Source organism: Rhodopirellula halodulae (assembly GCF_020966775.1).
Taxonomy (GTDB): domain Bacteria; phylum Planctomycetota; class Planctomycetia; order Pirellulales; family Pirellulaceae; genus Rhodopirellula; species Rhodopirellula halodulae.
In genome coordinates, this window is sequence record NZ_JAJKFV010000002.1 from 572385 (window position 1) to 630055 (window position 57671).

Genomic DNA, 57671 nt, shown 5'->3' on the forward strand with positions numbered 1-57671 from the left:
CGTGAAAGTCTTTGCAGGGCGGCAAATCCTTCACCGCCGCCGACAGTTCAGCCGGGGCGATCGAAGCTTTGTCTCGCGCGATGACGTCGCGGGTTTTGACCAGGATGTCGTCGAGAATGGTCATCGCTGGGGAAGGATCCGATCAGTGTTTGAAGTGACGGCGGCCGGTGAAGACCATTGCGATTTCATGTTCATCGCAAGCGGCAACGACTTCGTCATCACGACGCGAACCGCCGGGTTGGATGATCGCCAGCACACCGGCTTTGGCGGCGGCTTCGATCGAATCGGGGAAGGGGAAGAAAGCATCCGACGCCAAGATCGCTCCGTCGGAACGCTCGCCGGCTTTGTTGATCGAGATTTCAACACTATCCACGCGGCTCATCTGTCCCGCGCCCACACCGATCAGCGAGGTGTCTTTTGCCAAGACAATCGCGTTGCTTTTGACATGACGGACCATTTCCCAACCGAAAGAGATGTCGTCCCACAAGTCATCGTCGACGGGGGTTTCCGTGACCGTTTTCCATTGCAGTGGTGAGCTGACCATTCGATCAGCATCTTGAACCAGCATGCCGCCGCTGATGAATCGTCGGGAAATTTGGCGGGTTGCTTCGTCCAAACGCCCGACCTGCATCAAACGAACGTTGTCTTTCCAACGAGGTTTGGTGGTCAGCAAACCGACTGCACCGGCTTCAAAGTCGGGGGCCACGATGGCTTCGATGAACAAGCCTGGCTGGCAAAGGAATTCCGCCGTGGCTTCGTCCACGGTTCGGTTCATGCCGATGACCGAACCAAAGGCGGACAGTGGGTCACCCGCCATGGCTTTGTCGACCGCATCGGACAGCGTTTCGCCGGTGGCGGCACCGCACGGGTTGTTGTGTTTGATGACCGAGACGGCTGGTTCGGCGAAACTGCGAGCGATGTCCAGTGCCGCGTCGAGGTCCAACAGGTTGTTGTACGACAGTTCCTTACCGCTGATCTGGCGAGCCGAAACTAGGTTGGCAGAACGATCCGACGAATCGGTGTACAGAGCGGCGCGCTGGTGAGGGTTCTCACCGTATCGCAATTGGGTTTTGCGTCGCAGCGACACGTGCATCGATGCGGGGAACTCGCCGCCGACCGAATCGCCCTGCATGTAATCCGCGATGGCTCGGTCGTAGCCAGCCGTGTGGTCGAAAGCTTCCGCCGCCAATTGGGTTCGCAATTCGTCCGTGGTGCCGCCCATGTTCTCGAGCTGGTCCAGGATCTCGCCGTACTGTTCCGGGCTGGTGGCGATCGCGACGTCGCCATGATTCTTCGCTGCGGCTCGCACCAAGCTTGGTCCGCCGATGTCGATCTGTTCGATGCATTCGCCTCGGGTCGCACCCGGACGACTGACGGTGGCAGCGAATGGATACAAATTCACAACGACCAAATCGAACGGTTCGATGTCGTGATCGGCGATCGTATCCATGTGATCGTCCAAATCACGCCGAGCCAGAATCCCAGCGAAAATTCGCGGATGCAGGGTTTTGACTCGGCCGTTGAGCATCTCGGGAAACCCCGTGTACTCTGCGACGTCTTCGACTTCGATGCCGGATTGCTCCAAATGGGCTCGCGTCCCACCGGTGCTGTAGATCGTGACTCCGGCGGCGGACAGTCCAGCTGCAAAATCGGTCAGACCCATCTTGTCGCTGACACTGATCAATGCGTTTCGGACGGGGACGACATCTGACACGGGAAACCACTCGGCTCAAGAAAACGGTTGGAAACCAAATGGTTTCCGGCAAATCAAACCGACATGTTCCTTCCCACCGCCAAGACGGTCAAGGCACCGTTGCAGATCCGATCATGCGGCAAAAGGTTCCGCGGGCATGCGGACCGGAATCCCGGCCGCGGCCATGTGCTGTTTCGTCTCTCCGATGGGGTGGGTGCCGAAGTGAAAAATGCTGGCGGCCAGAACCGCGTCGGCTTTCCCGTCGCGAATGGCCTCGACTAAGTGATCCGGATGTCCCGCGCCGCCACTGGCCACGACGGGGATCTTCACCGCTTCGCTGACCGCTCGCGTGATGGGAATGTCATACCCGTCGCAGGTACCATCGGCGTCCATGCTGGTCAGCACGATTTCACCCGCTCCCAGCTCCTCGACGCGTTTGGCCCATTCGACCGCCTGCAATCCGGTTGGTTTGCGACCGCCGTTGATGTGCACTTCCCAGAATTCCTCGCCGTTCTTCTGGACTCGTTTCGGGTCGATGTTCACCACGATGCATTGGCGTCCAAATCGATCGGCCGCTTGGCGAATGAAGTCCGGATTGGTGACCGCCGAGGAGTTGATCGAAACCTTGTCACATCCGGCGGACAGCAACGCTCGCACATCATCGACGGTTCGAACGCCACCACCGACGGTCAGCGGCATGAAGACTTGCTCCGCCGTTCGCCGAACCACGTCCAGCAAGATCGCCCGTTCCTCGTGGCTGGCGGTGATGTCCAAAAAGACCAGCTCGTCCGCACCCTCCGCTTCGTAGCGACGAGCCACCTCGACCGGATCCCCCGCATCGCGAAGATTGACAAAGTTGGTGCCTTTGACGACTCGGCCGCCGTGAACATCGAGGCAGGGAATGACGCGAGCGGAAAGCATGGTGAGTTCCAAATGAATCGGCTGATGAGCGAGGCAACGCTATCAACGTACCCAATCAGATTTCAAAACGGCAAGCATGCATGTCGGCCGTTGGTGCCCGGAAGCGAGCGAAAACGATTGGCGGGAACTATTCCGCTTGAACTTTGAACCGCAGATCATTGATCTTGGCCTGCGGGTGTTCCTTGGCCAGCTTTTTCAAAATCCGTCGTTTCTGAAACGTCAGCTCCTGCATCACGACGCTGTCAACGGCGTAGATCATCAACACGCCTCGCTGCAGTTTGCCGACTCGGAACGAATTCGCGATTTGTGAATCGACGGCGGATTGGATGGTGCTGGTGAGTGCCGATTCGGCACCCACGGAAGCGTACCCGCGGCGGCTCATCAATTGAGAGATCAGACTGCCAATCGCCCTCGGGCCGCTGGATTTCTCCTCGACCAATTTCGGAGGCGGCTGGTTGGGGCGACGCGGTCCCATGACGATCAGCGATCGCGAGCCATGGGCATGATCACGTAGGCGTACCCGTCATCGGTTTGCAACAGAGCCGGTGATTTCGCGGATTCAATTTCCATCACCACGGTCGACTCGTTGTCCATCACTTTGCAGAAGTCCGCCAGGTAACGATGGTCCATCGTCAGCGTGATTGACTCGCCGTCGTAAGCGATCGGAAGCTCAATTTGGGACTCTCCCAGATCCGCTGTTTTGGCTTCCAGCTTCAGCGTGCCATCGGCGAAAGTGAAGTCCACCCCGCGGCTGTCCAAGTCGGTCACAATCGCGGCTTGGCGAAGGGCGGCGAACAGAGGTCCGACCGTCACGTCGATCTGAACCGCGTTCTCTCGTTGGGGCAAAACCTGACGCCAGTTTGGATAGCGACCCTCGACCAGACGGCTGCTGATGACGGCTCGTGGCGTGCGAATCAAAAGATCGTTTCCGCGGGAAGCCACCTCGACGTGATCGTCCTTTTCACTGAGAGCCCGCTCGATCAATCCGATGGCTCGCGTGGGCACAATCGTGGTCATCCCGCTGGTCGCGTGACCGCCGACGGACTCACCGGTGCCTTCCATTCGTGCCAGCCGTCGACCGTCCGTTCCGACCGCGATGACGGAGGATTCTTCCATCTCCAACAACACGCCGCCGAGTGCGTAACGGCTGCTTTCCGAGTCGGTCGCGAAGACGGTTCGGCGGAGCATTTCGCGGAAGGTGCGAGTGCTGATTTGGTGGTACTTCGACTCGTCGAATTCGTGGACGCTGGGGAACTCATCCGGGTTGTTTCCCGGCAGTCGAAACTTGCTCCGGCTGCCCGAAATTTTGATGCCCGCCTCATCGGTTTCGATCGTGATCGTTTCGTCGTTGCTCTCGCGCAGAATCGGTCCGGTTCGCAGGACGGGCAGCAGGGCGGTGCCCTCGGTTTCGACCTCGATCCCTTCGGTCACGTCCAACCGAATTCCCACCTCTTGGTCCGTCGCCATCAGCGTGATCTTGTCACCCGCCGCGGTGACTTTGACGTTCTGCAAAATCTCCTTCGGCGACCGACTCGGAGCGATCGATGCAGCGAGGACGAAAGCGTTGGCGAGGATGTCTCGTTGGCAGGTGATCTTCATCGGTGCGACTGGAAAAAGAGACCGGGCTGGAACGCCGACGTCCGCCGGCCGAGCCCGGATGACTTGGCTTCAAACGAGTCGTTCAGGGCGGTCCAAGTTGTAACGCGATCGATGCGATCTGGCATCCCCCGCAACGTCCGCATCGAGGGCTTCCGCGAACACCCTGCAAAACCGGGTGATGACTAGGAAGGTCTTTCCCAGGATGTTTGCTATCAAAAAGAACTAATTTAACTACCGTCGTCGTCGTAATGCGTGGACGACGAGTGTCTCAAAGCATTGTTCGAAACGCGATTGGATCGGCAAATCACGTAGAAAACAGGCACGATAGCGATGTGGATAACCTGTCGTTTGGATGTCTCAAATCTGTCTGAAATCGGAGGTACTTCGAACACGGACCGACAGTGGCTTGTCCGAGGCTGTCAAAAGTCAGACATTTTGAGACAGACTTCAGACAGTGAAAAGACAGGTTATCCACAGGTGTTTTCGGGGTGAAAACGAGGGTTCATGAGCGCCAAAAAAGAATTTGAAAACGTTCCAAAAAAGTCCGTTTCCAGTCCGTCCAAAGACCCGTCGTTGATGGTTTTGTGGACGACGGTGGAATCGAACGAGCAAGCGGAGATGCTTGCACGAGGCTTGTTGGAGCAGCGATTGGCGGCGTGCGTGCAGATCGATTCACCGATCACCAGCCACTACGTTTGGAAGGGTCAAACGTGTTCGGAAACGGAGCTACGAGTGGTGGTCAAAACGCTGGCCTCGAAGGTCGACGAAGCGATGACGTGGCTGGCTGAGAACCATCCCTACGACGAGCCTCAGTTGGTCGTGTTGCCGGTCGAGAAAGCGTCGTCAGGCTACGCGAGATGGGTCGCCGAATCGACTTCGAAGTAGTGGATCGCTGGAAAGAATTCGAGGTCCAAATCGATCACCGACGGGCCTCGCTGGAGCCCCGTCTGAACCCGCTCGTGAAGAGCCGAAGCGGTGTTCAAACGGAGTTGTTTCACGCCGTCGCGAATGTCCCGAGACGGGTCACTCGCCAGGCAAAAAAATGCCGTGTCGCGGACTCACATCACTCGGCTTCGGCGATCTGAATTGCATCGACCGAGGTGAACTTTCCGACCTGCATGTTGGCTCCGCCGAGCATCACCAATTGGGTCGGTGAAGTCGGAATCATGCGGTGGAAGAAGCGGGCCGGATCCACCTGCGAAACGGTTTGCCAGGTCTGTCCATCGGCCGACAAACGATGCACGAAACCGTCCAGCGTCGTCACGTACAGACGACCTCCGGTGGCGAACGCGGAGGATCCAAAACCAGCCATCCCGGAGCCGGGCAGGGCGGGGCCGAGCGACCAGGTTTGCGAGGCCGGGTCGTAGACATCGACTCGCGTGGTGGGGCCACCCTCGGACCGCATGCCGCCAACCACGTACAGCTTTCCGTCGTGTGCCGCGACGCTGATCGCTCGACGTTGGAACGGCGGATTGGCGACCGGCTGCCAGCCCGATTGAGGCTCCAACAGATTCAGCGACCAAGCGGTTTTGTGCCAGGTGCTCTCGTCGCTTTCGCCGTCGAGTTTCCATCCGCCGAAGACGTAGACGGTGTCGTTCAAGACCGCTGCGTCGAGCGAAGATCGGCCCTCGGGAAGAGCGGGCAGATCGGTCCAAGATTTCGACGCCGCATCGAATCGTGCCACGCTGGTTTGCGATCGCAGATCGTGTTCTTCTCCCGCGTCGTTCACCGCCGTGAAGCCGCCGATGCGGATCAGCGAATCGTCGTGACCAACCATCGCCAAACCTTGCAATCGCGGTCCGGTGGCGAGCTGTTGCCACTGGGGTTTGTCGGCGGTGGTGTCGATGGCCCACAGACGATTGGATTGCTCTTCGGTGGAGTACGAGTGGGCGCTGCCGGTGTGCCCACCGTAGACATACAGCGTTCCACTGACGAAGGCTGCACCGAAGCTGGTCAGTTCTTCTGGCAATTCAGGCAGCACGGATTCAACGATCGTCACGCCGCTGTTGTCGATGACTTTCGGGGTGGTGTCCGCCTTGTCGGCTTTCGCCATCGATCGCTTGTTGATCCGGAACGATGCGGTGAGGTAATCCGCGGTGCTGGTGTAGGCTTTGCCATCCAGTTCACCTTGAACGCCTTCGGCTGTGACACCCGCCATGACGGAATTCAAACCCGGCTCGATCAAGTCCGCGGCAAAGGTGACTTGCCCATCGCTGTTGGTGGTTTCGGTACCGGCTTCGTGTCCGTCTTCGAGGAACAACCGCACCGAGGTTTCCGCGAGAGGTTTGCCGTCGTGTAGCACTTGGACTTGCAAGTCACCGTTGTCGGCGGTGGTGATCACCGACTGCAAGGAAGCATTTTCGCGAGCCTGGGTGGGCCACTGCTGTGGATCGGATTGCGGCAAGTGCTCGACGTGATACGTCAGCTTCATTCCGTGATACAAGCCGTAAGTGATCGAACCCGCGATTTCGTGATCGGTGGGAACGGCGGCTTGGCTTTGAATGCCAACCAGATCGCTGCCGTCGACGGGGCTCATCGCGATCGATTGGTCGCCGCTGAGCAACTGAATTTTTTGGACTGTTTCCGGCATCGGGTACGTTCGGTCATCGGTGGATTCGCCGAACCACATCACGGCCTTGCCGTCCGAATCAGTGGCGAGCCAAGGAAAGTGAGCCGAAGCCGGGGTGGCGGATGCCAGCATCAAAGCGAGTGCCAGCAGTTTGCGTTTGGAGGAACGTTTCATAGTGGTGATGGAATGGTTGAAGGGTGGGTCAAAGGAGGCGGGAAGCGTGTTCAACGCTTGCTCAATTCAAACACAAAGGGCTCGTTGGCCGACGGCGAAACGTTGGCTGAAAGTTGCCCGGTACTTTGGTAACGCACGGGAATCGTTTTCGACTTCAGAGGGTCTCGATCCCCTTCTTGCATGGCCTGCATCGCTTCGTTCATCTCCGGTTCAATCGGGGTGATGACGACGTGATGCTCGCCGGGGGAAGGACCGTTGGTGTCGTCAAAAACAAACCGTCCCTCCGTAATCATGGTAACGCTGTCGTGTTGGCCCAGTTCGCCTTGGACCGGTACGAAGCGGATCATCGCGGCGGCAATTGGTTTCTTTTGCAGGGTCACCTCGCCAGAGATTGGCACGTGAGTGAACTCCGCTTCGGAAGAACAACCAATCAACAGACAGCATGACACGACCATCGGCACCAATCCGGAACGCGGTGCAAGATGAAGAACACTGCGTTGCAGATGGTTAATCACGGCGCGTCCTCCACCACTTCGTGACCGTTGCGAGTCGCCAAAGCGTTGAGCAATTCACGGTCCAGGGATTCGGATGTGAAACGAACGCTGCCATCACCGAACAAGAAGTAAACGCCGCCTTCGTGCATGCTTTGGAACCCACCGTTGTTGGCGGCGTTGTGAACGTTCAGTTCCTTTTGGCTGGTTCCCAGCGAAACCTTGGGATAGCCCAGCACCCAGCGAGCCGTTCCCCACTTCACCGTTCCCGCAACGCTGGCGGGACTGGTCCAAAGGTAGTCCTTCATGTCGTAGGTCGTTTCGCCGTAGGCGATGGTGTTGCTGGTTCCGTCCGTGAGATCGCGGAAACCAGTGGCCGGGTTTTCGTATCCGTAGGCTGGCCAATTCAATCCAAACATGCCGTCGGCTTTTTGCATGTAAGCCGCCGTTCCTTCACAGGCGAGATAGCTCGACGGACCACCGGTTTCACCCAAATCCGTCGCGGGGACTTCGCGCGGCAGAACCATGGACGGGCAAAGGTAGGTGGCAATGGTCTGAGCCGCCACCTCTTGGTTGATGGGATCCGAATAGGACCGACCGAAATCAAATTGTTGGTAGGTGTTGGCTTCTTCCAGGAAAGGCAGGGCGGCGGTCAATGGGCCGAGGAAGTTGCTGAGCCTCGAACCTTCGGGGAACTTCTTGAAAGCACTGTGGTAATTGTGAAGTGCCAACCCGATTTGCTTCATGTTGTTGCTGCAGCTCATGCGGCGAGCAGCGGCACGGGCGGATTGAACCGCAGGAAGAAGCAATCCGACCAGGACACCAATGATGGCAATCACCACCAGTAGTTCGACCAGGGTGAATGCGGATCGTTGAGAGACGGAAGCACGGGCGCAGGGGCGCGCAGAAATGGGCATGGGTTTCTCCAGCCAAAGAGATCACGAAACGGGAAACGACCCCTCTCGGGGACGGATCGAGCGTGGCTGGCTAGAGAGCGAAATGCTCGTCGCTTGCTGCGTCGTCGATGCTGATATTGCGAATCAGTCGCATCAATTATGCTTCTTGTACCGTTTATTGCAACGGCGGAGGGGAGCAAATCTCAAGAGAAATCGTCGAATATCACCCCTCGTCAGTAGGTCAGGTCTCACCTGACGTGGGCTTCGATTCCGCATGGACGCTCCACGTTTCCACCGGAAACCGTTCGGTGGAACCGAACCTACGGAATGTTGCAAGTTATTTCCAAGAAACGACTTATGCTTCTGCTTGGCAGGTGTTTTCCAGGCGGCCGATGCCGTCGATTTCCACCACGCAGCGGTCTCCCGGAGCCAGGTAGCGGGGCGGGGTTCGGGCGTCGCCGACTCCCGATGGGGTACCGGTGAAAATCAGGTCGCCGGGACGCAGGGTCATGAATTTCGTCAAATGGGCGATCAACGCTGGGATGTCAAAGATCAACTGCTCGGTGTTGCTGTCTTGCAAAGTTTCGCCATTGATCAGCATCCGGATCGGAAGGTTGCCGGGATCGGCGATCTCGTCGGCGGTGACAACTGCCGGCCCGAGAGGCGCGAAAGTGTCAAAGGACTTGCCCACCAACCACTGACCGCCGGGGCGACCTTTTTGCCAGTCTCGCGAAGAGACATCGTGACCGACCGCGTAGCCAAAGACGCACTGCATGGCGTCCTCGGCCGCGACGTGCCGGCATTCTTTTCCGATGACCACAACCAGCTCAGCTTCGTAGTCGACACGGTCGCTGATGGATGGCAACACGATGTCTTGTCCGTGACCGACCAACGCAGAATTGAACTTGCTAAAGACGACGGGCAACGTCGGCTTTTCAGCGCCGGTTTCAATCGCGTGATCCAAGTAGTTCAAGCCGATGCAAAGAATCTTTTCCGGGGTCGCAACCGGGGGCAGCATGGTCGCGGGAGCATCCATCCATTGCGACGCATCCGGCGTGGGCAAGGCTTTCAGTTCGTCCGATGACAACGCGAACAGGTTGTTGCCTTGCAGCCACTCTTGCTCGGTCGCTTCGTCCAACAAGTCAGCGATGGGACAAACCTTTGGCCGAGGTGCCAACTGCGTTTCCGGTTCTTTGCGAATGGCCAAACGAGTGACACCCGATGATTCAACGTAGCGACAAAAAGCAACCATGGAGAAAGAAACCAGTGAGAGAATGTGCGTTGAGAAACGGACGTTTGATGTTCAATGAATGGCGATGTGCAGAGCATTCTGTTTGCTAGCAAATCGCGTTGTTTTGCTAGCAATACCATAGCGATGAAAACTTCCGACGGGGCATGGCTGCGAAGGCGAAAACGAATCTTTACACTGCGACGGTGCACCGGCATACTCCGATGCCCCGTCCTGTTTGGACCTGACTCGTCCTCTTCGATTCTCCTTTTTACGACCCGTCTATGAACACCTTGGCGATCAACCAATTGTCGACTCTGAGATGGGAATTCGAGCAAGATGCTCAAGCGTATTCCGATCGCGGGTTCGAAGGCATTGGCTTGTTTCGTCCCAAGCTAGACGATCTCGGACTGACGCGAGCCGCAGAGTTGCTCAGCGAAACGGACCTGCAAGTCACGTCACTGAGTTGGGTCGGTGGATTCACCGGCAGTGATGGTCGTGGATTTGACGACGCGGTTCGTGATGCGATGCAAGCCGTTCGTGACGCCGCGGAACTACGGGCGAACACATTGATTGTGTTGGCCGGTGGTCGGAACAACCACATTCGAAAGCACGCACGACGCACGTTGTGTGATGCGTTGTCACATTTGGCGATCATTGCGGAAGAGTTCGGTGTGAACTTGTCGCTTGAACCAATCCATGCGGGATGCGGCGTGGAGTGGTCCTTCGTGAACGACTTGGAATCGACGTTGGAAATCTTGGATTTGGTCGACAGTCCAAACTTGGGACTCGTGCTGGACACCTATCACGTCGGGATGGACGATCGCGTTCAAGACATGTTGCCTCACGTCGTGCCTTTGATGCATTTGATGCAGCTCGGCGATGGTCGACACAGCCCGCTCGGCGAAATGAATCGTTGCTTGCTCGGCGAAGGCTGCGTGCCGATCGAGTCGCTGGTTCACCGCGTGTTGGAACTTGGCTACGAAGGCCCGATCGAAGTGGAAGTCTTGGGCGAAGACGTGGAAGCACTGAGCTATGAATCCGTGCTGGATCACACCAAGTCCTATCTGGACCAAAACGTGGGCCCAGTGAAGTCGAGCTGAAGAAACGACTTCGTTTAGAATGACGTCCGGCGGAACCGGACGGAGATCTTGCTTGAGTTTGAACCGCAAACTCGCGAAATCACAGCAGGCGGCAGTGCTTCAGAATGTCGTCCGCACCGGCTTTGTAACCGACGTAAAACGGACCGAACTCGGCGTATTTCGCGCTCGCTTTATCAAACCGCATCTTGTAGACGATGTCTTTCAAGTATTGCGGGTTGCGACCCCAAAGCGTCACCATCCATTCCCAATCGTCCAAGCCGACTCCCACGGAGATCAACTGGCTGACGCGGCCGGCAAAGGCCATCCCACTTTGGGCATGTTCCGCCATCATCTGATTGCGTTCACTGAATGATTCCATGAACCAGTTGGCACCGGGAACACGGCTTTTGTTCATGGGATAGAAACACGCCGACGGCCAATCCGGGATCTCGGGCTGCAATCGATTGCGGTTCATCATTGGCAGTCGACGTTCGTACGCGGCGACTTTGGCGGCCAACTCGGGTGAGTCGGGAGTGTTCCCTTCCTTGATCAAGCGTTCGCGATATTCTTCGATCGAGGGAACGTATTCGCTGATTTCGCTGACGGAAACAAACGACCAAGCGGGCTCGACCAAGCGGCCGATCCCCGGTGTCATGATCGCTTGATGGATCCCGTCGACCTTGGCCGGATCGGGGTCCATGACCATGATCCCAAAGTCGCACTCGTGGCCGCTGATCCAATACGACGCCAACCGTTCCGGAACGTCATCGCCGCTGGGATGCAACGCGGCCAAGAACTGATCGCGGTGATGAGGTGCGATGGCTCCCTCAAACATTTCACGGCGGAATCGATAGAAGTAGTGCCCGCAGTGCCAACCTTGCTCTGGAATCACGCTGGGCTCGGGCAAGTTGGCGTGTCCGGGACGACCACCGCCGGGACGTCCGACACTGGCGGGTGGACCACCGGCGGAAGCAGCGGGTGGGCGAGACGAGGAGGGGTCGGAACTCATGTTGTCAATCAAGGCGTGGGGAACGGACACGATTCGGTTTTTCTAACCGATTGGGACCAATCGGGAACACACTCCAGTGTAGATCTCGATTGGCGTATTTACAGCGTTTTATCGCAGAGTACCGGTTTAACGCAGGGTCCATTGCAACGAACGATCGCGGTATCCGTGTTGTCGGGACCAATGTCGTTTTCCCTCCGCACCGAAATACCCGTACGAATAGGGCGTTTTCCATTGGGGATAGACGGTCGCGTTGGGGATGGAGGGCCGAGCCTGCGGGTTTTTGACCCAGTGTTCCCCGACACCCAATCGGCCCGGTCCTTTCGCCGACGGATCGTTCTCTACTCCGGGCGGATGAGTCAGCGGGCGAACCGCTTGAGCCGCTTTTTGCCCCGCGTGATGCAGATGCGAATGGATTGGACGATGCGGCTGACCGGTTGGATTTTGCTGGTAGGTGGTGCCATTGGCGGACGGATCGGACACCGGATGCGAAGAGATGGTCTCGTGCATGGTTGTTTCCGGAACGAATGAACCGGAGCGGGCACGAGGACGGGGCGCCTGCTGGGGAGCTTGGATCACAACATGCGGCACTTGTGCGGCCCCAAACCAAGGGTTCGTTCCCGACCAATAGTCCGACAAACCGACCATCGTGTCGGAATGGTGCGACATGGAATCGTTCGCGGACAGTCGCACCGGATCGGGCAGGGGAGCCATCGTGGGCTCCTGGGCAGACGCCACGCAAAAGCAGGCTGTGGCCGCGGCAACCCAGACCCAAAATTGAACGCATCGACGGACGACGGTGCGACTTGGATGGTTCAAGCAGCTAGCCGTCTTCAACGGCCGCCCCGAATTCGTATCGCCCAATTGCATCGGTTTCCCCAGTTTGCGGTGTTGATCCTGACGCGATGATCGCGAATCTGGCGTCCCAGAATCGATGTCACCACTTGTGCGTCCAGTACACAGGTGTGCGTCCAACCCAAGAGTGTTGGGTCCGGAAAGGGGAATCGAAGACTCGAACTCTCCGACGCCAATTTCCCAATGTTTCGCTATCAAACGCGTCGCGTTCATCACAAGGCACGAATCACCCTGGCGGGCAATTCCGGCGGCTTGGTACAAGCGACCCTTCGTAGCCGCGTGCACCCGAAGCGTGTCGCCCGGCCGAAATTTGTTCACTCGCTCGCTTGTTGTGCTTCCATGAAGAGTTTTCGCCGGGTTCTGCGAATATCGCTGCGACGCAAGATGTCCTTGGTGGGCATCCTGTTGTCGTCGTTGGTGATTGCGGCATTGTGGGGCGCGAACATCGGAACGCTTTATCCGATGGTGGAAGTGGTCTTCAAAGGCGATGACTTGCCGTCATACGTCAAAGAACGATTGGCCAGTTCCAAGGAAGAAGCCAACGAGCAGACCGTCAAAATCACGCACCTTCAACAGCAGTTGGCTTCGTTGGAACAACAAGCCACTTCGCCAGACGTGTCTGCGGACGATCCCGCGTTCCAGCAGAAGCTCAGCTCGCTTCAATTCGAGTTGTCGTCGGCTGAACTGGCACGCACCGCATCCGAAAAAACAGCTGAGTGGCTGACTTGGGCAGAACCTTGGGTCAACCGCATGGCACCTCGCGGTGCGTTTCCCACGTTGGTTTTCATTGTGGCCATGTTGGTGGGTGGGACCGCAATCAAGCTGGTCGCCCTGACGATCAACCTGATGTTGGTTCAGTACGTCGCCGAAGGCACGGTGATGGAACTGCGCGAAAAGTACTTTCGAAAATCATTGCACCTGGATCTCGATCACTTTGGTCAAAACGGTTCCGCGAATTTGACCAGTCGATTGACCAACGATGTGGCTCACATTGCGGTCGGTATCAGCACGTTGTTAGGACGCCTGATTCGCGAACCGCTGAAGATGGCGGTTTGTTTGGTTGGTGCCGCGACGGTGTGCTGGCGTTTGCTGTTGTTGGTATTGATCGTTTCACCGGTCATGGCGTTGGTGATGCAGCACCTCAGCCGTGCCATTCGGCGAGCCAGCCGACGCGCGATGGAAGAGATGAGCAGCTTGTACGGCATGCTGAACGATGCGTTCGGTGGCATTCACGTTGTGAAATCGTTCAATACTCAAGCCTACGAACGGGCACGTTTTCGAACCCGCGTTCAAGCCTACTTTCGTCGTTCGATGAAGGTTGCTCTGTACAACACTTTGGCTCGCAGCAGCAGTGAATTGCTGGGTTTGACCATGGTGGGTCTGGCCATCTTGGCCGGTGGATACTTGGTGATCAATCAGCAAACTCACTTGCTTGGCATCCGCATGAGTCCTCGTCCATTGGATGTCGGACAGGTGCTGTTGTTCTTTGGATTGTTGATCGGTGCTTCGGACCCAGCGCGGAAACTATCGGATGTTTGGACATCGCTTCAGCGTGGAATCGCCGCGTCGCATCGGGTGTACGAGATCATCGACGAACCCATTCGCGTCACGGATCCACCCAATCCCGTTCACTTGGACCGACCGCACAAGGCAATTCAGTTCAAAGGCGTTCATTTTCAATATCCGTCGGGACCAATGGTCTTGCGAGGAATTGATTTGACCATTGAGCACGGTGAAACCATCGCGCTCATTGGTCCCAATGGTTGTGGCAAAAGCACGCTGATCAATCTGCTCTGTCGTTTTGATGATCCGCATCAAGGCGAAGTTTGTTTCGATGATGTGCCAATCAATCGATTGCCGACCCGGGATCTACGCCGACGCATCGCATTGGTCAACCAACGGACGGTGTTGTTCGATGACACCATTGAGAACAACATCCGCTACGGAAGTCCCAGTGCGGACGCTCACGACGTGGTGCGAGCCGCGAAAATGGCGTTTGCTGATGACTTCATCCGACGCAAGACTCCCGATGGTTATCAAACGTTGCTTGGCTCGGGCGGCGTTCGATTGTCCGGTGGTCAAATGCAGCGTATCGCACTCGCTCGTGCTTTCCTGCGAGACCCTGACATCTTGATCTTGGACGAAGCGACCAGTCAGATCGACATTGAGAGCGAGCAATTGATCCACCAAGCGTTGGAAACGTTCCTCGAAGGTCGCACGGGAATCATGATTACCCACCGAGCCAGCACCTTGGCGATGACGGATCGGGTGGCCGTGTTGGATCTCGGCCAAGTCGCGGATGTCGGCACGCACCGACAATTGTTGGCCAGCAATTCGTTCTATCGAAGCCTTTGCCACAGCGACATGGCCGACGCGGCCTGACCACTCAGCGGTGGGTCAGGCTCCACCTGACGCCGACTCTTGGAATCGAACGCTCGCCCGGTTGCATGCAGCCGATGCAACGGATGAACTAGAGGAATCAGGATTCTGTCCCCCCTCGTGTTCTGTCCCCCTCGTGTTTTGGATTGTCCAAGATGTTTGCACACGCGCGTCGCTGGTTCTTGTCGGGAAGTTGCATGGTTTTTGCTTTGTCGGGGATGCCAAGTCATTCCCAAGCCGATGAGGGCATGTACCTCTTCAACGACGTTCCACGCGAATTGTTGCGTGAGAAATATGATTTCGAACCGTCCGAGGAATGGTTGCAGCATCTGCAGCTATCGTCGGTTCGATTCAATTCGGGCGGGTCGGGATCGTTCGTGTCTTCCAATGGTTTGGTCCTGACCAATCACCATGTGGCCAGCGAGACCTTGGCGAAACTCAGCACCGAAGATCGCAATCTGATCGAAGACGGTTTCTTGGCGAAGGACTTTGAGGAAGAGCTCAAAGCCCCGGACTTGGAGCTGAATCAATTGATCAGCATCGAAGACGTCACCGACCGGATCAACAAACAGATCACCGCGGGTGACGACGCGGAAGAAGCGGCCAAGCAACGCCGCGCCGCGATCGCAACGATTGAAAAGGAGTCGCTCGACCAAACTGGTCTTCGAAGCGATGTGGTCACCTTGTTTGGTGGAGCGAAGTACCACCTCTATCGCTACAAGAAATACACCGATGTGCGTTTGGTTTGGGCACCGGAAACTGCGGCGGCATTCTTTGGTGGCGACGCGGATAACTTCGAGTACCCGCGATACAACTTGGACGCCACGTTGATGCGAGTCTACGAAGATGGCAAACCCGCGAAGTTAGAACATTTTTTAAAGTGGAACTCCGAACCCGCCAAAGAAGGAGACTTGGTGTTCGTCAGCGGACACCCCGGACGTACCCAGCGGATCTTCACCGTCGAAGCGCTGGAATACTTGCGAGACAAACGACTGCCATCTGTTTTGGATCTGCTGCGACGGAAAGAAATTCTGTTGCAGCAATATGGGTTGGAAGGCAAAGAGGCCGCCCGCCGGGGTCGCGACGAATTGTTTGGGATTCAGAACGCTCGCAAGGCCTACACGGGGATGCTTGCCGGACTGCAAGACCCACAAACGTTCGTCGCCAAACGCGGACGCCAAGATCGGTTGCTGGCGGAACTGAAAAAATCGGATGAGAACGCGTCTCTGGCGGATGCGTGGGCCGAAGTTGCGGCAATTCAAACCGAGAAAGCCGAGTTGCTCGATCAGTCGGTTTCGCTGCGAAGCGAATTGTTTCAAATCGCTTTGCGAATTGTCTTGCTCGCGGAAGAAGACCGCAAACCCAACGCCGAGCGATTGCCCGCCTACACCGAATCCGGTCGTGAATCTTTGTTGGCACAGTTGTTGTCACCCGCACCGATCTACGACGATTTGGAGATGGTGAAGTTGGCGGATGAAGTCGCTTTGTTGTTGGAAAACCGTGGCCCCGAGGACACGATCGTTCAAGAAGTTCTGGCGGGTCGATCGCCCAAGCAAGTGGCGAGTGACTTGGTGACGAAAACGAAAGTCAAAGATGTCGAGTTCCGACAATCGCTCGTCGATGGTGGTCTCGACGCCGTGTTGGCATCAGACGATCCGATGTTGCGTCTGGCTCGCGTGATCGCACCGGAGTATCGCCGAATCGATGAGATCAGCGAACAACTGAGCGAGCGCGAAAAGCAGGCCTATGCCGATATCACCCAAGCGACAACGATGATCGAAGGCACGGGGGGCTATCCCGATGCGACATTCACGTTGCGTTTGGCATTCGGTGTCATTTCGGGCTACGAAGAGCGAGGTGAACGCGTCGATCCCACCACCAATTTCGCCGGTGCCTTCACACATTCCAAAGAACACGAGGGCCAAGAAGACTTCGACTTGCCTGAGTCTTGGATGAACGCCAAAGAGAACATTGCTTTGGACACGCAACTCAACTTTGTCTGCACCGCTGACATCATCGGTGGCAACAGCGGGTCACCGGTGGTCGATCGCGACGGGACATTGGTGGGTTTGATCTTTGATGGCAACATTCAAAGTCTTACCAGCGACTACCTTTACACTGACGTGCAAAGCCGAGCGGTGAGCGTGTCCGGTGTCGCGATTCCGGAAGCACTGCGGTCGATCTACCGAGCAGAAGGCTTGGCTGATCAACTCGGTAACTGAGACCGCGGTAAACGCATCGCACCCAATAAAAAAGCAACGAGTCCGACCAAGTCAGACTCGTTGCTTTTCTTGATGATCGAATTCGTTGTGGTGACGAAAACGAATCAGTCTGTCTTTTCTTCGATCAAGTCGCCTGTTTGCTCAGCGACTTCGCCGGCGGCTTCTTGGATCTCTTCGTTCTGGTCTTGAAGTTCTTCCATTTCATCTTCTGACAGGGCTCCATCGACCTGAGCTTCATTCAGCTCTTCGCGGCCTTCTTGGACCTCTTCGTTGTAGTTGTCGACGGCCATGTCGTATTGGGCTTCATCGCAACCAATGGTGGTCAAGCAAGCAGCCAAAGCAGCGGACAGGGTGAGTGATTTCCAAAGCATGATGGACCTTTCAAATGGGAGTTCGGTGTTCGATACGTCCACCCACCGTCGCATTTCGCGTGCCAATCGTACGGATCTCAAAACACAGGCAATCACGTATGAAAAAGAAAAAAGCCCGCGCGTCTGAGACGCTGCGGGCTTTTTTTGGGGAGAGACTGCTTGTTCTTGAACAACTACCTGATGATGACCAATACCTCGGTGATGAAATCGTTGCCGGTACTGGCGGCTTCTGGTGAGCCCAAAGCGAAGTTGATGCGATTGGAAAACGACTCCGCCTTCACAGGCATGAAATCGCGATTGCTCAGTGCGACGCCCAATTGCTGCAGCGACTCTTTGTCATCCGCGTTCAATTCGTAGGCGACCGCGTCGGCACCCACTGTTTCGTTCTCTTGTTTCCAAGCGATTCCGGAAACCGCGTTGCCCATGGCCATCGACATTCCGACCGAATCAACTGATTCATCGTCCGACAACAGTTCCAAGAACAAACGATCCAATTGTTTGGCGGGACCGCGAAGCAACAGAATTTGATACCGCGTGTCGTCATCCAACGTGACCGATTCACGCGTGGCTTCGATCAATCGTTCGCTGACCAATTGCTTGCTGGACGCTTCCAGACCAGCGGAGGTCATCGCTTTGCGAATTGGATCGCCGGCCGATGCAAACTGGTTTCGCAAACCAGGGTTGCGTGCTTCGGGCGTCAATCGAACGTCATAGACTAAAACCGCACCGGACAGCGTTTGCAGGTCCTTGCTACTTTGGCTGGCGACCATCGATGAAACGTCGGCCGCTGGTACTTCTCGTGCTGTCGTCGGTGTTGGCATGTCATCCGACTGGAGCGACGGTGAGACTGACTCGCCGCCAAGATCTGCCGAAGCGATCATTGCTTCGGGGGCCGTGGTGGGAAGGTCGTCCGAGGCAATCATTTCGCTCGCGGGTTCATCGGCCATAGTTGGCTCGGGAACCACCTGCGGCTGAATCCCGGTTGGTGGATTGCTCGGGTCGGAATCGTTTTGTGCGATGGTTGTCGACGGATCCAAAACAGGATTGTCCGGCGTTGGGCCGGGCACCTGGGTTCGCAGTGAAGCGACGAGCAAACCGGCGGCGGCCAATCCCGCGACGGCAGCGATCCAAGCACGCTTTCCGTAACGGTTAGATTGGGCAACGGCGGCTTCGACGGGAATCGATACTTTCATCTGGCGCAGTGGATGTACTGCGGACAAATCTTCATCGATCGCACGCTGTTGAGCGGCGGCCACGACGCGAGACGCGAAATCGGAAGGGAGGGCTCGGGAGGCGGTTGTGTTTTCATGCAGAGATCGCAACATTTTGCGATCGAGTTCTGCATCGCGAATTCGCTGGGCAAAGTCTGCGTCCATGCGCAACTGCTCGGCGAGCCATTGCGATTGATCTTCCGTCAAACGACCATCCAAATGGTCGCTGATCAGTTGATCGATCTGTTCGGGTGTGGGAGACATCATGCTGTTCTGTTGCAGCGGGAGCGAGGTTTGAAACGTTTCGAACCAACGCAACGCGTCCATGCGTAGAGTTACCTTCTGAGGCAGCTGACCGCCAGTGCGGTCGGACGACCAAACGGTCGAGTGGGCTGTCAAGGTGTCAGATGACCGGTGGGCGGGGAAAGTTCCCAAATTAACCCGAAATCGATCCGTCTGGGGGATTCACCATCGACCGCGACACCATCTTAGGGGCTAATCGAAAGGCTTATCAGCGGATGACGGCCTCCGGGTCGCCCCTGTGCCAGATCGTTTCCGACCAGGAATTGGTCAATCCGCTGAAAACGGTGGACGGGGCCGGGTGGTTGGGTGACGACATCACGGGGGCCAAAGTGCTGTGTTTAGCCGCGGGCGGTGGACGTCAGAGCAGTCTTTACGCGGCGGCGGGGGCTCACGTCACGGTGGTCGATTTGTCTCCGGCAATGCTGGAACAAGACCGTGTGGCGGCTCGCAAGCGCGGCCACCAAGTCGAGCTGATCGAAGGATCGATGGACGATCTTTCGATGCTTCCGGTGGCTCATTTCGACATCGTGATTCACCCCGTCAGCACCTGCTATTTGCCTTCCATCACCGCCGTCTACGCTCAGGTCGCCCGCGTGATTCGTGGAGGCGGCCTGTATATCAGCCAGCACAAATCGCCGACCAGCTTGCAATCGTCGACCCAGCCTCGAACTTCGGTCAATGGATCGCCACGCTATACCATCGAGCACGCTTACTACCGCAATGATCCGTCCGCCAATCCGGCCGGGAACGTTCCGATTTCACCCTCAGACAACAATCCCGTCGCGGCTCGACTCAGAGAGCCCGGGGCGGTGGAGTTCTTGCATCGATGGGAAGAAATGATCGGGGGTCTGTGTCGCTGCGGGTTTGTGATCGAGGATCTGTCGGAACCGCTGCATGCCAAACGCGACGCGGAACCCGGCAGTTTTGCCGACCGTGCCCGTTACATCGCTCCGTATGTCCGCATCAAGGCTCGTCGATCTAAAAACGGGGGTCTCGGGCGTGCGGGACTTCGAAGTGAGGGGGCGGGCGTTGAGTTTTTGGGTGGCGAGTTTTTGGGTGAGGATCCTTCGTCCGAGTCACCCACGCCGAAGCTCTGGATTCCCGAAAACTGACCTAGCTGAGCGAACGTCGCAGTTGTTAGTTCCGATGTTTCCGCGACGCGTGTTTCGATGGCTGATCGATTGGCCGGAACTCAGGGACTCGTGAGACGCGGCTTTCCCACCGGAAACATCGAGTTTCACACGTTGATGCAACGTCATTCCGATCATCGAACGTTCTTCGTGACGCCAACAATTCTGCCACTGATGCTGCTGTGCATGGTTTGGATCGCGGGCTCGGGTTGCGTCCGGCGTCGCATGACCGTCCGGACCAGTCCTCCTGGAGCCACGGTTTCGATCGACAACCAATTGATCGGAACCTCTCCCGCGGCGACTGATTTCATCTACTATGGCACACGCGAGGTCCGCATCGAACGTGAGGGCTACCGCACCGAAGTTGTGCTCAAGAAAATGAAGCCACCGTGGTATCAATTGCCCGTGTTAGACTTCGTCAGCGAAACACTTTGGCCCGGCGAGATTCGTGATGAGCGGATCATCGATATCGAATTGGTGCCCCAAGTGATCGAACCTTCCGAGGATGTTCTGAACCGTGCCGAAGCCCTCCGCAATCAATCGCGTGGCGGCATGGTTCCATCGGGTTGATCCAACCGATCCGTCGGGATTGCCGAAGCAAGCCGATGGCTCGCAAAGCAGTGGGGCTCAGCAAGGTTGCTGGAGTTGGCTGCGTTGCTGGAGTCGGCTGCGTGACGAATGGCCCGTTTGGTTCGGACCTTTGTGCCTGACGTGGTTGCTGTTTGGCACATTGATTGGTCGCGAACGACTCGCCTTTCGTGACGTCAGTCATTTCTACACACCGCTGTATCAATACGTGGGGGAACGATGCGCGGAGCGTCCGCTGTCGTTCTTCTTCCACGCGATGTGGAATCCGCATGATCAAACGGGAATGCCCCTGGCGGGCGAAACCACGACGGCGGTTTTCTACCCGACTCGCCATGCCGTTTATCTCGCGTTCTCACGCGACGATTCGACTTTGGCATTGGCGATTTATGTTTGGCTGCATTTGGTCTTGGCCTCGGTTGCAGCGTATTGGTCCGCTCGAAAGTTTGGTTGCCAGCCCGCTTCGTCGGCGATAGCTGGCTTGGCCTATCCGTTGTCGGGTGCGGTGTTGTTTCTGACGACCAACCCTCCGTTCCTGGTCGGTGCCGCATGGTTGCCGCTCGCGATGACGTCGCTAATCCATCGTGAAAGTGGAAGTTGGAAACTCGCCGCGATTTCGCTGAGCATGATGGTTTTGGGAGGCGATCCACAGACGGCGCTGCATGTGGTCATGATGGCCGGGCTTTGGATTGCGACACAAATTGTGCTCTCAAATTGGCAACGACATCGCGAGAGACGTCCGTTGTCCAAGTCGGTCCAGTGGTTTGGACGTGTCGTGGCGGCCAGCTTGTTTGCGGTGATGTTATCCGCACCTCAAATCGCATCGTCCGTCGCATGGGCATCACAAAGTGGTCGCGTCGCGGAGACCCGATCGGCTTCGCAAACCTTTGCGTTCTCGGTGGGGCCATGGCGTTGGGCGGAACTTGCCTTCCCGAATGGTTTCGGATCGCCGTGGCCCATCCATCACCGTTGGGATCGCCCCGCGTTTCTTGGTGAGTTTCGTTGCTTCGATGCGTTGTGGACGCCATCGTTGTACGTCGGGACCGCGGTGTTCGTCTTGGTTGCTCACGCGGTTATTGGTGGCCTAGTGAAACGTTCCACGAACACGGTTTCGTTTTGCGTGATGGGTGTCTTCGCCGCATTTGCAGCAATGGGATGGTACGGTCCGTGGCATGCGCCCTATCAATGGTTGGTCGATGTGGTGCCGGGGTACGATGCGTTTCGATATCCTTCCAAGTGGTTGCCAGTTGTCGCCTACGTCGTTTCTATGTTGGCCACTTTGGGAGCGAAACAGTGGCATGAGACAAAGCAAAGTCAGCATCCCGTTTCGCGTACGTCGCCAGATTCGCAACCGAGGATCGGTCATCTGTTTCGCGAACTTTTTGGCCAGAAAGCGATCTGGGTCGCTGGGCCGCTGATCGTTGGTTTGAGTGGCTGTGTTTGGCTCACGTTGGCATCCATCGAAACGACACCGATTGATTCTGTCTGGGGACCCTTCCAAATGGAGCGTGCTTGGACCGCGTGGCTGTTGGCAGCAATCCATGCTTGGATGGTTTTTGTCATGGCGATGGCGATTCGGTACGCGGGCCAACTCGGGGTGTCGCCGAGGAAACTCGGTTGTCTTTGGATGTTGCTGGTCGCGACGGATTTGGTTTGGGCACAACGCAGTCTAGTACCGACGATCAACTTGCAGGCCGAGCAAACCGCGTGGGCCGCTGCGTCGATAATCATCGATCCGATCTCGGGAACTCGCCGTTGGATGCGGATGGGCGATTCCTCGGAGTTTCCAAAAAGCTGGTCCGAGTCATCGGACGCCGAGCGACTATTGGCCCTGGAAGTTCATGATCGATGTCGTTGGCAAGGACGTTGGCACTTGATGGAGCACCAATCGGTCTTCAACAGTTTGGTGTCGATCCGTCCGGTCGCGATGGATCGGTTCTGGGGCGTCGCATTGACTGAAAATGAGGAACTCAATTGGCGGAACCTTTCCGCTTGGTTGGGCGTCGGCGGTTCCCGATCCAATGGCGGCGATACTGAGACTTGGGCCATCAAGTCAACGCGACAGCATTCCTTTGACGAGGTCGAAACGGAGCATCGTTTCCCATGGTCGGAACGCATCGACCTCGCATCGCGGTTGGGTGAAAACGCGAATCGTATTGCGCTGGAAGAAGACGCGATTCAAGGAGGTGCACCGGGCCTGATCTTTGTCTCGCGTCGCATTTATCAAGACGGAGGATGGCGCGCGGAGGGGCTTCGGATGGACGGCGCAATACAGGACCGTTCTGAACCGGTCACGATGCGGGTGTATCGGGCGGATGGAGTTGGGCAGGGCGTTTGGTGCCCGCCGGGTGATTGGACCATTCGTTGGATCTACGATCCGTTTTGGCATCGTCCCGCCTGTGGGCTGGCGGTGGTGACGTGGGCGTTGATCGTCGCATCGCTGTTCAGGCGAAAGCGTTTTGCAGAAACGAAAAGTGAACGGGCAACGATCTGCTGAGGCTCGGGAGGACACAAGGACCCGAACCCCAGCAGACCGTCAAGTTTCTTCGAAGAACAATTCGTCGGCGGGATTCCAGCGGATGCGTTGCATCGCCTCAATCGACAATCGGCCTTGGTTGCGTTGCGGGTCACACGCGGGAGCCACCACCTCGTTGGGCGTTTCCAACAGATCGACCCGTTCACCATCCGAGCTTTGCAGCACAGGGCAAGCGTAACCTTCGATGGGACGACGAATGACATCGGCCCATTTTCCATTGGCCAACTCAACGCGACTTCCCAATGGGAACAACGACTTCGTTCGAAGGAATGCGTGAATGACTTTGGGATCAAAGATTCCGTAGCGAGCTTGGTGCAGGATGAACCCCAGGGCGTCATGCGGCACCAACGCTTTTCGGAAGCTGGTCCCGATGGTCAAACGCAGGTAGGTATCGCAAACATTCAGGATGCGAGCGTATTGATGGATCCGGTTGCCTTCCAATCCAAACGGATAACCGGTGCCATTGAATTGCTCGTGAACCTGTTCAATGGCCAGCAGCACCGAGTGCGGTATGTCGGAAACTTCACGCAAACTGTTCGCCGAGACGACGGGGTGTTTGCGATATTCCCATGTTTCTTCTTGTGATAGCGGAGGACGCCCCGGAACGCTGAGTGCCGCGTCCATGGTGTAGAGACCGATGTCATGCAGCAAACCAGCCATGCCGATTTCAAGCACCGACGGGCCGTCCAAGCCAAGTTCCGTGCCGATGGCCATTCCCAGCACGCCCAATTTGACGCTGCGATCGGTCAGCGACATTTCCGTATCCGCCGCAACCACATCGCCGACGGTTTGGTCATGGTCATCGACCATCGCGGAAGCAAACGCACCTGACAAATCAGACAACGCTTCCACGGTTTGCATCTTTTGTTCGGTCAACGCCAAACGAATTTCTTCGAACCGGGTCCGCGCCAATTGGACGTGCCCTTTGAGCACCTTGCGACGTGAGACGTCGATGGGCTCGTGATGACGATTGACCAGAGCATCCTTCAATGGCACGCCCTTGCGCCACTTCGTATGATCCTGACCATTGGTATGGTGGCGTTCTTTGGGACGCACCGGTTTTGGTTTTGGCTTGCCGCCACCACCTTTGTTTCCCGAGCGAAGGTTTTCGGCTTCGTCCGCTTTAATCGCCAGATCTTGGATGCCGCGTTCACGCAGACCCTCAATCACTTCTGGCGTGATTCGGGTGCCGGTTCCCAACAGCAATCGGCCGACCTCATCTTCAATCGGCGTGCGGCAGATCGCACCCACTTGAAGGTCGTCGACAGAAACAAGAACAGTGTTCTTGCCTGGATTCGCTTTCAGATTAGTAGTACTCATTGTGTGCCCAGTTCATTTCCTCTCCGGTGTGGAGTGAGATCGAGTGAGTCCATCCCAATGCTGCCCATGCACGGGGAACTCGTCCGACATATCAAATGTAGGTTTCAATTTGAGCTAGGGACCCGGAATGAAGAACTTTTTTTATGTGCTACACAGCATCTGAATCGTGCGATTTGGCCGTGATTGGGGGGGGAGTCGTTGGCCTGGCCACCGCGATGACGTGGCTTCGTCGGTTCCCTGGTCAACGAGTCGTTGTGCTGGAAACGGAGGATTCTGTCGCCGCGCACCAGAGCGGTCACAACTCCGGCGTGATTCATTCCGGGATCTACTATCAACCCGGCAGTGAGAAAGCGTTGCTGTGCCGAGAAGGCAAAGCCAAGCTGGAATCGTTTTGCACGGAGAACGCGATTCCCTGGGAAAAATGCGGGAAAGTCGTGGTCGCAACCGACGAATCCGAGGTCGAATCGCTCGAACGAATCATCTCACGAGCTGCCGCGAATGAGGTCCCTTTCCGCCGGATCACCACCGACGAGCTGCACAAAATCGAGCCGTCAGTGGCGGGAGTGGAAGCCATCGCGGTCCCCGGCACCGGCATCGTGGACTACCGCCAAGTTGCACTGGCCTACCGAAATCACATCCAACAGGCCGGTGGCATCGTGCGATTGAACTGCCCGGTGCGGACAGTGTTCACGGAGGATCGTGAAGTTCGTTTGGATTGTATTGATCACGCGAATCGAAGCGAACGAAGGGAGTGTCGGGCCAAATCGGTGATCGCATGTGCCGGGCTGCACAGCGATGAGCTCTTTCACCAAACGCGAAAACAGGTGGAACAGGGCATTGGGCTTGGAGGAGTGAATGGATCGGGTGACGTTCGGATCGTCCCCTTTCGCGGTGAGTACTACATGCTGCGACCAGAGAAACGTGGACTTTGCCGGCATCTGATTTACCCGGTTCCGGATCCGTCATTTCCGTTTTTGGGCGTCCATCTCACTCGCATGATTGATGGCAATGTCGAGTGCGGTCCCAATGCGGTGTTGGCACTGGCGAAAGAGGGTTACCGGTGGCGCGATATCGATGTTCGATATTTGCAACGAACATTGGGTTACCGTGGATTCCTTCGTTTGGCGCAGAAGCACTGGCGCAAGGGGCTCGGCGAAATGCACCGTTCGCTCCGAAAGTCAGCCTTCACGCATGCCCTGCAGCGCTTGATCCCCGAACTGCGATCGTCTGATCTCATTCCCGCTCGCGCCGGGGTCCGAGCCCAAGCCGTGCGAGACAACGGCGAGTTGGTGGATGATTTTTTGTTCGAGTCCACCCCGCACATGACTCACGTGTTGAACGCACCCAGCCCGGCTGCCACGGCGTCACTTGCGATCGCAGAACGTGTGGTTGAGAAACACTGCCACGATTCGGGCGTGTCCATTTGATCAGGACTCCGACAAAGACTCACTGAACTCGGTAGGTGGGCTCGGGGCGTCCGGGGCGGAAACTGTCGAGCTGAGTTGTTTCCGTGGTGGCACCCAGTCCGTTTGCGATCTTGTCGATTGTTTGCTGAACATCTTCCGCAAGCGATTCGGGAGCCAAACGCACTCGCGCGTTGATGATGGCCGTGGCGTGGGTGGTGTTCACTTCGGAAGCGATCGAAAGCACGGTTTCGGAATCACTATCGATCAAGTTGGCGACGCTGACCGTGTCACCATTTGACTCGTCATTGCAGAGCACCTTGAGGTGACCGGGTTCGGCACCCGCGGCGAGAAAGCGTTGCCGCAATTCTTCGATGATGTTGACGCTGAGCGAATCCAACGCGAATGGTTCTCTCGAAGTGAACTGAACCGTTGCATTCAGCCAACCCAGTTCCGCTTCGCCGTCGGCGTACACGTCGTAATCGACTTCCATCATCGATTCGCGATCCGACGCAATGCCTTGATAGGTTTCAAACAGTGCGTCCAGGTTTTCTCCGGTTTTGGCCGACAAGGGAATGATCTTTCGTCCGGGATACTGCCGATTCAGTTCGTCCGTCAGCAGTCGCAGGTCTTCCTGTGAAAGTTCATCCACGCGATTGATCAGGATTACTTCTGATTCTTCGAGCTGCTTGCGAAAGATGTATTCGGCCTTTTCGCTGAAGCCACCGCCGGTTCCGGTGAGAATCTTTTTCCCGTGGTTGGGCTTCAGCACGACGGCGTACGGACGATGCACAAACTTTTCGCCCAGTCGCTGCATCATCGGCGCCGCGATCGTGGCGATTAAATCGGTGCAACTTCCCACGGGCTCCGCCAAGATCACATCAGGACGCTGACGCGTTTCGAATTCTTCCATGGCATTGGTCAAACCATCGAAGTTGCAACAGAAACAGGAACCGGCCACTTCATTGACTTCCAAACCTTGGCTCTTGAGCAATTGCGTGTCGACCAAACCGGCGGCTTGATCGTTGGTCACCACGCAAACGTGCTTGCCTTCCGCTTGCAATCGTTTCGCGAGCCGGCTGATCAGAGTTGTTTTTCCGGCACCCAAAAAGCCGCCGATCATCACAAATTCAATGGGCTGCGTCATCGCGAATTCTCCGTGCAAAATGGTTGGTAGCAGTCGCGAATTAACGGAACCAGGTGCGACTTGGAATGAACATTCTGACAATCGTTAGAATGTCAGTCAATCAGATTCGCGGTGCCGACACGTGGTGGTGATGGTCGGTGTCTGGGTGAGTCAGTTGGCGTCGGGATTCATCGGGCCCATGTCCACTTTGCAACAACCCAGATTCAAGGAGCTTTGCTTGGATTTGCCGCGGCCGTTTAGCATCCCGTCTTTAAGCGAATAGTAGATGTACTTGCCTTCGCGTTGCGTCTGCACGAGATCAGCATGAAAGAGGACCCGCAGGTGGTGGGAAACCGTGCCGATTTCTTGCTCGACCAACAACGCCAGATCCGAAACGCTCAGCGGCCCGGTTTGCAGCGCGCGAACGATCTGCAGACGAAGTGGATCACCGAGGGCCTTGAAGTAATCGGCACACTGAGACGAGTCAGATGGATTGAGCGAATTCATGATTGTGAAGGAATTGGAAATTCCCGCGAAAATTCGTGCTGAACAGAGATTCTATGAGCCAGTCGGAAGAGGTTCATCCATGGTAAAGGAAGTTTGCCGGACTAGAGTGGACGCATGTCCCGCATGGTCGTTAACGAGACCGCCTTCGACGAAATGAATCGCGAATTGGTGGAGTCGACACCCGCACCCGAGTCATCCACCGGAGTGTTGCAGGGACTGTTTGCCTTGGCGATTCCCCTGTTGTTGATTCTAGCCGCCGCGCTGAATCCATTGGATCAGTCGGATGCGACGCCGGCCGGTTCTGCCGGCGCGGGGCTCACGTTAGAAGTTGCACTGAAACTGCTGTTGGCGGCGAACGTTGGCCTGGTGGCATTGGCGGGCTGGTTGTTGTGCCCGCCGGTTCGTCAACGATTGGCTCGGTTTCCTGGATCGGTCTTGGTGATGCTGGGTGTCGTCTTGTTGGGAACCAGTGTCGTTGCCTATACACCGGCGGCCAATGTGTCGCGGGCGGCTTCGCTGATCAACGGTTTCTACATTGTCTTCGCTGCGGTTGCGTTGCATTTTCTGACGCTGCAACAAACCATCCGGTGTGTCTTGATCGGATTGGTGATTCACTTGGTGGCCGCGTGGGCTTTGTACTGGATGGGTGGTGACACCGCGGTCTACGAAGAAGAGTTTTCGCAGACGCTGATCGTCGAGCGGATGGGCAGCACCGCTCACCCTAATTCTCTCGGTCGCATCGCAACCCTGGCGATCGTCACGTGTTTGTCCCTTTGGCGAATTCGAACACGGCCCATGCGACCATTTGATTTTGTCTCGCTGGGTTTTGTTTTCGTGATTGCCGCGGCAACCATTTTGGAGACCATGAGTCGCACCGCCGCGGTTGCCTGTGCCGCTTCCGCTTTGGCAATCATGAGCGACCGTCTGTCCAATCGGCGAGGCGTGGCGCTTTCGCTGTTGGCGGCCATGACCATCTGTTTGATTGTTCTGTCGATCGGGTTGTTGTCCGAGGGATCCGATGTGGGCAGCCGCGTCGTTGCGGTGGGGACCAAAACAGGGGATGTGGATGAATTGACTTCCGCGACCGGGCGGACTGAAATCTGGGCAGAGGCCATTCGATTGATTGCTCATCGCCCTTTGACCGGATGGGGTTTGAACAGTTCGCCGCTGTTGATGGAAGACTATTCACACCACACGCACAACTTGTTGTTGCATGCATTCTTCTCGGCAGGCTTGTTCGCGGGTCTGTGCATGGCCGTGTTGATTGGATGGACGATCTATCACGGATTCACCGTCGTCGACCCGTTGTTTCGCGGCATCGCGGCTTACATTTGTGTCTCAGGTTTGTTTGAAGACACCGCGTTTGAAACGTTCCCTTTCGCGTCCACGTTGCTGTGGATGTTGGTGCTGTTGGCTGCGGCAGATCAGAGAGCAACGGATCAGCGAGCGGCGGATCTCGCGACGGACGCGGACGCAAACGAAGACGAGGAGCTCGTCCAAACTCACGCGACGGGGATCATGCAACCGGGGACCACGCCACCAGGAATCACGCAATCAAATCCTTGATCACATGAGCTTCTTCGACTCCAGTGAGTCTTTGACTGAGGCCTCGGAATTTGAAAGTGAAACGTTCGTGATCGATGCCCAGCAAATTCAACACGGTCGCATTCAAGTCGCGAATGTGCACGGGGTTTTCGAGAATGTTGTAGGAGAACTCATCGGTCTTTCCGTAGTCGTAACCTGACTTGACGCCGCCGCCGGCCATCCAGGTTGTGAAGCAACGTCCGTGGTGGTCTCGTCCGGAACTCGGGTTGTCGATTTGGCCTTGGCTGTACACGGTGCGTCCAAATTCGCCGCCCCAAATGACCAGCGTGTCCTCCAACATGCCAAGCCGTTTCAAATCGGTCACCAACGCCGCGGAAGCCTGATCGACGTCCTTGCACTGTCGCGGCAATTGATTGCGAATGGCAATGTGTTGGTCCCATCCGCGATGAAACAATTGAATGAACCGAACACCACGCTCAGCCATTCTTCGCGCCAGCAAACAATTTGCCGCGAAGGAACCTGGCCGACGTGCCTCTTCGCCGTACAGCTCAAACGTGGATTCGGGCTCATCGGAAACATCCGTTAGGTCGGGCACCGAAGTTTGCATTCGGTAGGCCATCTCATAGGCCTCGATGCGAGCGAGTGTTTCTGGATCACCGGTTGCTTCGGAATGCATTTGATTCAATTGACCCAAGGTGTTCAGTAGTTCCCGTCTCGAGTCACGGGAGACACCCTTGGGGTTCTTCAGATACAACACCGGATTGGCTCCCGGACGGAGCATCACACCTTGATGACTGGAGGGCAGATAGCCGCTTCCCCACAACCTGGAAAACAGCGGTTGGCCAGGGTTCTTTCCACTGCCTTGGCTGAGCAACACCATGTACGCGGGAAAGTCCTCGTTCTCGGATCCCAATCCGTAGCTCAACCAAGCCCCCATCGATGCGTGGCCCATTTGTTGGGAACCCGTGTTGATGTAAGTTACCGCGGGGTCGTGGTTGATGGCCTCCGTCCACATCGATCGGACAATCGAGATGTCATCCGTGATGCCTTGCAAATGCGGCAGCAGATTGCCAATCCAGGTTCCATGCTCCCCGCATCGTTTTCCGCCCCAAAGTGGTTTGACCACAGGAAAACTATTTTGACGCGACGTCATGCCCGTCAATCGTTGTCCGCCACGAACGGAATCGGGCAAGTTCGTTCCGTGCAACTGTTCCAGTTCGTCTTTGTGATCGAACAAATCGATGTGGCTGGGACCGCCGGATTGGAACAGATAAATGACCCGCTTGGCTTTGGGGGCAAAGTGAGGCAGTCCTGGCATTCCTCCCGACGCAATCTTTGACGGATCGTTTTGAGGTGACGTTGGTGGTGACGCGGTTTGATTGGATGCGTCGGAGGCCAACAGTTTTCCGAGTGCCATAGCACCCAGTCCCGCCGCGGTGCTGCTGAACAGTGCACGTCGAGTCATCCATTGCGATTGACGCAAACCGACTTCGTGGAGCAAGGATCGATTCATGATGGATTGGGAAATGGTGGGGAGCGGGTGAACGTGATAGAGACGTGGATTCAGAATGCGGATTAGAGCCGCGTCAATGTTTCGCTGAGATTCAACATCAAGCTGGCGACTTGCATCCACGCTGCGTGTTCGACGGGATCCAATTGTTCGGATCGAGGCGACTCGCCGACTGAGATCGCTGCCGCCGCATCGTTGGGCGATTGGGAAAAACGTTCTCGCTGCGAAAGCAGGAACTGTTTCATGGCAGACTGTTCCGCAGGTTTTGCAGCTCGCCCCAGAACGATCTGGTACGCTCGCTCGACACGTTCCGAGTCCGTGTCGTCACCCGTCAACAAACGCTCGGCCAACGCTCGTGCGGCCTCGGCGAACTGAGGATCGTTCAATGTGACCAACGCCTGGATGGGAGTGTTGGTCGCGCCTCGCTGCATCACACACATCTCTCGGCTGGGTGCATCAAAGGCGGACATCGCCGGGTGCGGGCTGGTCCGTTTGACGATGGTGTAAAGACTACGTCGATAGAGTTTCTCGCCGTGGTCTTGAACGAAGACTTGTTTGGTTGCGGGCGTGCTGCCGAAGTGACTGACTTCTTTCCACAACGCGGGCGGTTGATAAGGTTGCACGCTGGGGCCACCAATTCGTGGAACCAACAATTGACTGACCGCCAATGCTTGATCGCGAATGAACTCGGCGGGCAAACGAAAGCGAGGTCCGCGGGCCAGCAGCCGATTTTGGGGATCCAGTTCCAATTGTTCCGCGGTGGCGCGCGATTGTTGTCGGTAGGTGGCGCTGCCGACAATTTGTCGGATCAGTTCCTTTTGATTCCAACCCGATTGAACGAACTGAGTCGCCAAGTGATCGAGCAATTCCGGGTGACTTGGATATTCGCCTTGCGAGCCAAAGTCCGCCGACGTCGCAACCAAACCCGTGCCAAAGAACAAGGCCCAAAGGCGATTGACCGCAACGCGAGACGTCAGCGGATGTTCCGGGGCAATCAACCACTTGGCCAGATCCAAACGGGTCGAACTTTCGGACGATAGTTCCGGCAGCACGCGTGGAACCTGCGGCGTCACGCGATCGGTCGGCGAATCATATTGCCCGCGATCGAGAACGAACGTCTCCCGTGGTTTCGTTGCGGTGTTCATGACCATGGTCGAATGAGCCGCCGTCAGGACGTTCACCCTCTCCTCCAAATTCGCAACTCGAACACGAAGAGGCCTTAGCTCGGGGCTGTGCTTACGAAACGCTTGCAGAACAGTCGCTCGCTTTGCATCGTCCCAGGTGGCCGGTTCCTCTTGGATGGCTGCAATCAAAGAGTCCGACCAACGACTATCGGTGTCGTTTCCGGTGAAAGGTTGCACTTGCCATTGAAACGGCATCGACTGATTCTGACCGAACACCAATAGGACACTCATGAATGGCGTTTGTTTCGGATCAATCGGTCGGTCAAACGTCAGCGTCAGATGTTGTTCTGTTTGGCCATCGGCTGGTTGCCACCAAAGCGAGTTGTCTTCGGTGAGAACGGAATCGGCGGGATGTCCTTCGGGTTGGCTGCTTGCCGTGACCTGGTCAAAAGCAACTTGGCTGTGATAGTCGACTTGTTCCGCCGGTTGCTGAGTGGCCGAAACCAGAATCGTGGTGACTTTGGGAACGGAGCCTGCAAACGGCGTCAAAGCCATTTGTGGCGGGGTCGGTTCCTTGGTGACATCGTCGGTCTTCTTTGGCGGTAGTTCACGCGGTTGAAAGACGATTCGCAGACCATGGATGGGTAATTGAGAGTCTTCGCCGGTTGCCAATCGAAGCGAATGGCTCATTCCGTTCAATCCACCACTGGGTTGCTCAATCGTTACTGTTCCGTCAGGCGAGAAATCAAAGTCGCCGCGCATGTTGGGTGACGAGACGTCTTGCAACTCAATAGGAACCAACGCGAATTGGTCGCCGCGATTTTGTTCTGTCTTTCGTTGTTGCTTGAGCCAGCGATCCAGTCCCTCAGTGGTGGTTGCGAGCTCGTCATGGAGTTGTTGCAGTTCCGTTTGTAGCGATTCAAGTTCATCGGTTTTCAGGACGGTCTGAGCCTGCATCTGCGGTGCGGCGTTCCGACCAGCGTTGCCATCCAACCCACGATCCTCAAGCTCATTGAAGAAGGCAAAGAACTCGTAATATTCCCGTTGTGAAATAAGATCGTACTTGTGGTCGTGGCATTGAGCACAACCCATGGTCAATCCCAGGAACACTTCGCTGGTCGTCTTGACTCGATCCGCCGTGTAGTTCGTGAGGTTTTCTTCTGGGATCGTGCCGCCTTCATGGGTGATCATGTGATTGCGATTGAATCCCGTTGCGATTCGTTGCGAGGCGGTCGCGTTGGGCAACAAATCGCCCGCCAATTGCTCCATCAAGAATTGATCAAATGGCATGTTGTCGTTGTAGGCTTGGATCACCCAGTCTCGCCACAGCCACATGTGCCGACCACCGTCGATGGAATAGCCGTTGGTGTCCGCGTAGCGAGCTTGATCCAACCAAGGCAACGCCATGCGTTCGCCAAAATGTGGTGACCGCAACAGTCGGTTGACGGTTTCCTCGTAAGCGGGTTCACCGTCAGGCTGATAATCGGATACGAAACGCTCCACCTCATCGGGCGATGGCGGCAACCCGGTCAAGTCCAACGTCAACCGACGAATCAGGGTACGAGGATCAGCTTCGGGTGAAGGCACCATGCCGGCTTCTGCCAGTCGCTGAGCCACAAATCGGTCCAAGTCGTTTCGAACCCAATTCGAATCGGAGCCTTCCTCTTCGAAGTCGACCTGCGGCACTTTCGGTTCAGCCGGCGGGATGAACGCCCAATGGCCTTCATAAACGGCACCTTCTTCGATCCAGCGTTTCAGGAGAGTTTTCTGCTCCGCCGTCAGAACCAGATGCGACTCGGGTGGCGGCATCAGCAGGTCAGGGTCGTCGCTGGTGATGCGATTCCAAGCCTCACTGCTTTCCAAATCGCCGGGCACGATCGGCTGGTAGCCACCGAGGTCTTCTGTGGCTCCTTCCAGTGTGTCCAGACGCAGGTCTGCGCGACGACCATGTTCGTCGGGTCCGTGACAATGAAAGCAAGTTTCCGAAAGAATTGGGCGGATGTCGCGGTTGAATTGCAAGGGCCGATCCTTCGCCGATTGGACTTCTGGGATGGAAGCCACGGTCAATGCCGGATGGTTCATCGAACCAGTCGACTGAATGACCTTCCAAGGATTGGGCGAACGGCGAGATGGCACGTTACCTGCCGCCGCATTGGGAGCTTCGATCGCAGCGGTTGTCGTAGGCCTCGGATCGGAAATGTTGACGGACGCCACACGGATCGGTGATGTCACGAAACTGGACTGCGGCGCGATCACTCCCACGACCACCACCGCGACTGCGGCGACGCTCCATGTCAAGAAATGACGAAAGGTGGTGGGATCCGCTTTTGCGACTGTGGTGACGTTCCGATCAACCTTCGAAGTTGAGTTGGACAACGCCTGCACTAATTCGCACGCGTCCAAGTATTGATCGAGCGCCTCCGGTTCGGTGAGCAAAAGCTGACGCAGCTCTTCCGCGGTGTCTGTTGTCAATTGACCCGATAGATGATCGGACAGCAGGATATCCAGTCGTTCCTGAGAACTCATTGGGCTTCTGCGATTTGATGAGGAAGGGAATGCAGCGGAGGATTGGGTTCCGCATCGTTGATATTCGCGTGAGATCGAACGCAGCGAATCAGTTGTTGTCGAGCTCGATGAAGCGCTTGCCCGATCGCATTGGGGGTGCGGTTTCGGGAAACGGCCAGGTCGTGAAGGCTATGTCCATGTAAATAAAACTGTTCCACCAATTCGCGTTGATGGTCAGGCAACTTGTCCAAGCAATGATTCAACTGGTTCCAGTTCAATTGTTGTTGGTCCTGCTGCATTCTTTCGCGATGTCGCTTTTCGATCACCTCATGCAGACGGTCGTCGACCAGCATCACGGACTTGGTGGTTGCCGCTTTGCGTGATTGATTGCGATGATGGTTGCAGGCAATTTGGCTGAGCCACGCATTGAAGTTGGTGTTCTCAACGTACGAGTCTCGCTTTTCCATCGCGGTCACGTTGGCCGATTGCAGCAAGTCCTGCGCAGCATGCACCGAACCGGTGAGCCGGATTAAATATCCGAGCACCGGTTGTTGAGCCTGCTGAAGCAGCGTTTCGAATTCCGCTTGCGAATCTGCCAAACCTGGGGTCTCCACCAAGAGATGTCTCCAACAACAGCCGTTTTACTCGGAATCTTGGGACTTTTCCCGAATCGGTCGGCACACCATCGGGTTGTGGTGAGCGATTATGCTGCTGCGTTCCCCCTCCTTTCCTTCCTACCTTCGGAGACCCTCCCACCATGAAATCTCTTAAATGGCGGCCATCTGTGCTCGCCGCATTTGTTGTCGCTGAGTGTTTGTTGCTCCAATTGCAAACACCAGCTCAGGCTGAATTGATGATGCCATCGATCTTTGGCGATTCGATGGTGGTTCAACGGAACGAACCCGTTCATGTCTGGGGATGGACGGAGCCCGGGCAAGAAGTTCGCGTTCAATTGGGTGATCGTGCGGCTTCGGGCAAGGCCAACGGCGAAGGACGTTTTGATGTTTCGGTGCCCTCCCTTCCCGCAGGTGGACCTTACGAATTGACGGTCAAAGCCGACGAGACAAAAACCTTCACGGATGTGCTCGTGGGAGAGGTTTGGATTTGTTCAGGCCAGTCCAACATGGCGTGGTCGGTTCGCAGTGCCAACGATCCTGATTTGGAATCGTTGTCGGCAAATTATCCCGAGATTCGTTTGATCTCGGTTCCACAAGTCGGAACGCAAGAGCCGCAACGCGATTTCAAAGGGCAATGGGCCGCGGCGACACCGGAAACCGTCAAGGACTTCTCGGCCGTTGGTTATTTTTTTGGTCGTCAACTGCATCAAACACTCGATGTCCCGATCGGTTTGATTGACAACGCCTGGGGTGGTTCCGCCGCAGAAGCCTGGGTTCCACGCGACGTGTTGGAAGCCGATGGCAAGTACGAATCGATGCTCGCCGGTTGGGACAACCGAATGGCCAAGTACGATTACGATGCGCTACTGGAAGCTTGGAAAGAAAAGCAAAAGGCGTGGGTTGAAAAAGGTCGAAATGGGAACGCGCCGCGACGACCGCGGGACGATTCGGCCGGAAATCATCGTCCTGCCAATATCTACAACGGAGTCTTGCTACCGACCATTGGTTACACGATGCGAGGTGTGATTTGGTACCAAGGCGAATCCAATGCAGGGCGAGCCTACGAGTACCGCGATTTGTTCCCGTTGATGATTCAAACGTGGCGCGACCAATGGGGACAAGGTGATTTTCCGTTTTACTGGGTTCAGCTTGCTGACTTTCGATCCGAAGTTGATGAGCCCACCGACAGTTCGTGGGCCGAACTTCGCGAAGCCCAAACGATGACCATGTCTCGGTTGCCCAACACGGGCGAAGCGGTGATTCTGAACTTGGGCGAATCGGCGGACATTCACCCCAAGAACAAACAGGACGTTGCCAAGCGATTGGCTCGTTGGGCGTTGGCGAAAGACTATGGCTATGATTTGCCGTATCGCAGTCCCACCTATCGCGATGCCGAGTTCGATGGCAACAAAGCCATTGTCCGCTTTGATCATGTGGGTGCCGGCTTGGACACGTTCGATGTCAATGAAGCCATCGGGTTCACCTTGGCAGGCGAAAATCAAAAGTTCGTTCGTGCGAACGCCAAGATTGTCTCCAAGGACACGGTCGAAGTCACCGCCGAAGGCATCACCAACCCGGTCGCCGTCCGATACGCTTGGGCCGACAACCCCGTGTGCAACGTCCAAAGCAAAGAAGGTCTCCCGATGACCCCCTTCCGATCCGACGACTGGCCGGGCGTCACTCAACCCAAAGAGTGAGTTGAAACAATACCGATTGCTGCGACGCAGTTCATACCAGCCCCATTTTCCCGATCGGCGGAGAGTGGGGCTTTTTGTTAGGTAAACAGAGAATCACTTTTCGAGGGTAAGAGGCAGCGGCAGTTTGTGGCGGGGCGAACGCCACTCTGCGAGGGTGCGAACTGGAACCAGATGGAGGTGAAAGCGGCTTCATGCTCGGGAAGATAGATTCTTTGACCTCCAGTTTCAGCCTTGCGTGAATTTGCTCTCTTTGTGAGATAAGGCACCTCTAAATGAAGTTGAAGAGATTTGAGGCGACTTTCAGGCGATCTCAATTTTCATCGCTTTATTTCCAGAAATGATCGTTTTTTAGTTGCTTGTGCTCAAAAACCACCCATAGGATCTGTCTATAGGCTTCTAGCGGTGGGGGTGTGGAACTCCCTGCCGCATCGTTTTAATCCATTTGGCAGAAGACGAGGGAAAGATGATTGGGCACGAAAACGGTTCTCGACGAACCGCCTTTACCTTGGTGGAATTGTTGGTGGTGATTGCCATCATCGGGGTCCTAGTCGGGTTGCTTCTACCGGCGGTCCAGGCCGCTCGTGAAGCGGCACGGCGGATGAGTTGCAGCAACAACTTCAAGCAACTCGGGTTGGCAATTCACAACTACCACGCGGCGTTTAGCCAATTGCCTCCGCACGGAGGTGGAACTGGACCCGGCGTGGAAACACCATCGGATTGGTGGCGGGCGAGCAACACCGCGAACCGCAAGAGCTTGAGCGTGATGGTCGCGCTCACTCCGTATTTCGAACAGCAAGGATTGTGGGAACACATCTCCAACCCAAGTCGTCAGACGGTGACCGGCGCCGCTCCTCCCGCACTGGGTGGCGTCTGGCCGGCGATGGGTCCCAGTCCAAAGGCGTATTCGACTAACCCTGGTTACATTCCCTGGCAAACCGAGATCTCGATGCTTCGCTGTCCAAGCGATCCCGGGCAAGGATTGCCTGGTCGCGGACGCACGAACTATGGTCCATGCCTGGGTGATTCACCTCAGATTCAGTTGCAGCTGCACTACGACTTGAGAACGTTTGTGCCGAGCACCAATACGGGCAATGTTGTGAAAGCCAAAGCTGCACATCGTGGCTACTTCGCACCCTATTCTTCGTTCAAATTTCGTGATGTCTTAGATGGTTTGTCCAACACGATTGCGATGGGCGAGTTGGTTTCGAACCTTGGTGACAATGCGATCAACGGTTCATTGTCGTGGGATTCGGGTGGATCCGATGGTGACGTCACCAACAATCCGCTTCACTGCGTCGACTCTGGCGAAATTGATCCGCAACGTCCCCAGTTTTGGTGTCCGTCCGGCGGAACGGGGTGCACGCCACCGGCCCGCATCGTTAACGCGGAGACCAACGGTCGCGGAATGAGTTGGGCTTCTGCATTTCGCCTGTCGATTTCCGGTGTCTTTACCGTCAGGCCTCCCAATAGCGAACTCTGCATTGGTCACTGGGCGGACCACCCCGGGAACTTCTCACCCAGCAGTCATCACCAAGGCGGTTGCCATGTGTTGATGGGAGATGGTGCCGTCAAGTTCATTTCCGATTCCATCGAGTCGGGCAACCAAAGCGCTCCGATGATCAGTTCGACCAATCAGCCCGGCGGGATGAGCCCCTACGGAGTTTGGGGAGCACTCGGTAGTAAGGCGAGCAAAGAAACGATTTCTGACGAAGTGTTCTGAACTCGCATCGGCATGTCGGGCACGATGGCGTGACATTCGAAAACGGAATGTTTGGCGACCCGATCCGACTTCATTTTTCAGTTTGATCGAACGAAACCAATAACGAGGCATTTTTCATGAGTCATCCAACACTCAAGCATTGTGCATGGACTTTTTCATGCATGTTGCTGATCACGTTTGCGACAGGTTGCGACGATTCCGACGGGACGATCGTTGTACCTGACACGGAGCAAACCTCTTCGGAAGTTCCCACCAGCGAAATGAGCGAGGAGGAATACGCAAAGGAGTTGCAGAAATCGATGCAGTGACCCGAGCGAGTCGTTCGCCGAGGCATATCGTGGTGACCGCTGTGCGGTGAGACACATGTGATGTGCCCGAGGCCAGGTCACGTTCGAAGGGTGTGCCGATTCGTTCGGCGCACCCTTGCGGCATCTTTCAGTGTGGTTGATTGCGTTAAAAAGATTCCCAAGTTGCTCGTGAAAAGCTCTCTTGCCACCGATGCGTTTCTTCCATTCGCGAGATGGGGAATTCCGGTCTTCGTTTTGCTTGGAATGGCGTTACGAACCGATGCACAGGACACAGCCGCCCAATTCGTCGGAAAAGCCGTGTGTGCGGAGTGTCACCAGGTGAACCATCGTTTGCATGCCATGTCGGGACATGCATCGACGTTTTCCATGGCGACGGAGCCCTCTGTGGCAAGATTGTTTGATGGGAAAACCGTTGATGCTGGGACGGAACATGGATTGTTGACTTACCAAGTTTCGGACGACGGATTGCGGGTCGATCGTTATGCCACGGCAATCGAGTCAACGACCAAACAACCAAACAATGCAATCGATGGTGATCCAAAGGAACAAGCCGTCTTCCCGTATGCTTTGGGATCCGGACGCAACGCAATCACTTTGCTGTCCCTGATGAATGACCAAGACGGTTCGTTCGCGATTGAGCACCGCGTTTCTTGGTATCCAAAGCGAGAACCCAACGCCACTCACAACAAGCAAGACGGATACTTCGGTCTGACTCCGGGACATGATGGTGACGAACCGTCGGACTGGCTTGACTGTTTCGGTCAAAAGATTCGTGGTCAAAAGCTGGATTCTTGCATCGAGTGCCATTCCACAACCGGGCAAGTTGATCACGGCCAATTGGTGGATTTGATTCCAAACGTCAATTGTGAACGATGCCATGGACCCGGCAGCGAGCATGTGCAACAAGCACGCCGTTCTGACTCACCGCCACCGTTCTCGGTTGGGCAAACTGATTGGGATTTCGAAGCCGAATTGCAACTGTGCGGTTCTTGTCATCGCTTGCCACGCCATTTGTCACCCAAGGAACTGCGAGACTACTCCAGCGAATTGCTGCGGTTGCAGCCGGTGGGTTTGTTGCGTAGCGAGTGCTATTTGCAATCCGATGGAAAGCTGATGTGTTCGACTTGTCACAACCCTCACATGGACGCGAAGCAGAAAACGAAGGATCAATACGACGCGGACTGTCGCGCATGCCACCAACCCGCGAAGGAAGACCACGTCGTTTGTTCAATTTCGACCGATAGTGGATGCGTCGATTGCCACATGCCGGCGATTGCAGTGGAACAGGGCATGACCTTTCACGATCACTGGATTCGGATACGTGATGAGTGAAACCACAGCGTTAAATCTTCTCGGTCAGAAGCGACGTTGGTGCTGGGTCAGTATCTTTTTAGTCGTCGGATGTGACGTCGCGAGTCTTCCCGAACACGCTCCGTCGGTTGAGGTACCGGTGGTGTCCGAGGTCGAAGCAGTCACGCCCAACCGTTTGCCCAGTGACGAGTCGTCTGATCGATCAACGACGCGAATCTCTGAACCAACGGTCGCTTTGAAACCGGAGGGCGATGCAACGAAGTACCGTATGCTCGCGGAAGAAGCGTTGCAGAAGGGCAACGACGACGTGGCATACGAATACGCTCGCAAGGCCACACAGATCTCGCCGGATGACCCATTGGTTCTCTTCGTGATGGGAAGGGTTTTGGGTGTTCGGCATCGCTATGACGAAGCGATACGCCTTCTAAATCGTGTCGCCGAAAATGATCCTTCGGCTAGGCTGCCTTCACTGGGGCAGACGGCGCAGTGGATGGTGTTAAAGGGAGACTGGCGAGGTGCGGAGAAGAATTTCCAAGCGATCTTGCTGGACCTCCCGGACGCGATGATGGCTCATGAGGAGTTGTCCAAACTTTTCCTCAGGCAGGGACGGCGATACGAAGCGGCAATTCATTGGAGGATTCTCTGTCGAGGTGGCATCGCTCATGAACCATGGCTACGGCAGATGTTATCGGTTTCAGTCGGTCCGCCCGAACCAATCCTGTCTGAGGAACAGGAGCCCATTGGAACGCTGGGTGAAGCCCATTTTCGCGCCTCGCACAATTCGCTCCGCGATGCGATTTCCTGGTTGCAATCCAACGGAGACAACAAGCCAGAAGAAGCAGCGTTTCTTGGAAGACTCCTGGCTTACGAAGACGATCAGAAGTCTCTCGAAAACTGGGCGGAAGAGTTCCGTCTGCGGGAACCAAGCCGCGCAGATGGTTGGTTCGCCAAGGCGGCGGTGCACCGAATCCATGACGAACATTCAGATGTTGTGCGGTCGATTGCGAACGCAATCTTGCTCGACCCGACCGATGCACGTGCCTATCGAATGTATTCCGAAAGCCTCTCGCTGTTACAACACAGCGAATTCGCAGAACTAGCGAATTCGCGGGCTGAATGGATTGAACGAACACAGGAAATAGGTTTGCAGCTTCTCGCCGACGGTGACGAGAAAAGCGACGAGAAAGCGGTTTTGAAAGATGAGTTGGCGGACCTGTTGGAACGACTTCAGCGTGACGACGAATCATTCGCGTGGCGAACATTGGCGATCGCCGCATCGGAAGAGAGTCCCGGTGAGATTCAGCGTATGGTTTTAGAGGTCAATCAGAAACGACTTCGATGGTTGAAGTCAAAATCTTTGACACCCAACGAAGAATTTCTTCTCTGTGGAGTGACGCTGCGACAACTGAATCAATTGGTGGCGGGATCAAAGTAGTCATGCATCTCGAAGCCAACTCCGCCAGTTTTGGGCGTAGAGTTCGAGGAATTCGTCGGTGGTGGTCGCGTTCCAGAGATTGCGGTTCCAGGAGGCGGAGATGCAGATTCGGCCCCAGTTGACGCAAATGGCGAGCGAAATGTTGGTGTTGTCTCGCGGTGGTGGTGCCGCCAGCACATCCGTCAAACGCGCGTCTCCAATCTGGCGTTGGCCGTCCACTTCTGGGAAGCGATTCTTCATCCCTCGCGAGATGTCGCCCGCGTAGGTGAGAACGCTGGTGGTCATTCGGCGGCTCTTTCGAATCGCCCATCGAAAGAAACGAGGGTGGTTTGAGGCGGCTTTCAGACCATCCAGAAAGTCGAGGTGAACTCGAGTGGCTTTGATGTCAGCAACTTCTTCGCGAACGCTGGCGATCAGATCATGGATGTTCTGGCACTGGTCTTTGCGTCGACCCAGAAACGCGAAGCTCAATCGGTTGCACGCCGGTAGGTTGAGGTCTCCTCGCGATCGCAGGTCGACAGGCATCAACAAACGGTATCGTTTGGCTGCGCCATGACCATGTTGTTGTTCCCACTGTTCGAAGGTTTGAAACAGCAGTGCGATCGACAATTCGTTCAAGCTGACGTTCAGCGCGGAACATGCATCTTGGATTGCCTCTGATTCAGCCACGTCGAACCGATAGTGTCGAAGTGGATCGTCATGGCTAGAATGACTTGGTGAGTTGTCAACGTGCTTCTGCGAGCTTCCCCGAGAAGGCGACAGCGATGCGGGAAGTTGAAAGTGAAAGTAGTACGCGTTACGCAACCGGTCCCAAGTTGTCAGGGACTTCTTCGGTGGTTTCGAAAGCAATTCACCGAGATCCATTCGCTCCCGTAAACGTTCCGGGACCGGGGTGGACCGAGCAGCCAAACGTGAGGATCGCCCGCACTCGGGATCGCTCGTTTCGCGTGCGTAATGCGTCAGTACGCTCAACAGAATTTGTCGTATCGCGACGCCATCGCAACACACGTGATGCAATTGCAGGACCACGCGAGAGACCGGTTTTGCAGCCTTCGAGGTCGATTGCGAAGGCTTCGGCGAATTAGATTCATGATCCGTCAGGTACCAGACGCGGCAACCGGATTCTTTGAACAGGTCAAAGGGATGTGGGCGTGGGTTGTCGGGTGAACCGGTGGTGAGCGGGAGGTCACCAGAACGGAGCAATCGCGGCGCGAGTTCCCGCTCAAAATGCCAAAAATATTGGCCGTTGGTTTCCGCAATTTTGCAGGAGAGCAGGGGATGTTCGTCGACCGTGCGATCCACCGCGGACTGAAGTTTGACAGGATCCAGGGCCGTCGAAAAATGCAGTTCCACAAAGCTCGTTAGAGGACAAGCTTCGGTTTCGTCGAGAATGAAAAACGTTTCCAGCGGAGTCAGCGGCAGCGGAAACAAGGGGTCGGTGGTCTCGGCGAGCATTTCAAAACCGATGCGAAGAAAAGGGCGGAGCGGAAAGCTCGCCACTTCAAACTAGCTCGCGACCCTCAAAAATCAAATCTCAGATCAAATCACGAAGACTGGACATCGCCAGCGGTTCTTTGGTGGCAAAGGGTTCGCCGTACTGACGTTCGATCAAACGGCCCCAGTAAGCCGCGTCGTCACGAAAACGATCGGTGAGGCTGGGCGGTCCCGGATCGCGACCGGTGATGAATTGGCTCTCGTAAGCTCGAATCGCATCGAGCTTTCGATCCCACTGATCCGAAATGTCCACGATCCAACTGGGCTGAACCGCCAACCGAAGATGGATGCAGAAATAGTAGTAGAGTCGTTCCGGATGATGTCGTGGTCCGGGCATCGCGGTCTTGCTCAGTTTGGCGTGGAAGCGAGCCGCCTCCACCAATTGAGTTGCAGCGATGTGGTCGGGGTGAGCATCGTGGTAATACGGTGCAAACAACCATCGAGGCCGCAAGCAACGAACGAAGGAAGCGATGTGTTCTCGGGCTGGCAAACTGGCTTCGACCGCACGATTGGTTAACCCGGCGTTGCCCCGCCAAGTCAGCTTCATGATTTCCGTTGCGTGAGCGGTTTCGCGACGCCGTATTTCCAGGCTGCCGTGCGGTGTGGGTTCACCGCTCGTCAAATCCAGCACGCCGACACGCATGCCTTCATCGATCATTCGCATAATGGTCCCACCCATTCCCAGTTCGGCGTCGTCCGGGTGCGGTGCGACGACCAAGAAATCCAATGGCGGTATCTGATCGGGATCCGGGTAGGGATCGGAATCACTGAAGACGGAAGAGGTCAATGCGTTCATTCAGGTAGTTCCAGTGCGATGGCTTGTCGGGCGTTGCGAACGAGAATCAAATTGCCAACGACTGTGGGGATGTTCCACGTCTTGTGCTGGAGGGCTGGGATGCGAAGGATCTCGCGGTATTCATCAGGAGTCGCTTCGACCAGCAACACTTCGCCTTCTTCGGATTGAACGACCAAAACATCGTCGATCAAAACGGCTTGACCTTGGCCGCAGCGTTCTCGTCGTGACTGCTCCCACAACCGTTTACCGGATTCGACTTCGACAGCCTGCAAAGCCCCGTTGCTGATGCCATAGGCGATCCCGTCTTGGACCAAGCAATGATTGAATTTGGTTTTCAAGACACGAGATGAATGCCAAAGTTCAGTGACTTCAAAGGAGCGAGCTTCTTCTGAATCATTCGTTGTTTCGGCCCATGTAACAGAGATCAACGAACTTCCACCGCCATAGCCTTTGCCGATGAGAAACTGATCTTTGCCGGCTGGGATGGCGGCGGCGCAGTTGGCACCCGAGTTGGACTTGCCTTCCCAAGGAAACGACCACAGAACCGATCCCGATGAGATGTCGTGGCCGGTGATGTCGGCTTCGTTGACCGACACAATCTGACGTTTGCCACCCAATGTCATGACCATCGGCGATGCGTAGCTGATCTGTTGGTTGCCGGCTCGCCACCGCATGTCGCCCGAGTCGGCGTCCAGCGCGATCAGCGAACGGCCTTTTTCCGCGGCAGCGTCGGGTCCACCAAGCGGGATGATGCACAATCCATCGGTCAACAAAGGTGAACCTGATCGTCCCCATAAAATCGCGGCTTCGGAATCCTCTTTGTTCCAACCACTGACTTCCAACAGGTCTTTCTGCCAGATGACCTCGCCGGTTGCCAGATTTAAACACCACAATCTTCCGGTGGCTCCTTGAGCGTACACGCGTGCGGGATGTTCTTCGTTGGCCGGAACAATGGCTGGGGTGGAACGCGGTCCGCCACCTCCGAGGGCTTGGAAATGGCTGGCTTCATGATCGACCAACCAAAGCAATTGCCCGTCGGACAAACGATACGCGGTGACACATTCACTTTCGTCGCGTTGTTCCAGCGTCACCGCCACGTTGTCAAAGACTGCAAAAGAGGACCAGCCTTCGCCGACACCGATGTCCCAGCGCCGCGAAACCTGATCCAGCGAGGTCGGAATCTCGAATTGTCGGTCGGTCACGATTCCGGTGCGTTGGTCCCCGAGAAACTGAGACCAGGTTGTTTGAGACGCTGCGGTTTCGTCCGTTGGAATCGTGGCATCCTCCGTGATTTCCTTGGGTGATTGCTCGGTCAGCGGGTTGACCTTCATCGCGGGAGTCGAGGATCCGCCGAAACGCCATGAAAACCGAGGGAACATTTCCCCAGAAAAACTTTCAAACTTGAACAGCGTTGCGGCGATGCCGATCAAGCCAAGGCAGCAGGCGGGCACGAGCCATGGACGTGAAGCCGCCATGGCCGCACGCTGAAGTTGGTACAAGGCAATCAGTAGAACAATGCCAACCACCGCCAAACTTTGCAGCAAAGCGGCTTGGTAGTCAGTTCCGGGTGCACGCCACTGAATCAATCCAATCACCATCGCACCGGCGATGACTGAAACGATCGCGCGTAGAATGCGACGGCGGATGACCAAGTCGGCATCGGTGGTCACTGACGCGGCATTCGAGTCAGATTCAGATGCCTTCACTTGGTTGGCATCGGATGTGTTGGAATGATCGGTCATGGTCGACCAGTCAAAATGAGTGAGAGATGTTGAAACGCAGGAAAAACCGTCCGGCTTCCGTGCACGGTAACACGTTGCCACGAATGGCGGAATTAGTTCCCCATGCTGATTTAGCGCGCCCGATGCGGTTGGCGTTTATTTCGGACCTGCATCTGTTCAGTTCGCGATGTCACTATGACCGTCACGAACCTGCTATCCGCCGCGCGTTGGAGGCATCGGACGTCTGCGTTTGGGGCGGCGATCTGTTTGATTTTTGCTGGAGCCAGTTGGGTGACGGTGAGCAATCGCGAAGGGCGGCGGTCGATTGGTTGGAAGATTGGCGAAGTGAATTTCCGGATAAGGTGTTTGTTTACCTCAATGGCAACCACGATGCGCAAGCCAAATTCCGGGATTCATTGTCAGAGTGGGCCAAGCCACACGCTCGCAGCGGTGATCAGCAGCATCAGAATTTGAGTCCCGTGACGAAGGACTCCGTAAAAAGTTCGGAACCGACCCGGTTGAGTTTGCGTCCGGGTGCCATTCATGTCGGCTGGGACGCCCTGCGTTTTGCGGACACCTTGTTGGTCCACGGGGACGTGATGGAGGGCGGCAATCATGACATGGCGCTTGCTCAGTACCGACATCGCTGGTCGCACGAACCCAACACTTCGCCCGCGAATCTTCAGAATGGTTTGTACGATGCCGCCGTGACGGCGCGTTTGCACTTGGCCGCGGCGAGCGTCGTTCATCGACGTCGTTCGACCTGTTTGCGATTGTTGCATTGGGCCCGTCAGCAACCGGCATGGCTGCATCACGATCTGAAAAGAATTGTCTTCGGTCACACACATCGGCATATTAATGGCGTGCGAGTTGCAGGGATCGATTTTTACAACGGTGGTGCCGCGGTAAGGCACGTGAAGTTCGATCCGGTGCTTCTCCAGGTGTCATGCCGAGATTGAGCGTTTTTCGCGAGATCTTAATGGTACGCTCCCCCCACCTAAGTCGGGACGGAGGGAACTTGGTTTTCCTTGGATGCAGAAGTTTGCAATTCGTTTCAATGCGTCCGTGGCTTGGGATACACTGCTGCGTATGAGTCAGAGGCGGACTGACCGGAGAACCCAGGTGATCACAGGATCACGTGGCTGTCTATCGTCGTGAAAACTCTGTCAGCCGATTCGTTGTCAGCGAACCGGAAAGCTGCTCTATGCAAAATCAATCGCAGTCGTTTCAGTCGCAATCCAGTTCCTCAGATATGGATTCGATGCAGTCGCAAAGTCAAACCGGGATGAACCCTTGTTTGCCGGGTTATGAAACGGATTGCTTCTTCGATGAGGTGGTGGACCAAAAGGGCGTGGCACGTCCGGATTCCGTGGCCTTGGTGGATTTGATCAATCGTTTGCCACCTGGCGAATTGAAGCGTCGCCAACAAGCCATCGAACGGTCGCTGTACCAGATGGGAATCACGTTCACGGTTTACAGTGATTCGGCCGGCACAGAAAAGATCATGCCGTTCGACATCGTGCCTCGGATTGTGGCGCCGGACGTTTGGACTCACATCGACAGCGGGTTGAAGCAACGTATCCGTGCTCTCAACCGATTCCTTTCCGACATCTACAACGAACGCAAAATCATTGCCGACGGCATCATCCCGGCGACGGTGATCGATTCCTGTCCCGCATACCTGGATCAGTGCAAGGGTTTGCGTCCACCGCATGACGTTTGGTGTCACATCACCGGAACGGATTTGGTGCGTGACAACGAGGGCAATGTCTTTGTGCTCGAAGACAATTTGCGCTGCCCATCGGGCGTGTCCTACGTGTTGCAAAACCGTTCGGTGATGAAGCGGAACTTCCCACAAGCCTTCACGGCTTCGAAGGTGCGTCCGGTCAGCGATTATCCATCACGGCTGTATCAGATGTTGCGTCGGATGGCACCGATGGAGAACGCGGATCCCAATGTCGTTGTGTTGACACCCGGAGTTTACAACAGCGCCTATTACGAACATTCGTACTTGGCGCACCAAATGGGCGTGGAGTTGGTCGAAGGTCGTGATTTGTTGGTCAAAGACGATCGGGTCTACTCTCGAACCACGGACGGATTGCAGCAGGTCGATGTGATCTATCGTCGCGTCGATGACACGTTTTTGGATCCGAAGGTTTTCAACCCGGACTCGGTCCTTGGCGTTCCCGGTTTGATGGCGGCTTACCGCGCCGGCAACGTGGCTTTGGCCAATGCGCCGGGAACCGGCGTGGCAGATGACAAAGTGGTCTACGCCTACGTGCCTGAGATGATTCGTTACTACTTGGGCGAAGAACCCATTTTGTCCAACGTGCCGACTTACCTTTGTGACCGGGAAGACGATCGCGCTTATGTGTTGGATCATCTAGACGAGCTCGTGGTGAAAGCCGCGGGTGAGTCAGGCGGCTATGGCATCCTGATAGGACCGCAGGCCAGCCCCGAAGAGCGACAAGAATTCGCGGCCAAGATCAAAGAGAACCCGCGGAACTATATCGCTCAACCGACGCTTCAACTATCTCGCGTGCCGACCATGGTCGAAGAACACCTGGAAGGTCGTCACGTGGATCTGCGGCCGTACATTCTGTGCGAAGGACCTGACGATGTTTGGGTTTTGCCTGGCGGTCTGACTCGAGTCGCTCTGAAGAAGGGCTGCTTGGTCGTCAATTCATCTCAGGGCGGTGGCAGCAAAGACACATGGGTGGTCGCTCAGGCTGGTGAAACTGTCGCTCGGTTGTAGTTGCGTGGCATTGTTTTCGTGCGACCATCGTTCCACGGGATCTCTACCGCCACGTTGCTGATTGGCACTGGATCTCCACTCTTCTTGCTCTTCGTTTTTTGCAGACACCACTGATATGCTTTCCCGCGTTGCCGAATCCGTTTACTGGATGAGTCGCCAAGTGGAGCGTGCCGAGAACATCGCACGTTTCTTGGAAGTCACATTGAATTTGATCCTTGATCAGCCGGAGAACTTGGTGGACCCATGGAGTCCGCTGGTCCAAGTCACCGCTGATGAGGAATGGTTCGAAGCCAAATATGGCAAACCGGACAGCCGCAACGTGGTTCAGTTCTTGGCGTTTGACGACGAGTACCCGAACTCGATGGTTTCGTGCTTACGAGCCGCCCGCGAAAATGCTCGCGGGGTTCGTGAGACGCTGTCGTCCGAAGCCTTCGAGCAGCTCAATGAGTTTTATCATTTCGTGGGCGAAGCCTCTGCTGCTGCCGCGATGGATCCGACCAGCCAGTTCTTTGACGATGTGCGTCGACAAACGTTGCTGTGGAGCGGTGTGTTTGCCAGCACGATGGCCCAAGATCAAGGTTGGCACTTCGCGAATGTGGGGCGGATGCTCGAGCGAGCCGACAAGACTTCCCGAATCTTGGATGTGAAGTATTTCAATCTGCTGCCAAACTTGGCGGACGTCGGAACGGCGGTGGATGATTTGCAGTGGTCGGCATTGCTGTTGGCGATCAGTGGGTTTGAAGCCTACCGGCGCGATCATCATCAAATCGAAATCGAAAAGGTGGTGGATTTCTTTTTGTTCAATCGAACCTTCCCCCGGTCGATTCATCACTGCATCGCGTCGGCGGGATGGTCGTTGCGAGAAATTGAAGAAGCGTCCGAGAGCAATCTTCAACGGACGGCACGTCCCATTTTGGATGAACTGCAGCATCGTTTGGCTCACACGCAAGTCAAAGAAGCCCTCGCGGGCGGAATGCACCAGTTTGTTGATTCGGTCCAGATCGAAATCAACCAGATTGGTGAAGCACTCGGACAAGACTATTTTCAAACATCGGTGAATTCATGACGATCCGCGTCGCTCTGCATCACAAGACGTCTTACCACTACGAACGACCCATCGGCGTTGGACCTCAACAAGTTCGGCTGCGTCCGGCCTATCACGGTCGCACGCCCATCGTCTCGTACAGTTTGACGGTGTCGCCGAAAGATCATTTTTGCAACTGGCAGCAGGACCCGTTTGCCAATCCGGTTGCGCGATTGGTGTTCGAGAAGCCAACGAACCACTTGACGGTCGCCGTTGATTTGGTCGCCGACATGACGGTGATCAACCCGTTTGAATTCTTCGTGGATGATTCCGCGCAAGAATGGCCGTTTGAATACGGCGCCGAAACCAAACGGCAATTGGCGAGTTACCTGACACCGGGTGAGTCGTCGCCCAAGTTCATGCAGTGGATTGAAACGCTGCCGAAGAAGTCCGAACGTATCATCGACTTTTTGGTCGACGTCAATCGAGCGACCCAGGCACGCGTGGATTACAAAATTCGTCTGGAACCCGGCGTGCAAACCCCGGAAGAAACGCTGACTCTGGGCAGTGGTTCCTGTCGCGATTCCGCGTGGTTGCTGGTCAACGCTTTTCGGCAAATGGGGATGGCGGCGCGATTTGTGTCCGGCTACCTGATTCAGTTGACAGCGGATCAGGAGTCTTTGGATGGACCCAACGGCCCGGCGGAAGACTTCTGTGATTTGCATGCTTGGACCGAGGTTTACTTGCCCGGTGCCGGGTGGGTGGGACTCGATCCAACGAGCGGTTTGCTGGCTGGCGAAGGCCACATTCCATTGGCGTGCACGCCCACCTTCACAGATGCGGCACCCATCATCGGCGGTCATGAACCGTGCGAGGTCGAATTCGCACACGAGATGTCCGTCACGCGGGTGCGTGAAGATCCTCGCGTGACCAAACCCTACGCCGACAAGACCTGGAAAGAGATCCTTGACGCCGGTCGAGCCATCGACGAACAGTTGGACCAATCCGATGTGCGTCTGACGATGGGCGGCGAGCCCACGTTCGTTTCGATCGACAACATGGATGATCCGCAATGGAACACCGATGCGGTGGGCGAAGAGAAACGGGTGCTTAGCAACGTGTTGCTGAATCGCTTGCGAAAGCGTTGGGCACCGGGCAGTTTGCTGCACTATGGTCAAGGCAAATGGTACCCGGGCGAGTCATTGCCGCGATGGGCGCTGACTTGCATTTGGCGACGTGACGGACAGCCCATCTGGCATGACGATCAATGGATCGCGGATGAAGGAAAGGACTACGGTCACACACACAAAGACGCGGAACGGTTTGTCAAGTCACTGGCACGAGAACTGAATGTCAGCGCGAAGATGACCTTTCCGGTCCACGAGGATGTGTTTCACTATCTTTGGCGAGAAAACCGACTGCCGATTGATGTGGATCCATCGGACCCGAAACTCGAAGATCCCAACGAACGCGCGATGATGATGCGGACGTTCAATGTTGGTTTGGGTGCACCGGTTGGCTTTGTGTTGCCCATACGACGTGCTTGGTGGCAAGCTCGACCGGGGTGGATTAGCGGACGTTGGCCTGTCCGAGCTGATCGCGTTTATTTGATCCCGGGTGATTCGCCGATCGGATTGCGTTTGCCTCTGGATCGTTTGCCAATCTCATCCGCGGTTTCGGCTCCGTTTTACACGGCGCCTTTGGATCCAACCGCACCCCGAGGGCCATTGCCCACGTCGGAGATGCCGCGTGGGAATGAACAAGACCCGCGTGCGCATCACCGCGAGGATCGCCACGACGAGTCTCGCGAAAAGATCCATCCTCAGGTCTTGGACGAAGAAGACGACGATAACTTGCCGACTAGTGAGGACGTGGTGCAAACCGCGCTTTGTGTCGAATGTCGTTATGGCCGATTGCATGTGTTCATGCCGCCGACGCAGCGGATCGAAGACTACTTGGACTTGATCACGGCGGTGGAACAAACCTGCGTTTCAACCGGTTTGCCCGTCATCATCGAAGGCTATTTGCCACCGCATGATGATCGCGTGGAACTGTTCAAGGTCACGCCGGATCCAGGTGTGATCGAGGTCAACACGCAACCCACCGCATCGTGGGAGCAGTTGGTGAGTTTGACCGAGTCGCTGTACGAGGAGGCTCGCAAGTCCCGATTGGGAACCGACAAGTTTGACTTGGATGGCTATCACACCGGCACCGGTGGCGGAAACCACATCGTGCTCGGGGGACGGGCTGCCAGCGAAAGCCCGTTTCTGCGACGACCGGATCTGCTCGCCAGCTTCATCCGATTTTGGAACAACCATCCGTCGTTGTCGTATATGTTCAGCAGTCGGTTCATCGGACCGACCAGCCAGGCACCGCGGATGGATGAAGCTCGCCAAGACGCGTCCTACGAGATGGACATCGCGCTGAGTCAATTGCCTCCCGTTGGCAATCAAGTTCCGCCGTGGATGGTGGATCGTTTGTTCCGCGACCTAATGGTCGATTTAACGGGGAACACGCACCGCGCCGAAATCTGTGTGGACAAGTTGTACTCGCCCGATAGCTCGACGGGACGATTGGGGCTGGTGGAGCTTCGCGGTTTTGAAATGCCACCTCACGAACAAATGAGTTTGGCGCAGTTGCTTCTGATTCGTTCCTGTGTCGCGGCGTTTTGGCAACAGCCATACGACCGTCCGCTGCAACATTGGGGCACGCGACTTCACGATCGTTTCTTGCTGCCGCATTTTGCCTGGCAAGATTTCCGAGAGTTGATTGGCGAATTGAACGCCAAGGGCGCGCCGCTGTCGGCGGATTGGTTCGCTGTGCATCACGAGTTTCGATTCCCGTTGATTGGCGAAATGAAACTGGATGGCATGCGATTGGAACTCCGCAGTGCAATCGAACCGTGGTACGTGATGGGTGAAGAACCCGGATCCTCCGGGACCACGCGTTTCGTTGATTCTTCACTGGAACGGTTGCAAGTGAAGCTGGATGGTTTCGATCCCGAACAACATGCATTGATGGTGGGCGGTCGTGAAGTGCCACTGCATGCGACCGGAGTGGCCGGACAATATGTGGCCGGAATTCGATACCGAGCCTGGCAGCCGCCTCGATGTTTGCACCCAACCATTGGGGTTCACACGCCGTTGCAATTCGATGTGGTGAATCGGGCGGCTCGTCGATCCGTTGGTGGTTGCACTTACCATACGGTGCACCCGGGCGGATTGGCTCACGAGCGGTTCCCGGTCAATCCGAAAGAAGCGGAATCGCGGCGAGCTTCTCGTTTTCGTCCCTTGACGGTCACGGGTGGCGAAGTGGTGTTGCCAGGTTTGTCGCCTCGGGTGGGTTACGAACCGTTCCCAATCACGATGGATCTGCGTCGCAATTGACGTTTTGCGATGAGAAGAATTCGAAACGCAATCGGGCAACGCATTGTCGGAAAAAGCGGTTGAATCCTTCCATCGAATTGGGATTCGCCGCAATTGTGCAGGAACGGGTGACTCGTCCGATTCGAGAGGATGGTTACAATTGCGCTTCAAGACTCCACTGCCACAATGATTGTTGACCGTTTGAGAGATCATCGGGCGACGGTGTTGTCATCCCCGCTCCCATCTCAGAAGAACGTGCCGATAACCACCGCAACCGCCGCATCGGATCCTTCGCCGACGCCCCCCACGCCACCGCTATCACTGGCGGATTATGCCGCGAAAGCAAATCGATTCGATGAGTGTCGATCGGCCCAGGGAAGCCTGCGCACGTGCTGGAAAAGCATCGCGGACGAAGTCGCTAGTCTCGGCCAATCGGGACTGAACGACCGCGAATCGCAAATCGAACAATTGATTCGCGAAAATGGTTCCACATTCCAAGTCGACACCGGCGAAGGCACCCAAACTCGGCCATGGCAATTGGCCACCGTGCCCATCGCGATTGCGGAACAAGACTGGGGACGATTGGCGTCGGGACTCACACAACGTACCCGCGTGCTCGAAGCGGTGCTGGCGGATTTGTTGGGGCCTCAGCGGTTGCTCCGCGAACGAGTGTTGCCGCCTGAGCTAGTGTGGGACAACCCCCGGTTCCTGCGGGTCTATCACAACTTGCCCGTGTCGGCGGGACATCGTTTGCACCTGACGGGCTTTGACGTGGCTCGAGCCAACGATGGTGGGTGGTGGGTCACCGGCGATCGCACACGAGCACCCAGTGGTCTGGGTTATCTGCTGGAAAATCGCATTGTGCACGGCCGGGTGTTTCCGCATCTGAGCCGGACCGCGAATGTTCGCCGATTGGCGTGTTTCTTTGGAAAGATGCGAAGCCATTTTCGATCGCTTGCTCCGCAGCAGAACAACAACCCTCGCGTCGCATTGCTGACGCCAGGGCAGGGTAGCTATCGAGACTTCGAAGATGCGTACCTCGCACGTTATCTCGGTTACACGTTGGTGCAGGGTCGCGACTTGGCCGTTCGCGGCGAACGATTGCACCTGAAGACGTTGGGCGGGTTGCTGCCGATTGAAGTGCTTTGGCGTCACGTGTCGGATCGCAAATGTGACCCGCTCGAATTGGAACCTCATTCATCCGAAGGCGTCACCGGTTTGCTGCGTTGCAAACGGGGCGGCCAGTTGGCGGTGGTCAATTCCATCGGCAGCGTGATCACGGAAATGCCGGCCCTGATTCCCTTCTTGCCCGCCGCCGCGAAGTTGTTGTTGGGCGAAAACCTGCAGTTGCCCAGCGTCGCAACTTATTGGTGTGGTGCGGCAAAAGAACGCCAGTACGTACTGGATCACTTGGATGAATTGGTCGTGCGAGACGCCTTTGCGGTCAATGACACGCGGCCAGTGATTCCCGAGAACTGCACGGCCGACGAGAAGCACGCGCTGATTCAGCAGATCAAAGCGGAACCCAATCGGTTTGTAGGACAACAACGGCTGTCGCACAGTGTCACACCGGTTTGGCATCAGGAGCGTTTCGAGCCGTGGCATGTTTCACTGCGGACGTTTGTGTTGCAGACGAACAACAGCGTGGAAGTGCTGCCCGGCGCGTTGGCCCGAGTCAGCCCCAATGAAGACCTGCTCAGCAATTCGCCGGTGCAAGGCCAGCTTTCGCAAGATTGCTGGATCGTCAGCGAAAAGCCGGTCGACCACGAAACAACGCTTCTGAAGACAGATCACAGCACGATCGTATTGCGACGAAGCGGTGCTGAATTGCCAAGTCGCGTTGCTGAGCATTTGTTTTGGTTGGGCCGATATGTGGAACGATGCGAGTCCATCACGCGTTTGTTGCGAACCACATTGGCAAGATTGGCCGGGGAAGATGACCTCAGTGAATTGCCGGAAATGAGCCGTCTGGTGGCGGCATTGGCAGCGGTCGGTCAGTTGGAACCGGACTACGTGATCGAGGGTCTCGACGGAGCGATGCCGCAATTGGATTCGGTGCTACCGTCCAGTGTGTTGGATACCAGCCATCCTCGTGCGTTGCAGTCCGCCATTCTCAGCTCGCTCAGCAACGCCACGGCGGTGCGAGATCGGATTTCGCTGGATGCTTATCGAATTTTCCAAAGCGTGCATGCCGATCTTGCGGGAACGAAACGCAACGTCACTCCCAATGTTTCGCGAGCACTGGAACGACTCAACCGCTTGATCACTCATCTCTTGGCGTTCAGCGGTTTGACGGCTGAAAGTTTGACTCGCACCCATGGTTGGCGATTCTTGTTGCTGGGTCGTCGCTTGGAACGCGCCGATCAGACGGCGGAATTGCTGCTGGCAACCATGACGCGTCCCATCGCGGATGAAGTGGGCATGTGCGAGGCGATCTTGGATGCCACCGATAGTTTGATGACCTACCGTTCGCGGTATCTGTCGCTGCTGCGTCCGGCTCCGACGATCGACTTGCTGGTGACGGACGAGACCAATCCGCGATCGTTGCGATTTCAACTGAATGACATTCAACAGTTGTTGTATGATCTGCCGACAGATCCCGGTCGGGTCGCGTTGGGTGCCGATGAACGTTTGGCTCGTGAGCTTCAGCATCCGTTGCTGATCGCGGATGTCGCCACGCTGACCGAAGTCAACAGTTCCGGAAAACGAGCTCAGTTGCAACAGTTGTTGGAATTGGTGCAGGAAAAGATCCCATTGCTCGCCAATGCGATTGCGGGCAGGTATTTGATTCACACCGCACCGGAACAAACGTTGACGGGCGATCGAGAACAAACGCTCGATGAACCTCTTTTGCCACCGGATGAATCACAAGGTTGATTCTCATGACGCGATCGGTCCTTTACGACATTGTGCATGAAACCAGGTATGACTACACCGAGCCGGTGGCGGTGTGTTTGAACCAACTTCGCATGAGGCCTCAAACGAGATTGCCTTGGGTCGAATGCGAACGTTGTTCGGTGGTCATCGATCCGGTTCCCGCCAAGATCGACATGCATCCGGACTACTTTGGCAACATGGTGGATTCGTTTGCGATCGAATCCCCACATGAGTCGTTGACGGTCAAGGTTTCAAGCCGCGTCAAAGTCACGGAAACGCATCCCTTCGAGGCTCAATCAATTCCTTCGTTGCAGCAGGTCATTGAATCGGTTCGCTTGGGTTCGAGCGATGCGGATTTGTCCGCGAAAGAGTATGTGTTTGCTTCCCCGCGAATTTCTTTGGACTCGCAATTTGCAGACTACGCTCGCGACGCGATGCAAGGATGCACGTCGGTGTTGGACGCGGTCGATCAACTGACAAAGCGTATCCACGATGACTTTCAATACGATTCCACCGCGACAGATGTGACGACCACGACGGAAGATGCCTTCGAAATGAAAGCGGGTGTGTGTCAGGACTTCTCTCACGTGCAGTTGGCGTGTTTGCGAAGTTTGGGAGTGCCGGCACGCTACGTCAGTGGCTATTTGCGAACGTTACCGCCTCCCGGAAAACCGCGACTGATTGGCAACGATGAATCGCACGCATGGATCAGCGTTTACGCTGGTGCACAGTTGGGGTGGGTGGACTTTGATCCGACGAACGCCTGCCAAACAGGACTCGACCACATTCCGGTTTGCATCGGGCGTGATTACGACGACATCAGTCCGATGCGTGGGATCGTTTTGGGTGGCGGCACGACCACCTTGTCCGTTCGCGTGGACGTTGCCCCGGTCGAGTCCGAGGCTGCCGCCGAAGCGATCACCGAGTGACACCGCGGCGAGACCGGTTTCATCTTGGTACGAAACGCTTTCATCGTGGCTAGCAGTCCCCTGCTACACTGTTGGGTCGTTCGCAGTTTGCCTTGCGTCACTCAATGACCGGATCCCACCATGAGTTCTTTTTCTCGACGAAACGCCCTGCGGGCCGCGGGAATTTCGATTGGCCTTCCAACCTTTGCCTCGCTGCCTAAACGTTCGGTGGGTGCATCCGAAACTGGCGCCTCGATCAGTGACGGTCCGAAGACTCAAAAGCGACGGATGGTCTGCATCGGCAACATGTTGGGTTTCTACCCAGGTGCCTTTTGGCCGTCGACTTCAACGGAAGACGCGGGGCCTGATGCAAACCGCCTGAGCAAAGGCTTGGTAGAGCGAGCAACGATTCCGTTTGGCCAATCGAGTCGATCGTTGTCGCAGATCTCAAACCAAATGACACTCGTGTCGGGTTTGGATCACGGGCTGAAAGGTGGACACTTCGCGATCCACGCATTTCTGTCAGGTGTTCGCCAAGTCGATGCACACACGATGCCGATGGCCAACATCACCGTCGATCAATTCGCGGCGCAATCGATTCCGGGTGTCACACGATTTCCAGCCTTGACCATTGGTAGCGAATCGGGCATCCACGGCGGTTGCCAACTCTCATGGACTCGCAGCGGAACGCGCGTTCCACCGATCCCGGGACCACAACAACTGTTCGAGACACTGTTTGTGGGTACCGATCCAAAGAAGAAACAAGCGGCGGCGGAACAAATCGGTCTGCAGAATTCCATTCTCGATGTCGTTCTGGGAAATGCGAAGGATCTGAAACGCCAACTCAACTCACAGGACCAACAAAAACTTGAGGAGTATCTGACGTCGGTCCGTGACGTCGAGCAACGATTGAAGCTGCGTCGAAATTGGATTGACGTTCCCAAACCGAAGGCACCTTTTGCTGCCCCGCGGAATCGAAACATGGTGGAGGATCTGCCGCTGCTCTACGATCTAATCGTGCTGGCTTTGCAGACTGATTCGACGCGGATTGCCACGCTCGAAATCGGTGGCGACTTCAATCCAAACGACCTCGGTATCCAAGGTGGATATCACGCTTTGTCACACCATGGACAGCGGCAGGAAAACATCGACAAACTGATCGCCATCGAAAGCTACCAAGTCGAGCAATATGTCCGCTTCATTCAGAAGCTCGACGAAACCTTCGATGAGAATGGATCGTTGTTGGATCAAACGGCGGTGCTGTTCGGCAGTGGGATGGGCAATGCCAACTCGCACACCAATTCCAATTTGCCAATCGTGGTGGCCGGTGGTGGAGGGCGACATGGTCGATG

General features: G+C 56.1%; 43 protein-coding genes (2 of these 43 cut by a window edge). 21 read left to right on the top strand and 22 right to left on the bottom strand.

From position 1 onward, the window contains the following. From trpC to dnaN, 5 genes are all read right to left on the bottom strand, one after another. Positions 1–124, bottom strand: the beginning of a protein-coding gene (gene trpC / locus LOC70_RS03045; RefSeq protein WP_230251745.1) for an indole-3-glycerol phosphate synthase TrpC. The gene continues 653 nt to the left of window position 1, outside the view; only the first 124 of its 777 coding nucleotides appear in the window; the start codon lies at positions 122–124; the stop codon falls past the left edge of the window. Between the two features lie 18 nt (positions 125–142). Further along, complete coding sequence (gene purH, locus LOC70_RS03050; protein WP_315857187.1) at positions 143–1714, bottom strand: bifunctional phosphoribosylaminoimidazolecarboxamide formyltransferase/IMP cyclohydrolase; 1572 nt, start codon at positions 1712–1714, stop codon at positions 143–145. 111 nt (positions 1715–1825) lie between these two features. Then, entirely contained in the window at positions 1826–2614 is a 789-nt protein-coding gene (gene hisF, locus LOC70_RS03055) for an imidazole glycerol phosphate synthase subunit HisF (RefSeq protein WP_230251746.1), read from the bottom strand. 127 nt (positions 2615–2741) lie between these two features. Next, on the bottom strand, positions 2742–3089 hold the full coding sequence (locus LOC70_RS03060; RefSeq protein WP_230251747.1) for a DUF721 domain-containing protein: 348 nt from the start codon (positions 3087–3089) through the stop codon (positions 2742–2744). A 5-nt stretch (positions 3090–3094) separates the two neighbouring features. Next, positions 3095–4213 (bottom strand): DNA polymerase III subunit beta, encoded by a 1119-nt coding sequence (dnaN, locus tag LOC70_RS03065; protein WP_230251748.1) that lies wholly within the window; start codon positions 4211–4213, stop codon positions 3095–3097. Positions 4214–4717: 504 nt separating this feature from the next. Between dnaN and cutA the strand changes: the two genes are divergently transcribed. Further along, complete coding sequence (gene cutA / locus LOC70_RS03070) at positions 4718–5098, top strand: divalent-cation tolerance protein CutA (protein ID WP_230251749.1); 381 nt, start codon at positions 4718–4720, stop codon at positions 5096–5098. Between the two features lie 178 nt (positions 5099–5276). Here cutA and LOC70_RS03075 read toward each other — a convergent pair whose 3' ends face one another. From LOC70_RS03075 to LOC70_RS03090, 4 genes are all read right to left on the bottom strand, one after another. Then, positions 5277–6956: a Kelch repeat-containing protein gene (locus LOC70_RS03075; RefSeq protein ID WP_230251750.1), complete on the bottom strand. Its 1680-nt coding sequence runs from the start codon at positions 6954–6956 to the stop codon at positions 5277–5279. 50 nt (positions 6957–7006) lie between these two features. Then, on the bottom strand, positions 7007–7471 hold the full coding sequence (locus LOC70_RS03080) for a hypothetical protein (protein WP_230251751.1): 465 nt from the start codon (positions 7469–7471) through the stop codon (positions 7007–7009). Then, complete coding sequence (locus tag LOC70_RS03085; RefSeq protein ID WP_230251752.1) at positions 7468–8364, bottom strand: DUF1559 domain-containing protein; 897 nt, start codon at positions 8362–8364, stop codon at positions 7468–7470. Before LOC70_RS03085 ends, LOC70_RS03080 begins: the two co-directional genes overlap by 4 nt. Before the next feature lie 334 nt (positions 8365–8698). Next, positions 8699–9595: a fumarylacetoacetate hydrolase family protein gene (locus LOC70_RS03090; protein ID WP_230251754.1), complete on the bottom strand. Its 897-nt coding sequence runs from the start codon at positions 9593–9595 to the stop codon at positions 8699–8701. Between the two features lie 260 nt (positions 9596–9855). On the opposite strand from LOC70_RS03090, the gene LOC70_RS03095 reads away from it, so the two are divergent. Beyond that, complete coding sequence (locus LOC70_RS03095) at positions 9856–10674, top strand: sugar phosphate isomerase/epimerase family protein (RefSeq protein WP_230251755.1); 819 nt, start codon at positions 9856–9858, stop codon at positions 10672–10674. A gap of 79 nt (positions 10675–10753) precedes the next feature. On the opposite strand, the gene hemQ is transcribed toward LOC70_RS03095, so the two are convergent. Both hemQ and LOC70_RS03105 read right to left on the bottom strand, forming a co-directional pair. Continuing rightward, positions 10754–11662 (bottom strand): hydrogen peroxide-dependent heme synthase, encoded by a 909-nt coding sequence (hemQ, locus tag LOC70_RS03100; protein WP_230251757.1) that lies wholly within the window; start codon positions 11660–11662, stop codon positions 10754–10756. A gap of 126 nt (positions 11663–11788) precedes the next feature. Beyond that, positions 11789–12328, bottom strand: coding sequence for a hypothetical protein (locus LOC70_RS03105; protein ID WP_230251758.1), 540 nt, complete (start codon positions 12326–12328; stop codon positions 11789–11791). Between the two features lie 525 nt (positions 12329–12853). Here LOC70_RS03105 and LOC70_RS03110 point away from each other — a divergent pair. Together LOC70_RS03110 and LOC70_RS03115 are read left to right on the top strand one after the other, a co-directional pair. Beyond that, complete coding sequence (locus LOC70_RS03110; RefSeq protein ID WP_230251759.1) at positions 12854–14896, top strand: ABC transporter ATP-binding protein; 2043 nt, start codon at positions 12854–12856, stop codon at positions 14894–14896. A gap of 152 nt (positions 14897–15048) precedes the next feature. Continuing rightward, entirely contained in the window at positions 15049–17115 is a 2067-nt protein-coding gene (locus LOC70_RS03115) for a S46 family peptidase (RefSeq protein WP_230251760.1), read from the top strand. A gap of 104 nt (positions 17116–17219) precedes the next feature. On the opposite strand, the gene LOC70_RS03120 is transcribed toward LOC70_RS03115, so the two are convergent. Together LOC70_RS03120 and LOC70_RS03125 are read right to left on the bottom strand one after the other, a co-directional pair. Then, positions 17220–17486: a hypothetical protein gene (locus LOC70_RS03120; protein WP_230251761.1), complete on the bottom strand. Its 267-nt coding sequence runs from the start codon at positions 17484–17486 to the stop codon at positions 17220–17222. Positions 17487–17659: 173 nt separating this feature from the next. Further along, on the bottom strand, positions 17660–18964 hold the full coding sequence (locus LOC70_RS03125) for an anti-sigma factor family protein (protein WP_230251762.1): 1305 nt from the start codon (positions 18962–18964) through the stop codon (positions 17660–17662). A 251-nt stretch (positions 18965–19215) separates the two neighbouring features. Between LOC70_RS03125 and LOC70_RS03130 the strand changes: the two genes are divergently transcribed. The 3 genes from LOC70_RS03130 to LOC70_RS03140 all read left to right on the top strand — a co-directional run bounded on the left by LOC70_RS03130 (position 19216) and on the right by LOC70_RS03140 (position 23212). Continuing rightward, entirely contained in the window at positions 19216–20112 is an 897-nt protein-coding gene (locus LOC70_RS03130; RefSeq protein ID WP_230251763.1) for a class I SAM-dependent methyltransferase, read from the top strand. Between the two features lie 135 nt (positions 20113–20247). After that, entirely contained in the window at positions 20248–20700 is a 453-nt protein-coding gene (locus tag LOC70_RS03135) for a PEGA domain-containing protein (RefSeq protein WP_230251764.1), read from the top strand. Continuing rightward, the gene (locus LOC70_RS03140) at positions 20648–23212 is read left to right on the top strand and encodes a YfhO family protein (RefSeq protein ID WP_230251766.1); all 2565 of its coding nucleotides are present in this window, start codon (positions 20648–20650) and stop codon (positions 23210–23212) included. Before LOC70_RS03135 ends, LOC70_RS03140 begins: the two co-directional genes overlap by 53 nt. Before the next feature lie 39 nt (positions 23213–23251). On the opposite strand, the gene LOC70_RS03145 is transcribed toward LOC70_RS03140, so the two are convergent. Beyond that, positions 23252–24571 (bottom strand): HD-GYP domain-containing protein, encoded by a 1320-nt coding sequence (locus LOC70_RS03145; RefSeq protein ID WP_230251767.1) that lies wholly within the window; start codon positions 24569–24571, stop codon positions 23252–23254. Between the two features lie 143 nt (positions 24572–24714). Between LOC70_RS03145 and lhgO the strand changes: the two genes are divergently transcribed. Beyond that, positions 24715–25998 carry an L-2-hydroxyglutarate oxidase gene (gene lhgO / locus LOC70_RS03150; RefSeq protein ID WP_230251768.1) on the top strand — a complete coding sequence of 428 codons (1284 nt, stop codon included), beginning with the start codon at positions 24715–24717 and terminating at the stop codon, positions 25996–25998. Between the two features lie 19 nt (positions 25999–26017). Here the strand turns inward: lhgO and LOC70_RS03155 are convergent, their stop codons facing one another. Continuing rightward, the gene (locus LOC70_RS03155; RefSeq protein ID WP_230251769.1) at positions 26018–27121 is read right to left on the bottom strand and encodes a CobW-like GTP-binding protein; all 1104 of its coding nucleotides are present in this window, start codon (positions 27119–27121) and stop codon (positions 26018–26020) included. Positions 27122–27271: 150 nt separating this feature from the next. Beyond that, complete coding sequence (locus tag LOC70_RS03160; RefSeq protein WP_230251770.1) at positions 27272–27607, bottom strand: ArsR/SmtB family transcription factor; 336 nt, start codon at positions 27605–27607, stop codon at positions 27272–27274. A gap of 114 nt (positions 27608–27721) precedes the next feature. On the opposite strand from LOC70_RS03160, the gene LOC70_RS03165 reads away from it, so the two are divergent. Then, positions 27722–29173: an O-antigen ligase family protein gene (locus tag LOC70_RS03165; protein WP_230251771.1), complete on the top strand. Its 1452-nt coding sequence runs from the start codon at positions 27722–27724 to the stop codon at positions 29171–29173. Here LOC70_RS03165 and LOC70_RS03170 read toward each other — a convergent pair. The 3 genes from LOC70_RS03170 to LOC70_RS03180 all read right to left on the bottom strand — a co-directional run bounded on the left by LOC70_RS03170 (position 29154) and on the right by LOC70_RS03180 (position 34890). Continuing rightward, positions 29154–30665, bottom strand: coding sequence for a DUF1501 domain-containing protein (locus tag LOC70_RS03170; RefSeq protein WP_230251772.1), 1512 nt, complete (start codon positions 30663–30665; stop codon positions 29154–29156). The genes LOC70_RS03165 and LOC70_RS03170 overlap by 20 nt on opposite strands. Before the next feature lie 62 nt (positions 30666–30727). Continuing rightward, positions 30728–34312 (bottom strand): PSD1 and planctomycete cytochrome C domain-containing protein, encoded by a 3585-nt coding sequence (locus LOC70_RS03175; RefSeq protein ID WP_230251773.1) that lies wholly within the window; start codon positions 34310–34312, stop codon positions 30728–30730. Next, positions 34309–34890, bottom strand: a complete 582-nt coding sequence (locus LOC70_RS03180; RefSeq protein ID WP_230251775.1) for a sigma-70 family RNA polymerase sigma factor — start codon at positions 34888–34890, stop codon at positions 34309–34311. The genes LOC70_RS03175 and LOC70_RS03180 overlap by 4 nt, the downstream gene beginning before the upstream one ends. Positions 34891–35048: 158 nt before the next feature. Here LOC70_RS03180 and LOC70_RS03185 point away from each other — a divergent pair, with 158 nt between their 5' ends. The 5 genes from LOC70_RS03185 to LOC70_RS03205 all read left to right on the top strand — a co-directional run bounded on the left by LOC70_RS03185 (position 35049) and on the right by LOC70_RS03205 (position 41379). Further along, positions 35049–36605 (top strand): sialate O-acetylesterase, encoded by a 1557-nt coding sequence (locus LOC70_RS03185; protein WP_230251776.1) that lies wholly within the window; start codon positions 35049–35051, stop codon positions 36603–36605. Positions 36606–37068: 463 nt separating this feature from the next. After that, positions 37069–38325 (top strand): DUF1559 domain-containing protein, encoded by a 1257-nt coding sequence (locus LOC70_RS03190; RefSeq protein WP_230251777.1) that lies wholly within the window; start codon positions 37069–37071, stop codon positions 38323–38325. A gap of 116 nt (positions 38326–38441) precedes the next feature. Continuing rightward, positions 38442–38633 (top strand): hypothetical protein, encoded by a 192-nt coding sequence (locus LOC70_RS03195; RefSeq protein WP_230251778.1) that lies wholly within the window; start codon positions 38442–38444, stop codon positions 38631–38633. 168 nt (positions 38634–38801) lie between these two features. Continuing rightward, positions 38802–39965 (top strand): multiheme c-type cytochrome, encoded by a 1164-nt coding sequence (locus LOC70_RS24435; RefSeq protein ID WP_230251779.1) that lies wholly within the window; start codon positions 38802–38804, stop codon positions 39963–39965. Further along, positions 39958–41379 (top strand): tetratricopeptide repeat protein, encoded by a 1422-nt coding sequence (locus tag LOC70_RS03205; RefSeq protein WP_230251780.1) that lies wholly within the window; start codon positions 39958–39960, stop codon positions 41377–41379. The genes LOC70_RS24435 and LOC70_RS03205 overlap by 8 nt, the downstream gene beginning before the upstream one ends. Here the strand turns inward: LOC70_RS03205 and LOC70_RS03210 are convergent, their stop codons facing one another. The 3 genes from LOC70_RS03210 to LOC70_RS03220 all read right to left on the bottom strand — a co-directional run bounded on the left by LOC70_RS03210 (position 41380) and on the right by LOC70_RS03220 (position 45267). Continuing rightward, entirely contained in the window at positions 41380–42834 is a 1455-nt protein-coding gene (locus LOC70_RS03210; protein WP_230251781.1) for a hypothetical protein, read from the bottom strand. It abuts the gene before it with no gap. 79 nt (positions 42835–42913) lie between these two features. Beyond that, positions 42914–43669, bottom strand: a complete 756-nt coding sequence (gene bshB1 / locus LOC70_RS03215; protein ID WP_230251782.1) for a bacillithiol biosynthesis deacetylase BshB1 — start codon at positions 43667–43669, stop codon at positions 42914–42916. Next, positions 43666–45267, bottom strand: a complete 1602-nt coding sequence (locus LOC70_RS03220; protein ID WP_390888987.1) for an outer membrane protein assembly factor BamB family protein — start codon at positions 45265–45267, stop codon at positions 43666–43668. Before LOC70_RS03220 ends, bshB1 begins: the two co-directional genes overlap by 4 nt. Positions 45268–45494: 227 nt before the next feature. Between LOC70_RS03220 and LOC70_RS03225 the strand changes: the two genes are divergently transcribed. The 7 genes from LOC70_RS03225 to LOC70_RS03255 all read left to right on the top strand — a co-directional run. After that, positions 45495–46349: a metallophosphoesterase gene (locus tag LOC70_RS03225; protein WP_390888988.1), complete on the top strand. Its 855-nt coding sequence runs from the start codon at positions 45495–45497 to the stop codon at positions 46347–46349. A gap of 245 nt (positions 46350–46594) precedes the next feature. After that, entirely contained in the window at positions 46595–48145 is a 1551-nt protein-coding gene (locus tag LOC70_RS03230) for a circularly permuted type 2 ATP-grasp protein (protein ID WP_230251788.1), read from the top strand. 115 nt (positions 48146–48260) lie between these two features. Continuing rightward, complete coding sequence (locus tag LOC70_RS03235) at positions 48261–49211, top strand: alpha-E domain-containing protein (RefSeq protein WP_230251789.1); 951 nt, start codon at positions 48261–48263, stop codon at positions 49209–49211. After that, positions 49208–52555: a transglutaminase family protein gene (locus LOC70_RS03240; protein ID WP_230251790.1), complete on the top strand. Its 3348-nt coding sequence runs from the start codon at positions 49208–49210 to the stop codon at positions 52553–52555. The genes LOC70_RS03235 and LOC70_RS03240 overlap by 4 nt, the downstream gene beginning before the upstream one ends. Positions 52556–52720: 165 nt before the next feature. After that, a complete protein-coding gene (locus LOC70_RS03245) occupies positions 52721–55411 on the top strand; it encodes a circularly permuted type 2 ATP-grasp protein (protein ID WP_230251791.1) in 2691 nt (896 codons plus the stop codon). A 5-nt stretch (positions 55412–55416) separates the two neighbouring features. After that, positions 55417–56340, top strand: a complete 924-nt coding sequence (locus LOC70_RS03250) for a transglutaminase family protein (RefSeq protein ID WP_230251792.1) — start codon at positions 55417–55419, stop codon at positions 56338–56340. 120 nt (positions 56341–56460) lie between these two features. Continuing rightward, positions 56461–57671: the 5' portion of a DUF1552 domain-containing protein gene (locus tag LOC70_RS03255; protein WP_230251793.1), read on the top strand. 130 nt of this gene lie beyond the right edge of the window; 1211 of the gene's 1341 nt are visible here — the first part of the coding sequence; it begins with the start codon at positions 56461–56463; its stop codon lies beyond the right edge, outside the window.

Coding starts and splice junctions, on each gene's coding strand:
- hisF (WP_230251746.1), bottom strand. CDS start 2,614: ATGCTTTCCGCTCGCGTCATTCCCTGCCTCGATGTTCACGGCGGCCGA.
- LOC70_RS03060 (WP_230251747.1), bottom strand. CDS start 3,089: ATGGGACCGCGTCGCCCCAACCAGCCGCCTCCGAAATTGGTCGAGGAG.
- dnaN (WP_230251748.1), bottom strand. CDS start 4,213: ATGAAGATCACCTGCCAACGAGACATCCTCGCCAACGCTTTCGTCCTC.
- cutA (WP_230251749.1), top strand. CDS start 4,718: ATGAGCGCCAAAAAAGAATTTGAAAACGTTCCAAAAAAGTCCGTTTCC.
- LOC70_RS03075 (WP_230251750.1), bottom strand. CDS start 6,956: ATGAAACGTTCCTCCAAACGCAAACTGCTGGCACTCGCTTTGATGCTG.
- LOC70_RS03085 (WP_230251752.1), bottom strand. CDS start 8,364: ATGCCCATTTCTGCGCGCCCCTGCGCCCGTGCTTCCGTCTCTCAACGA.
- LOC70_RS03090 (WP_230251754.1), bottom strand. CDS start 9,595: ATGGTTGCTTTTTGTCGCTACGTTGAATCATCGGGTGTCACTCGTTTG.
- LOC70_RS03095 (WP_230251755.1), top strand. CDS start 9,856: ATGAACACCTTGGCGATCAACCAATTGTCGACTCTGAGATGGGAATTC.
- hemQ (WP_230251757.1), bottom strand. CDS start 11,662: ATGAGTTCCGACCCCTCCTCGTCTCGCCCACCCGCTGCTTCCGCCGGT.
- LOC70_RS03105 (WP_230251758.1), bottom strand. CDS start 12,328: ATGTCGCACCATTCCGACACGATGGTCGGTTTGTCGGACTATTGGTCG.
- LOC70_RS03110 (WP_230251759.1), top strand. CDS start 12,854: ATGAAGAGTTTTCGCCGGGTTCTGCGAATATCGCTGCGACGCAAGATG.
- LOC70_RS03115 (WP_230251760.1), top strand. CDS start 15,049: ATGTTTGCACACGCGCGTCGCTGGTTCTTGTCGGGAAGTTGCATGGTT.
- LOC70_RS03120 (WP_230251761.1), bottom strand. CDS start 17,486: ATGCTTTGGAAATCACTCACCCTGTCCGCTGCTTTGGCTGCTTGCTTG.
- LOC70_RS03125 (WP_230251762.1), bottom strand. CDS start 18,964: ATGATGTCTCCCACACCCGAACAGATCGATCAACTGATCAGCGACCAT.
- LOC70_RS03130 (WP_230251763.1), top strand. CDS start 19,216: ATGACGGCCTCCGGGTCGCCCCTGTGCCAGATCGTTTCCGACCAGGAA.
- LOC70_RS03135 (WP_230251764.1), top strand. CDS start 20,248: ATGCAACGTCATTCCGATCATCGAACGTTCTTCGTGACGCCAACAATT.
- LOC70_RS03145 (WP_230251767.1), bottom strand. CDS start 24,571: ATGAGTACTACTAATCTGAAAGCGAATCCAGGCAAGAACACTGTTCTT.
- lhgO (WP_230251768.1), top strand. CDS start 24,715: ATGTGCTACACAGCATCTGAATCGTGCGATTTGGCCGTGATTGGGGGG.
- LOC70_RS03155 (WP_230251769.1), bottom strand. CDS start 27,121: ATGACGCAGCCCATTGAATTTGTGATGATCGGCGGCTTTTTGGGTGCC.
- LOC70_RS03160 (WP_230251770.1), bottom strand. CDS start 27,607: ATGAATTCGCTCAATCCATCTGACTCGTCTCAGTGTGCCGATTACTTC.
- LOC70_RS03165 (WP_230251771.1), top strand. CDS start 27,722: ATGTCCCGCATGGTCGTTAACGAGACCGCCTTCGACGAAATGAATCGC.
- LOC70_RS03170 (WP_230251772.1), bottom strand. CDS start 30,665: ATGAATCGATCCTTGCTCCACGAAGTCGGTTTGCGTCAATCGCAATGG.
- LOC70_RS03175 (WP_230251773.1), bottom strand. CDS start 34,312: ATGAGTTCTCAGGAACGACTGGATATCCTGCTGTCCGATCATCTATCG.
- LOC70_RS03185 (WP_230251776.1), top strand. CDS start 35,049: ATGAAATCTCTTAAATGGCGGCCATCTGTGCTCGCCGCATTTGTTGTC.
- LOC70_RS03190 (WP_230251777.1), top strand. CDS start 37,069: ATGATTGGGCACGAAAACGGTTCTCGACGAACCGCCTTTACCTTGGTG.
- LOC70_RS03195 (WP_230251778.1), top strand. CDS start 38,442: ATGAGTCATCCAACACTCAAGCATTGTGCATGGACTTTTTCATGCATG.
- LOC70_RS03205 (WP_230251780.1), top strand. CDS start 39,958: ATGAGTGAAACCACAGCGTTAAATCTTCTCGGTCAGAAGCGACGTTGG.
- LOC70_RS03210 (WP_230251781.1), bottom strand. CDS start 42,834: ATGCTCGCCGAGACCACCGACCCCTTGTTTCCGCTGCCGCTGACTCCG.
- bshB1 (WP_230251782.1), bottom strand. CDS start 43,669: ATGAACGCATTGACCTCTTCCGTCTTCAGTGATTCCGATCCCTACCCG.
- LOC70_RS03220 (WP_390888987.1), bottom strand. CDS start 45,267: ATGGTGATTGGATTGATTCAGTGGCGTGCACCCGGAACTGACTACCAA.
- LOC70_RS03225 (WP_390888988.1), top strand. CDS start 45,495: ATGGCGGAATTAGTTCCCCATGCTGATTTAGCGCGCCCGATGCGGTTG.
- LOC70_RS03230 (WP_230251788.1), top strand. CDS start 46,595: ATGCAAAATCAATCGCAGTCGTTTCAGTCGCAATCCAGTTCCTCAGAT.
- LOC70_RS03235 (WP_230251789.1), top strand. CDS start 48,261: ATGCTTTCCCGCGTTGCCGAATCCGTTTACTGGATGAGTCGCCAAGTG.
- LOC70_RS03240 (WP_230251790.1), top strand. CDS start 49,208: ATGACGATCCGCGTCGCTCTGCATCACAAGACGTCTTACCACTACGAA.
- LOC70_RS03245 (WP_230251791.1), top strand. CDS start 52,721: ATGATTGTTGACCGTTTGAGAGATCATCGGGCGACGGTGTTGTCATCC.
- LOC70_RS03250 (WP_230251792.1), top strand. CDS start 55,417: ATGACGCGATCGGTCCTTTACGACATTGTGCATGAAACCAGGTATGAC.